The following is a 57033-nucleotide window of genomic DNA, read 5'->3' on the forward strand; positions in this document are numbered from 1 at the left end:
TCGGGCCGAAGTATTCGGTCACGAAGAACTCGTGCTCCGGGTCGGCCACGGTCACGATGGTGGGTCGCACGAAATAGCCGACCGAGTCGTCATACGTGCCGCCGGCGATCACCTCGACGCCGGAGTCCTGGTGCGCCTGGTCGATGGCGGCCTTGTGCTTGGCGAACGCCCGCTCGTCGATGACCGCGCCCATGAAGTTGTGCAGGTCGGTCACATCGCCGACCGACAGGTCGTTGGTGATCGAGACCAGGTCGTCCTTGATGAGCTTCCACAGGCTCTCGGGCACGTAGGCGCGGGAGGCGGCCGAACACTTCTGCCCCTGGTACTCGAAGGCGCCGCGGATCATCGCGGTGCGCAGCACGTCCGGGTCGGCCGAGGGGTGGGCCAGGATGAAGTCCTTGCCACCGGTCTCGCCGACCAGTCGCGGGTAAGAGCGGTAGGTCGTGAGGTTCTCCGCAACCGAACGCCACAGCGACTTGAAGGTCGGCGTCGAGCCGGTGAAATGGATGCCGGCCAGGTCCTCGTGCGCCAGCGCGACCTCGGACACGGCCTTGCCGTCACCGGTCACCAGGTTGATGACACCCGGCGGCATACCGGCGGCCTCGAGGACCTCCATCGTCATCTGCGCGGCACGCTGCTGGGTCGGCGACGGCTTCCACACCACGGTGTTGCCCATCAGGGCCGGCGCGGTCGGCAGGTTGCCGGCGATCGCGGTGAAATTGAACGGCGTGATCGCGTAGACGAAACCCTCGAGCGGGCGGTGGTCGGTGCGATTCCACACGCCCTGGGAGTTTTTCGGCGGCTGCTGCTCCAGCACCTCACGGGCGAAGTGCACATTAAACCGCCAGAAGTCGATGAGCTCGCAGGCCGAGTCGATCTCCGCCTGGTAGGCGGTCTTGGACTGACCGAGCATGGTCGCGGCGTTCATCCGCGCGCGCCACGGGCCGGCGAGCAGGTCGGCGGCCTTGAGCAGGATCGCGGCGCGGTCGTCGAAGGCCAGTTCGCGCCAGGCCGGGGCCGCGTCCTTGGCCGCCTGGATCGCCGCCTCGGCCTCCTTGGTCGTTGCGTTGTGCAGGGTGCCGAGCACCTTGGCGTGCGCGTGCGGCTGCACAACGTCGATCGCGTCACCACTGCCCATCACCCGCTCACCGTTGATCGTGCAGGGCAACTCCACCTGCTCCTTGCCGACCGCGGTCAGCGCCTCTTCCAGCGCGGCGCGCTCAGGGCTGCCGGGTGCATAGTCGAGCACCGGCTCATTGCTCGGCGCGGGGGTCTGGCTGAGGGCGTCCATGGGGTGCGGGCTCCTTCGCATCGGTGCAGGGTGGTGCACCTCCCATCGTGGCACGCCCGCGCTGCTGGTCCGTCGCCGGCAGCGTCGCCCGCAGGTCGTAACCAGCGAACAGCCTTCCGCCGCAACGATCCAGGGCGTTTTCGACCAGCCGTATGACGTCCGCTTGGCTGCTCGTGTCCATCGCCGCACGCCATGCGGGCAGCAGATCCCGCTCCGGTATGCCGGCCGGAAGACTTCGCGTCCACGCCGCCAGTGCCGCGGTGAGCCCCTTGCCGGTGCCCTGCCAGGCGCGCTCGACACCGAGCAGCAACCGGGCCGACAACTCGAATGCGTGCGCGGCCAGGAAGGGATCGAAATCGGCACCGCGGAGGTCGTCGAGCACGCCGGTCAACGCATAACGCTGCGCGTCAATCTCGCTCTGCGACAACGGTTTCGGGCCGGCCGCGATCTCGGCCAGTGCGGCGTCGCGCAGTCGCGCTCCGCTGCCGTCACCGTCGAGCAGCACCACCGACTCCCCCACCAGCCGTTGCATCGACGGTTGCCGGCGTTCGGCGTCCTTGGCCTGAAAATGGGCCAGTGAATCCGTGGTGTGCACGAAACCCTCGACCGGAAACGTCTGTCCCACAACCGGATCGGTCCAGTCGAAGGATGTGCGCATCGGCGCCGGCGGCCCGTCGAGCAGCACGGTGATGTCGAGATCGGAGGTCGCCGTCGCCGCACCGCGCACGACACTGCCGCCAAGCCAGGCAGCTCGTGCCTGCGGCCAGTGCGCCGCCAGCACCCGCTGGGCGAGCGCGACCGCCGCGTTGAGCGGAAGGTCGGCGATCGTCATACCGACTGAGTGTGCCCGCGAAAGGCCTTCAGCGCGAACGGATTTCGTCACGCACCGCGTCGAGCTCGGTCACGTCGTACCACGACAACTCGAGGTCGGTGTCGACATCGCGCTCGCCCTCGGGGTCGAGCACGTGCAGGCTGGCCAGCCGCTGGATCGCGATCGGGCCGGCCACCGCCACCTGCGAAGCCACCTCGCGCGCGGTGTCGTCGACGAGCCCAGCGTCGACATCGGCGGCCGCCACGACATGGGCGCCGTGAGCAGCTGCAGCGGTCGCGGCGTCCTGCATCGCGGCATACTCCCGGCCCTCCTCGTCCTCACCGCTCGGCAGCGAGGCGACGAGCGCGCGGGTCACGGCATAGGCCTCGAGCGCGTTGCCGGACAGTTGCCGCTCGGTCACCAGCCGGTCGAGCGCGACGGCGGTCAGAGGAAGGTAGACACGGGTCATCCGGCTCATCGCGTCACCTTGCAATCCTCGAGAAGTTCGGCCAGCGCCTGCTGCAGGCATTCCCCCAGCATGTCCACGTCGGGCATGGCGTCGCGGTCGGCGTTGAGTCCGAAATAGACGCGACCGTGATAGGACGTCAGGCCGATCGTGAGCGCCTGCCCACGCGGCAGCGGGATCACCGGATAGGACGCGACCATCCGGGCCTGCCCGACGAACAGATCGTGTTGTGGCCCAGGCACATTCGTGATCACGAGGTTCGACATACGGCGGGACATCGCGCTGCCGGCACGCGCACCGAGCGAGTGCAGGGTCGGCGGCGCGAAACCGGACAGCGCGCTCAACGAGCGCGCACCGACCGCGGCCCGGGACTCGACCTGCTGCTGCATCTCGTAGGCGATCTGGTGCAGCCGCATCCGCGGGCGAGGTTCGCCCACCGGCAGGTCGACGTAACAGGCGGTGACTTCTTCGGCGCTGCCGTCGGTGTGGATCGTCACCGGCACCAGCGCGCGCACCACGTCGCCGGTGTTGACCCCCTGGCCGCGGGCCATCAGCCACTCCCGCAGCGCGCCCGCGACGGTGGCGAGCACGACGTCGTTGACGGTGACATGGTCGGTGTCGTGCCCGGTGAGGATCGCCGAGCGCACCTGCTGGTAGTCGGCGAGATTGGCCTCCACCATGGCGTAGCGGCGATAGGCGCCGACCACCGTGTTGAGCGGACTCGATGGCGCCGGCTTGGCGGCGGAGCGCGCGAGCAGGCTGACCAGCCCGGCTGCGGTGCCGGTGAGCCGCCGGCTGACACCCTTGACGTCGGCCAGGATCGTGACGGTGTCGGTCACCATCTGCCGCGGACTGCGCACCATCGACCAGGCGGCGTCGGCGAGCAGGTCGGCCGAGGACGGGGTGGCGTCGGGCCGCCAGGTGTCATGCACCGGCTCGGTCGAGCTCGGCCCGGGCCCGACCAGCACCTGCCCGAGATCGACCGCGCTCAGACCGTCGACGAGGGCTTCGTGGGTCTTGGTGACCAGGGCGAACCGGCCACCCTCCAGGCCCTCGACGAGGTAGAGCTCCCACAGCGGCCGGGACCGATCGAGTTGGCGGGCCTGCACTCGGCCGACGAATTCGGCTAGCTGCTCGGGAGTGCCCGGCTTGGGCAGCGCCGACCGGCGCACGTGATAGCTGATGTCGAAATGCTCGTCGTCCACCCAGACCGGGTTGGCCAGGCCGCCCGGCACGGGCTGAACCCGCTGGCGGTGCCGGGGCACGTAGGCGATCCGGTTGTGCACCAGGTCGAGCAGTTCCTCGTAGTCGAAGCCGCCCTTCGGCGGATCGAAGATCATCACCGTGCCGACGTGCATCGGCGTCGTGGCGTCCTCGGAGTAGAGGAACGAGGCGTCGAGGGAACTCAGGCGGTCCGGCACGCGCCCATGCTCTCACCGACCGTATGCCGGGTCACGCGGACCGGGGGAAACCGCGCCGGCGGCGGCCACGCCGCGCGGGGGCGGCGCCAGGTGCGTAGCGATCGGCGAGGGTGGCCAACCCCTTGCAGACCGCCGATCCGGGCGACTTCTCCAGCAGCACCCGCCCGGCGAGCAGGGCGGCATCGAGGGCGGAGCGGTCGTCGGCGATCAGCAACGGGTCGGACACCCCGGCGAACCGGTCGAGGGCACGCGCCACCTCCTGGTGCGGGTGCATGCCGGCGGCGCTCGTGCGCACCTTGGTGACCACCACGGCCGGGGTGCCGGACACGACGGCGTCGGCCTCGTCGAGCGTGCGCACCAGCCGTTGCAAGCCGACCGGATCGCCACTGCCCACAACCAGCACCTCGTCCGCGGCAGCGAGCGCGGTGAGTCCGGCGGCATTGCGCCGCGGGGCCGTCGTGTCGTAGCTCAGCTCCTCGTCGTCCTCGATCGGGTGGGCGATGTCGATCACGACGAAGGACGCGAGCGCCCGGGCGGTGTCGATCACCGCCTCGAAGGCCGCGGGCCGGATCTCCGGCCACCGGTCGGCTCGCGGGAGGCCGGTCAGCACCCGCAGCTTGGGCAGCACGAGCGGTGCCACGCCGGCGAGGGAGAGGGCGTCGAGCCGGCCGGCCTCGGCCAGCCGCGTCGCGGCGGCAATGCCGGGTGCTTCGTCCAGCACAGCGAGGAACTGGGCGATGCTCGCCGCGTACGTGTCGGCGTCGATGAGCAGCGTGTCCTGCTCGCGCAGGGCGAGTTCGGCCGACAGGTTGACCGCGATGGTCGTGCGTCCGGGCGCTCCCGGACTGCCCCAGACGACGATCACCCGCCCGCGCTCCGGCTCGGCGTCCTCTTCGCCGGGGTCATCGGTCGGTTCGCCGGCTTCGGCGGCGGGCTCGACCTCGACCGGCGCCGCCGCGACCGGCTGCGGCAATCCGCTCGCCGCATCACGCACCGCCCCGGCCACCGCGGTCACGTCGGCATCGGCGGTGACGAGCCGCTCGACACCCCACTGGCGCAGCACGCGTTCGTCGTGCTCGTCGGCATACACCCCGACGACGCTGACGCCCTCGTCGCGCAACTGACCGAGCGCCGACCGGTCGACACCCGGCAATGCCGGTGAGACCAGTGCGACCTGCACCCGGCCGGCACCGGCGACCGCGAGCAGCTCAGGCAGGTCCCCGCAGCGCCGCACCAACTCCAGGTCGGGCTGGGAGGTGAGCGCGCTCGCCATACGGCCCTCGATGCGCGCGGCGAGACCGGTTGCGACGGTGATGCTCACGAGGACTCCTGCGCGGACCCGGAGACCGGCACCAGGGTGATCTTGCCGCCGCTGTTCATCGCGGCGATCAGCCCGGCGACCTTCGCGTCGGGCACCAGCACCTGCACATACCCATTGCCGCTCGCGACCGACAGGCCGGACTGCGACCCCGGCACCCGCGCGACCATGGCACGCATCACCTCACGGGTGGGGTTCTGGAAGTCGGTCGTCCCCGTCGCCCCGGCCGTCTTGCGGGCCACCCACACGTCGACGACCGAGCCGCGCACGAGCGCCGCCGCTTGCGCCGGGTCGACGGGCACCGCGACCGCCTTGGTCGTCAGTTGTGCGTTGCTCGCCAGGGCCGAGGCGGGCACGAGTTCGCCCGCTCGTATCTCGCGCACCACCGTGCGGCCGCCCAGTGGCCGGCCGGCCCGCAGGTATGCCGCGCCGCCGCTGTCCAACCGGACCTTGACCACCTTCAGATCGCCGCTGCGCACCGGTTCGCCGGGCACCAGCGTGCGGGTGGCCTGGAGCACCTGCACCGAGGAGTCGAAATGGCGCAGCGTGAGCGCCCCGAGCAGGGTGGCCAGCACGAGCAGCAGCACGCCAGCGACCAGCCGGCCGTCGCGCCAGGACGGCCGGGTGAGTCGTTGCGCCCGGCGGGTGGGCGGTTCGCCCTCGGACCCTCGGCGTAGACCTGCCATCGTCGCTCCCCTTGTCGCCGGCCCCTCAGGGCGGTGTCGGTGCGTGCGATCCGCATTATGGGCGCACTCGCGCTCGTGGGGAGCGCGACTTTGCACAACCCATACCGAGGCGTCCCTTCCTTCCACAGGGGCGTCGGCAGCCGCGGGGCCGATGAGCCACAATGGCCGACGTGAGCCAGCGTTTCCTGCAGATCAGCGACGTCGCGGAGATCCTCAACCTCTCCCAGCGCGCGGTCTACGCCCTGATCAAGTCGGGAGAGCTGCCCGCCATCAAGCCGAGCAAGGCCTGGCGGATCGAGGCCAGCGAGCTCGAGGCCTTCATCCAGCGGCAGTATGCCGATACGCGCGCTCGGATCGAGTCGGACTCGCTCACCGACGAGCCGTAGTCAGCCGGTGACCGCGCGGCGCACCACACAGATCGCCGCGAAGGGCACGGCCCGGTGGCCGGTCACCGCGCCGCGCCGCCGGACCGCATCGGCGGGATGTTCGGCCAGATCCAGGTGATCGCGGCCGACGTGATCGATGGTGCCGGCCCAGCGCAGCCCGCCGGGCGCGTGGATCGTGACGGGAGCGCGGTCGCGAGCGATCGCCCGCAGCGCGACGCCCATGCCGAACCGCCGACCGATCCGCACCGCCGGGTCGCTGCGCGGTGACAGGCCCGCCACCGCAAGCGCCGCGGTCTGCGGCACCCACGCATCGCTGCGGCCTTCTTCCCGGACGCACAGCCAGTCCTTGCCGAGGTCGGCGAGCTCGCCGCGCACCGGACCGGCCGCCGTGTCGATCGTGACCACTGCGCCGATGGTCGCCGCACACCGGTCGAGCAGCGTCACCTCGGCTCGCTCGGCGCGGGTGCGGTCGGGCAGCTGGGCTTCCCAGTCGCGGCGCTCGGCCTCGGCCAGCTGACCCTCGAGGTCGCCGAAGAGTTCCTCCCATCGCATGGCGGCCATCGTACGGTCGCGGTTTTCCACCGATGCGCTTTTTTCCTTTTCTTCGCTGTTGTTGTCAGTTAGTGTCGTTTCATGCACTTTGCTACGCAGGCTTCCGCCGCCCACCGCCGCCGAGCGGCCGCCCTCGGCGCGCTCGCGGTCACCGGGCTGGGTGTCCTCGAGGCGACCACGGTCCGGCATACCGCCCGGTGGATCTCGCGGCTGCACGAGCAGCCGGCGATCGCCGCCGACGACCTGGTCGTCGTCGCGCTCGGTGCGCTGACCGCGCTGGTGACCGGGTGGGCGCTGGTCGTCCTCGCGCGCGCCATCGCCACCGTCCTGCGGCCGGTCAAGGAGCCGGACATCGCGGCGCCCGAGGGGTTCTCCGCCGACTGGGCGCGACGCATCGCGATGCTGCTGCTCGCGCTCACGACCTGGCAGCTGCAGCCCGGACCGGCGGCCGACGCAGCGGTCGCGGCACCGGTGGCCGCGACGGCGCCCTCGGCGCTCGGCACCGGCCACTCGCTGCTCACCGCGCCGACCCCGGCCTGTGCGGCACCGGTGCCGGGCTGGACACCGCACCGGCCGCCGGCCACCGCGCCCGCGGATCGCAGTGCGCTGCTCATGCCGTGCGACCGCGCACCGGAGCCGGCGGCTGAGGTCGTCGTGCGCCGCGGCGACTGCCTGTGGTCGATCGTCGAGCGCCATCTCGGCCCCGGTGCCGACGCGGAGCAGGTCGCCCGCGCCGTGCCGCGGTGGTATGCCGTCAACCGCGCCGTGATCGGCCCCGACCCAGACCTGATCTTCCCCGGGCAGGTGCTGCGCGCCCCCGGGCCCGTCGTCCCCGGTTTCGAAGGAGCTCTGCCATGAGCGCTCAGCCCATCGCCGCACTCCCGCTGCCGACGCTGCGCAGCGCGCCCGCGCTCCGGCCGGCACCCGACCCCGACGCCTTGCGCCGGCGGGATCGGCCCGGGCCCGGGCAAGCAGTCCTTGCCGTCGACTTCCGTGGGGAGGCTGAGGACAAGCTCTTCGGCCCGCAGGCGACGGCGACCGCCGACCTGCCCGACCCCGCGATCTGGGCGCACCGACTCGTCCTCGGCGTGCTCGAGTGCTTCGCCGGCGTGCGCTCTCCGGCGCAGCTGTCGCGCTGGGTGACGCTCGAGCTGCGCGAGCGCATCCAGCGCGGGCACGCCGCGGCCGTGCGCCGTGGCGCGCGACCGCTGCACCCGCCCAAGATCCGGCGGTTGCGGGTCACCGAACCGGCCGACGGAGTCGCCGAGGTGACCGTCGTCGCCATCAGCCACGGCCGACCGCATGCCATCGCGATGCGGATGTCCGGAGTGGACGGGCGGTGGCTGGTGACCGCGCTCGAGCTCGGCTGACCGACGACTACTTCTTGGCGGCCTTCTTCGCCGACTGCTGCGACTTCTTCGCCTGCTTGGCGCGAGCCCGGCGCTCTGCCCGTGGCAGGTGCGAGTCGTCCTCGCCCACCAGCCGACCCTCGTCGTCGATCTGGTGCGCCTCGGCCTGGCCGTCCTCGCCCGGGGCGATGAAGGTGAGCTTCTCGGCCGGCTCGGGGATCGCCGCCTTGACCTCTTCGGGGTCCACCTCGACGTGGAACAACGAGGCGACCGTCTCCTCCTTGATGGCATCGCTCATCGCGTCGAACAGCTGCTTGCCCTCGCGCTGATATTCCACCAACGGGTCGCGCTGGGCGAACTGCCGCAGCCCGATGCCCTCCTTGAGGTAGTCCATGTCGTAGAGGTGCTCGCGCCACTTGCGGTCCAGCACCGACAGGATGACCCGGCGCTCCACCTCGCGGGTGACTTCCTCGCCCCACTCCTGTTCGCGGCGGTCGTAGGCGTGCTGCGCGTCGGAGCGGACCTCCTCGGCGAGCAGCTCGGGCGTGACACCCTCGCGGCCGCCGACCTCGTCCTCAAGCTCCTTGAGCGTCACCGAGATCGGGTAGAGCTCCTTGAACGCGCCCCACAGCGTGTCGAGATCCCAGTCGTCGGAGAAGCCTTCGGCGGTCGCGCCGTCGACATACGCGTCGATGACATCGTTGATGAAGTGGCGCACCTGCGGGCCGAGATCCTCGCCCTCCAGCACCCGGCGCCGCTCCTCATAGATCGTCTCGCGCTGGCGGTTCAGCACATCGTCATACTTCAGGACGTTTTTGCGGATCTCGAAGTTCTGGCTCTCCACCTGGCTCTGGGCGCTCTGGATCGAGCGGGACACCATCTTGGACTCGATCGGCACCTCGTCCTCGATCTTGGCGGTCTGCATGAACCGGTCGACCATATTGGCGTTGAACAACCGCATCAGGTCGTCCTGCAGCGACAGATAGAAGCGGCTCTCTCCCGGGTCACCCTGCCGGCCGGCGCGGCCGCGCAGCTGGTTGTCGATGCGGCGCGACTCGTGCCGCTCGGTGCCGAGCACGTAGAGCCCGCCGAGCTCGAGCACTTCCTCGTGCTGCTTCTCCACGGCCTTCTCGGCCTTCTTCAGCGCCTCGTCCCAGGCGGCTTCGTAGTCCTCGGGAGTCTCTTCCGGGTCCAGCCCCTGGCGCTTCAGCGCGGCCACCGCGATGTGCTCGGGGTTGCCGCCGAGCATGATGTCGGTGCCTCGACCGGCCATATTCGTCGCGACCGTGACCGCACCCTTGCGGCCGGCCTGGGCGACGATCTGGGCCTCCTGCTCGTGGAACTTCGCGTTGAGCACCTCGTGCGGAATTCCCTTGCGCCGCAACTGTTCTGACAGGTACTCCGATTTCACCACCGAGGTGGTGCCGACCAGGACCGGCTGGCCCTCCTTGTGCCGCTCGACGATGTCGTCCACGACGGCGGCGAACTTCGCCTCTTCGGTGCGGTAGATCAGGTCCGACTGGTCGCGCCGGATCATCGGCTTGTTGGTCGGGATCGTGACGACGCCCAGCTTGTAGATCTGGTACAGCTCGGCCGCCTCGGTTTGGGCGGTGCCCGTCATACCGGCGAGCTTGTCGTACATGCGGAAGTAGTTCTGCAGGGTCACCGTGGCCATGGTGTGGTTCTCGTTCTTGATCTCCACCCCTTCCTTGGCCTCGATCGCCTGGTGCATCCCCTCGTTGTACCGACGGCCCGGCAGCATGCGGCCGGTGTGCTCGTCGACGATCAGGATCTCGCCGTTCAGGACGACATAGTCCTTGTCCTTCTTGAACAGCTCCTTGGCCTTGATCGCGTTGTTGAGGAAGCCGATCAGCGGGGTGTTCTCCGCCTCGTAGAGGTTGTCGATGCCGAGCAGGTCCTCGACCTTCTCGATGCCCGACTCCATGATGCCGACGGTCTTCTTCTTCTCGTCGATCTCGTAGTCGCCGGTGCCGTCCTTGTTCTCGCCGGCCTTGTTGGGCGCGCAGTCCAGGTGCTCGACGATCTTGGCGAACTCGACATACCACCGGGTCGCCTCGTCGGCCGGGCCACTGATGATGAGCGGGGTGCGGGCCTCGTCGATGAGGATCGAGTCGACCTCGTCGACGATCGCGAAGCGGTGGCCGCGCTGCACCAGCTCGTCGGTCGACCAGGCCATGTTGTCGCGCAGGTAGTCGAAGCCGAACTCGTTGTTGGTGCCGTAGGTGATGTCCTTCTTGTATTCCGCGCGCCGCTGCTCGGGCGTCATCGAGCCGAGGATGCACCCGGTCTCCAGCCCGAGCGCGCGGTGCACGCGGCCCATCAGCTCCGACTGGTATTCGGCCAGGTAGTCGTTGACCGTCACCACGTGCACGCCCTTGCCCTCGAGCGCGTTGAGGTATGACGGGAGCGTCGCCACCAGGGTCTTGCCCTCACCGGTGCGCATCTCGGCCACATTGCCCAGGTGCAAGGCAGCGCCACCCATGAGCTGCACGTCGAAATGCCGCTTGCCGATCGTGCGCTTGCTGGCCTCGCGCACGGCGGCGAAGGCCTCGGGCAGCAGGTCGTCGAGCGTCTCGCCGTCCTTCAGCCGCTGCTTGAACTTGTCGGTCTCCTCGCGCAGCTCCGCGTCCGTGAGCGCGGCGAAGTCCTCCTCGAGCAGGTTCACCTGGTTGGCGATCGCCTCCAAGCGCTTGAGGGTGCGGCCTTCGCCGGCACGCAGGACCTTCTCGACAATCTTCGGCACGGGGTCAGCTCTCTTCGGGTGGCAAGACGGGCAGTCCGACCAAGAATAAGCGGACAGGGTGCTGACACCCGAAACGCGGTCGCGCTCGCCCGTCCCGTCTGTTGGGATGCGGGTATGACGGGCTTCACCTTCCCCGACGACGTGCCGGTGCTCACCGACGGAGAGGTGACATTGCGCGCGCACCGGCGCAGCGACATCCCGCGCATCGTGCAGTTCGCGACCGACGAGCGGTCGCGCCGGTTCGTCTCGGCGCTGCCGCACCCCTATGGCGAGCCGGAGGCGAGGGCCTTCGTCGACAGCCGGGCGGACCAGTGGCAGGCCGACCCGATGCACCCGGTCTGGGCGATCGACCTCGACGGGGAGTTCGCCGGTTCGATCAACCTGCACCCGCGGGCGAGGGCGGCATACGAGATCGGGTATGGCGCGCACCCGGACGTGCGCGGCCGGGGCGTGGTCACCCGGGCGGCCCGTCTGGCGATCACGTATGCCGTGCGCGAACTCGGGGCTGGATCCCTCGTATGGCGTTGCGACGCAGGCAATTTCGCGTCCTGGCGGGCGGCGTGGGCGAACGGCTTCCGGTTCGTGGCCAGCTGGCCGGACGCCGAGCGGGGCCTCGATGGGGAGCCGGTCGCGGTGTGGCTGGGACACCTCGCGACCGACGGCTGGACCGGCGGGCCGGCGCGGCCGTGGTGGGAGCCGGCGGTGCTGCGCGGCGAGCATGTCGTGCTGCGGCCGTGGACCCGCGACGACGCCCCGACCGAAGGGCCGGACGAGCTGGCGACCCGGTTCGTCGCGACCTCTGGTCTGCAGCCCGCGCCGGAGGACTTCGAGGCGTGGCTGCTGGAGCGACGCCGCCGGATGGCGGCAGGTGCCGGGGTCTGTTGGTGCATCGCCGACCGGGAGACCGACCGGGTCCTCGGACACGTGCAGGTCGACGGGCTGGACGTGGACTTCATCGCCGGCACCGGCCAGGTCGCCTACTGGCTGCTGCCGGATGCCCGGGGACGCGGGCTGCTGGGCGAGGCCCTCGAGATGGTGATCGGGCACGCCTTCGCGCCACGCACCGACGACGCCGGGTCGTCCGGCCTGGGTCTGCACCGGCTGCAGGCCGGCACCGACGAGGACAACCGCGGCTCAGCGCGGGCGTTGCGGCGGGCCGGCTTCCGCGAGTTCGCGCACGAGCGTGAGGTGTTGGCCGCCGCCGACGGCAGCCACCGAGGTGCGCTCACCTTCGAGTTGCTCGCCAGCGACGACCGGGAGGCGCAGCGGGTGTCTCCACTCGCCATACCGACCCTGCGGACCGAGCGGTTCGTGCTGCGGGAGTGGACCGAGGCCGACCGGCCGCGGCCGGACCAGGTGACCGACCCCGACGCCCGCCGGTTCATGGCCGGCGAGCTGCCCACCGCGCAGACCCACGACGCCGCGCTCCGGCGGCGCCGCCGGCTGGCCGACACTGGGGCCGCGCTCACCTGGTGCATCACCGACCGCGAGACCGGTGACGTGCTCGGCAATATCGGGCTCTTCTCGATCGGCGAGGGCACCCGTGGCAATGCCGAGGTCGGCTACTGGCTTTGGTCGCAGGCGCGTGGCCGAGGCGTCATCGGCGAGGTGCTGGAGCCGGTCATCGACCATGGCTTCGAGACCTTGGGGCTCACCCGGTTGCACGCCGAGACCGACCTGGAAAACATCGCCTCGCAGCGGATCCTGCTGCGGGCTGGCTTCCGGCAGTGGGGCACCGATCACGCGGCGTACACCAATGCCGACGGCTCGGAGACCGACGGCGCGTATTTCGAGTTGCTCGCGGCCGAGGACCGGGGCGCGCATGGTTCACAACTGCCGCCCCGGTTGGAGTCGGAGGCGGTCGTCCTGCGGCCATTGGAAACCGTTGACGCACAACGGATCTGGGAAACCTGGAGCGATCCCCAGTCGCGTGTCTGGCTCGACCTGCGCGAGGAGCCGACCCTGGAGAAGGCCCGGCGCTATGCCCGCGCCAAGAGGTATGTCGACCGGGCCGCGCACGGCATCTGGTGGGCGATCTGCGAGCCGGGGTCGATCGACTTTCTCGGTGCCGTCGGCCTGCAGGAGATCACCGATGGGCCGCCACGCCGCGCCGAGGTCGGTTATTGGGTGCATCCCGATGCCAGGCGGCGCGGCCTGGCGACGGCTGCGGTGGGGGTGGCTGCGGCATACGGCCTGGACCCGGACGGGCTGGACCGGGAACGCCTCGTGCTCAACGTCGCCGACGGCAATGAGGCGTCGGTGCGGATCGCGGAGGCGACCGGCTTCACCCAGGTGGGGCGGGATCGCGCGGCCGAGCCGCTCGGCGACGGCCGAGTGGTGGACCTGTTGCGCTTCGATCGGTTGCGCGGCGCTCACGGAGGCATTCCCGCGAGCGACCGTTCGTGAGTAGGGTCGACGGACATGGCAGAGCCCCGCTCCTTCCTCGCCCAGTCGGTGTCTCGCGCCCGGATCGCGCTGCGACCGCGGTCCCGGGTGCGCGGGCTGATCCCGCATGGTCCGCGGCATACCGAATCAGCGGGTTGGGATTCGTTCCCCCTCGACAACTCACCGCTCGAGCCGGGCGAGGCGAGCGCGCTCGCCGAGGCGCACACCGGCCGGCTGATGCACAAATGGCGCCATTACCCGCAGATCTACGACATGGAGTTCGGGCCCTACCGCGCCGGGTTCCGCACCGCCGACGGGACGGCGCGTCCGCTGCGCTTCCTCGAGATCGGCGTCGCCGAAGGTGGCTCACAGGTGTTCTGGCGTTCCTTCTTCGGACCCGAGGCGACGATCTTCGGCGTCGACATCGACCCCTCCTGCGCCGGTCTGGTGGACCCGACCGTCGCGCAGGTTCGCATCGGCTCCCAGGACGACCCGGCCTTTCTGCGGTCGGTGGTCGAGGAGATGGGCGGCGTTGACGTCGTGCTGGACGACGGCAGCCACATCTCCGAGCATCAACAGGCCAGCTTCGAGACGCTCTGGCCGCTGCTGAGTGACGGTGGCGTCTATGTCATCGAGGACGTGCACACGGCCTACTGGCCGGGCTTCCACGGTGGGCTGCGACTGCCCGGGACCGCCGTCGAGCAGGCCAAGGACCTGGTCGATGATCTGCACCGGTGGTACTACCGCGCGGAGGGCGCGGCGTCGCGGCCGGCCCGGCCGGACGTCTGGTCGGTGCGGTTCTACGACTCGGTGATCGCTCTGCACAAGCGTTCCCGGTCGGCACCCGCTCGATTCACCCGCGGGGCGGAGCAGCGCGCCGACGTGGTCTAGCGGCCGGCCTGGACGACCTCGTGCAACAACTCGGCGGTCTGCCCCGGCTGCTCGACCCATGGCGAATGACCGCCACCCTCCACGACCCGCTTGCGCGCGTGGGCGGTCTTGGCGGCGAGGGCGAGGACGTTCGGCACGGGGCGGGGATCCGCGCTGCCGTGGATGAAGAAAACGGGGCAGGTCGTCGCCGCGGCCCACGCGATCAGGTCGGCGTCGCTCGCGCGGATCTGCCGATTGGCGACCAGGTTGATCGCCAGGTCCGTAGCGGCCAGATGACGGCGGCGCTCGCGGCCGGCCACGGGATCGGCGTCGTCGGGCAGCCACTGCAGGTCACGCCATTCGACCTCCTGCTCCCAACTGCGATCAGGTATGCCGTCCAGCTGCTCCAGTCGCGCTGCCAGGTCACCAAGCCGGCGCGCTCGTTCGGCGCGGTGGGCGCTGCGCCAGTCACCGATGCCGGTGCCGTCGAGATAACCCACCGCAGCGGTGCGCTCGGGGTGCTGGGCGGCATACGCCAGGGCGATGGACGCGCCGGCTGAATGGCCAACGACGACCCAGCGGTCGTGACCCCAATGCTCGCGCAATGCTTCGAGGTCGGCGACTGAGTGCTGCATCGACTGCTCGTCGCTCGGGTCGGACCGGCCGCATCCCCGCTGGTCATAGGTGTGCACGACGCTCCCCTCGGACAGCAGCGCAACGAGGTCCTCGAAGTCGCTCCAGAGCCCCGGCCCGCCGTGGATCATCACGAGCGGGAGCGAGTCGGCATCGTTGCGGTCGGTCCAGGTCGCCAGCCGTATGCCGGGAGCGACCTCGACATACTCCTGCGCGGGCGTGGGGGCGCGTCGTTCGGTCACCGCGGCAGCCTAGGCCCCGTCATCTCGCGCGGATTAAGTGACGTTTCGCGGAGCATTAGTGACGCTTCGCGGAGCATTGGTGACGTTTCGCGGAGCATTAGTGACGTTTCGGGGGGTTAGACCGGCTCGTGGACGATCGGTTCTTCCAGGCGGGGTTCGCCGAGCTTGACCACGACGACGCCGGCGAGGATCAGCGCGCCGCCCACCAGCTGCCACAGACCGGGCAACTCGTGAAGGAGGATCGCGGCGAACATCAGCGAGAACACCACCTCGAGCAGCGCAACGAAGGACGCCAGTCGCGACCCCAGCCGGCGGCTCGCGGCGATGCCGGTGACATAGGCGATGGCCGCGGTGATCACGCCGAGCGCGAGCAGGGGCAACCACCAAGGGAAGGAGCCCACGGCATACCGCACCGAGGTGGTCGACCCGCGCAACGGCACGATGCCGACCAGGCCGGCCGCACCGAGCACGATCGCGCCGACGACCAGTCCCCCGCCGGCCAGCACGATCGGCGGCAGCTGTGAGTCGCGCGCGGACAGCACGAAATACACCGCCGCGCCGACCATCGCGAACAGCGCCCAGGCCATCCCGATCACGCTCAGGCTCGCTCCGGACAGCAGGTCCAGCACGAGCACCAGGCCGAGTGCGGCGACACCTGCACCGAGCACCGTGGCCCGCGCCGGACGCTCACCGTGCCGCAGCCAGAGCCACAGCACGACGGCCACCGGCGAGGTGTATTCGACGAGCAGCGCCACCGCGACCGGCATGTGCTGCACCGCGGAGAAGTAGGCGAGCTGGCAGCCGGCCACCGCAACCGCCCCATAGGCCAGCAGCACGCCTGCCTCCCGCCGCAGCAGTCCCCAGCGGCCGCGCAGGCTGATCAGGGCTGCCGGCAGCACGACGATCGCCGCGACGGTGATGCGCACCAGCACCGCGGCGGCAGGGCTCCAGCCCGCGTCGAGCAGGCCGCGGCCGATGCTGCCCGACATGCCGAAGGACGCCGCCGACGCGAGCGCGAAACCGAGCCCGGTGGCCGTCGCCGAGCGCGCGGGCGTCATCACCTCGTCATGTGTCATCACTGCCATGACTCATGACACTAGGAGTGTCTCCGGTAAGCTGTCAACATGACCTTTGCCCATGACACCGCCGATGCTCTGCGGGCCGCGGTGCGCCTGGTCAACTCCGGCGAGGAGCCCGACACCTTGCTCACGCTCGCCGACCTGGAGGAATTCTTCGACGACGAGGGCTACACCGGCCGGCGCCCCGACGAGACCGACCTGCGCGCCGTCCGGCGGCTGCGCCCGACCCTGCGGCGGTTGCTGACGAGCGACCGGGACGCCGCGGTGGAGATCGTCAACGACTTGCTGCAGCGCGCCAAGGCACTCCCCCGGCTGGTCCGGCACGGCGATGTCGACTGGCATATCCACGCCATCGACGATCAGGCACCGCTCGCCGACCGGGTCACGGTGGAGACCGCGATGGCGATGATCGACGTCATCCGCGCCGACGAGATGTCCCGCCTGGCGATCTGCGCCGCCGACGACTGCGAGGGCATCGTGCTCGACCTCACCCGCAACCGCTCCAAGGTGTTCTGCAGCACGACCTGCGGCAACGGCGCAGCGGTCGCGGCATACCGCGCTCGTCAGGCCGCGGCCGGCGCGACCCGCTGAGCGACCGGGTCAGCCGATGACCGCGACATCAGTGAGCCCGAGCCAGTCGGCCATCTGCCGCAACTGACGCTGCAGCGCACCGACCGCATCGGCCGGCACGTTCGGCTCCCAGGTGACGCGACCGCGCAGCATGCTGCTCGCCCGGTCCGCCTTCAGATCACACCGGGCGACGAGCGCATCGCCATACAGGAACGGCAGCACGTAATAGCCGTGAACCCGTTGCGGCGCAGGCACATAGATCTCCAGCCGGTAATGGAAGTCCCACAGCGCGTGGGTGCGTTCGCGCTGCCAGATCAGCGAGTCGAACGGGCTGAGCAGGGCTTCCGCGTGCACCGTGCGCGGTCGCGCCGCCTCATGCCAGAGGTATGCCGCCCGCTTCCAGCCGCGGACCGTCACGCGGCGAAGCTCGCCCGTCGTGAGCAGGGCGTGCAACGCGGGCTCGAACAACGCGGGGCGCAGCCGGAAGTAGTCGCGCAGGCATTGCGCGGTGCCGATGCCGACCGCCCGCGCGGAGATGCGCACCAGCTCTTCGATGGCCCGGTCGTGGGGCGGTCGCTGATCGACTGCGGCATGGGGACGCACGCTGGGCGGCATGACGGATTCGACTGAGGCATAACGCCTTTCGAACTGACTGGTGCGTCCGGCGCTGGTGATCTCGCCGGCCCAGAAGAGGTGTTCGAGGGCGTTCTTGACCAGGCTCCAGTTCCACCCCCAGTGGTCCCGCTCGCGGGGCAGGTCGTGCTCGAGTCGCGTCTCGACCTGCCGAGAGGTGAGCGGACCGTGCTGCACCACCTCGGCTCGCACGGCGGCCACCAGCTCGGGGTGGTCGCGCGCCACGCGCTGCATGCCGCCCCAGGACTCGTCTCGTGCGCGTTGCATGCGGAAGTCGAGCAGCGGCCAGGTCGCCGGTGGCACCAGGCTCGCCTCGTGCGCCCAGTACTCCACCAGTCGTCGCGGCGCGCGGTCGCGGGCGCGGTCGAGCAGCGCCACGTCATACGGCCCGAGACGGGAGAAGAACGGCAGGTACTGACTGCGGGTGAGCACATTGACCGAGTCGATCTGCACGATGCTCACCCGGTCGATCACCCGCTGGATGTGCCGCGTGGTCGCAGTGAAGGGCTCGGGCTTGGGATCGCGAAAACCCTGTGCTGCCAACGCAATTCGCCGCGCGAGCGGAAGGCCGATGGTCTCAGTGGAAGGCGGTGGGGCGAGCCTGCGCTCGCCGCCACCGCCCTCCGACGGTTGTGGATCGCTCACGCCGAGGCGGTCGCCTCATGGGTGGCAGGCTGCGCGTCGACCTGCAGGTGGATCACACCGTAGGACCAGCCGCGGCGCCGATAGACGACGCTCGGGCGGTCGGTGTCGGCGTCGTGGAAGAGGTAGAAGTCGTGGCCGACCAGCTCCATCGCGTTGAGCGCCTGGTCGACGGTCATCGGGACGCTGGCGTGCACCTTCTCGCGCAACTCGACCGGGCAGTCCTCGTCGCCGCCGATCTTGGCGATGGACGGTGGGACCTCCTGCTGCTGGCCGTCCTCGGCGGACTGGTCGTCGGGCAGATCCGCCGGCAGCCCGGCGGTCGCGGCGTGGACCGAGATCGGCTGCTTGCGGCCACGGTGGACCCGGCGCTTGTCGTGCTCCCGGCGCAATCGCTCCCCGAGTCGCGTGGTGGCGAGGTCGAGGGCGGCATACTCCTCGTCGGCGGCAGCCTCGGCGCGGATGACCGAGCGCTTGGCGAAGCAGGTGATCTCGACCCGCTCCGCCTCCTTGGCCTGGCGCGGGTTGGGCTCGTGGGTGACGACGACCTCGCACCGCGTGACGCGGGGGTCGAGCTGGGACACCTTGGCGAGCTTGTCCTCGATGTGCCGACGGAATCGCTCCGGGACCGACGTGTGCCGGCCGGTGACGCTGATCTCCATGGAATCTCCTTCTGCGGGAGGGATTTTGGCCACTGTTGGACTACGAGGTCCTCGTCCTTACGCAACCACCTCCTTCCTGGAGGAGACTGCGACGCGTCGTGCTCCCGGCGATGGGGACGACGCGATCGCGTTCATCTGCTCACGCTATGCCAACGTGGCCCGCGGCGTAAACGGTTCCGAGGAGGCGCGCCGACGGGTCACCGCGACGGTCGCGGCGCTCACGCCGACGGCACCCCCGGCGAGCAGGGCGCGCCGGGACTCGACCAGCGTGGCTCCGGTGGTGACGACGTCATCCACCAGCAGCACCCAGGCCCCGGCCACCGACCGACGCAGCCCGACCGCATCCCTGAGGTTGGTGGCCCGTGACCACGCATCCAGCCCGGCCTGATCGCGCACTCCCCGGCCGAACCGCAGGGCGTCGACGATGGGGAGTTCGGGGGCCGCCGCTCGGGCCAGGTCGAGCAGTGGGTGGCGGCCGCGCTTGCGGTATGCCGCCGGTCGCGACGGGGCGGGCACGATCAGGACCGCTCCCCCGCGGACGAGATGGCCGCGCAGCGGTGGTGCGTCGAGCGCCCCGGCGAGCGCGGTGCGCAGCAGCTGGGACAGCGGCCCCAGCAGATCGGCGCGACCACCGTCCTTGTAGGCCTTGAGGGCGTGGGCGATCGGCCCGTCATAGGACACGCTCGACCAGGTCGGCGGAAACCCGGGCGGGCACGGATCGGGCTGGACCCGCTGCGGACCGGCGACCAGCGCGTCGCGCACGATCGCGGCACAGCGCGCGCACCAGCGGCTGCGGGTTGATTCGCAGCCACCACATTGCCGGGGCCAGACCAGGTCGGCCACCGCCGCGGCCGCCGCTCCCCAGACCACGAACCCACTGGATCAGGTATGCCGTCCGCCTCGCCACCCGTGCCGATCGCGCCGGTGGACAGCCGCCGGTGGCCGGTGACCCAGCCTGTGGACAAACTGCGCTCAGCGGCCCGGAACGAAGGCGTCCTGATAACCGGCGAGCACCGGCCAGCTGGCACCCGCGCGGGTGAGCACCGACGGCCGGTTGGTCACCACGACCAGGTCTTCCACGCCGACGCCGGTGCCGACGATGCCGATCCCTCCCGGCACCTGGCCGAGGCTGTAGTGGAAGCCGCTCAACGGCACGGCATACGCCTGGGTGACCGCATTGTCCGCCGACCGCGCGAGCACGGCGATCGACTCGTCGTCGATCCAGGCCGCATCGAGCATCCCGGCGATGCCCTGGCCGAGCTCCATCGGCGTCGTGAGCGCGACCGGGTTGCCGGACCGGTCGCGGGCGATCGTGCTCACGAACAGGTGGCTGACGCCCCGGGGGTCGCGGGTGACGACGGCGACCCGTTGAGCGTCGGTCGCGACCCGCAGCGCGAGCACCTCCGAGGTCGCCAGCCAGGGCGCCGCGACCGCCTGCAACGGCGTGCGGCTGCCGGACTGGGTGGAATCCAGGGTCCACACGACCGAGCCGCGGGCGGGTGACTTCTGCGGGCCGGCGGCCGAGATCGGCAGCCCGGCGAACCACATCTCACCGAGCGCGTCCGCCGACGGACGCACGAGCTGGCGGGCGAAGCCGGAATACTCCTGCACCTTGACGCCGTCCTTCCAGCGGCCCACCGAGGTGCGGCTGCCGGAGATCGCGAACACCTGATGGCCTCCGGCGTCCGAGGCCGGCAGGTACCAGTTGACCGTGAGCTCGGCCAGGCGCGGCGTCGGCCGGTCGTTGGTCTGGCGCTGCGGGCCGCCGGTGGCCGGGTCGACCCACCGCAGGGTATTGCCGTCGCGCATGACGAGCGCGGTGCCGCTGGGCGTGCGCAGCTGATAACCGACATCGCTGGGCTGGGTGGGATTGTCGCGGGCGCCCTGCACTTCCCACGGGTTGCCGCCCGCGGTGATGCGCAGCTGCTGCACGCCGTCGACCTGGCCGATCAGGGTCGCGGTCATCGCCGCCCAGAGCGCCGCCCGGGTGGGGGCATCGGCGCGCAGCGCGGCGGTGGTGAGGTCGACGGTCGCCATACCGCGGGCGGCATCGACCGGGACGGCGTCGACGCTGAGGGCGGTGTCGGCGGGCAGTTGCACGAAGGCCGGCCGCTGGCGGTCCTTGGGACCGCCGGCCATCCACGGCGGAGGCCCGGCGAGCACCGCGCGGGCGAGGGCGGTCGCCAGACCGGTCTTGGGGAACCACAGCCGTTCGGGGACGACGGTGCGAGTGGTGGTCTCGGGGTAGTAGACCGCGCGCGGCAGGAAGAGCCGCTGGGTGAAGTCGACCTGGCCGATCCACGCCCCGAAGTCCTTGGGCAACTCGCTGATCCGCCATTCGCCGCCGACCCGGGCGAGGATCACCTCGAAGGTGCGGGTGCGCGGCGTGGCGAACTCGGTGAGGTGCCCGCGCCCGTCGAGTTCGCCGGTCTGCTTGGCGACCACCCGCACCCGGCCGCCGCCGCTGGAGGTGATCGCGAAGTCCCGCTCGCCGTTGTTGAGGGCGACCGCGCGCCCAGGCACCCACAGCCGGTCGGCTCCGGGGGTGAGGAACTCGCGCGCCACGCCGTAGTCGTCGTCCGGGCTGCTGTTGGCGCGCAGGAACTGCGTGACCAGCTCGACCGGGTTCTCCCCGCCCTGGGGGCCGTAGAACTCCACCCGCGGCCCAGCACCGGTCGGCGCGGCCATGATCGGGTCGCGGGCGCTCACCCGACTGGAGCTCGGCAGGCCACCGCAACCGGCAAGCAGCAGGCACAGGACCAGCAGCCACCACCGGCGGATCATGGCGCCATCCACCGCTTCGGCCCCTCGCCGGTGGCGCCCGCAGCACCCAGGGTGAGGCTGTTGCCCGCGGGCATGATGCGGCCGACCTGGGAGTCGTCGGGGGCGAGCGGCAACGGCGAGCGCTCGATCGGCACGCCCGCGCGCGACGGCAGCGTGAGCCGGAAGCAGGAGCCGGATCCCTTTTCGCCCCAGGCCTGCAGCCAGCCGTCGTGCAGCCGCGCGTCCTCCAGGGCGATGGACAGCCCGAGGCCGGTGCCACCGGTGGTGCGGGCCCGGGCCGGGTCGGCGCGCCAGAACCGGCCGAAGACCCGCGCCTCGTCGCCGGGGTTGAGCCCGACGCCGTAGTCGCGCACGCTGACCGCGACCGCGGTCGCGTTCACCCCCACCCGTATGTCGACCGGACGCCCCTCGCCGTGGTCGATCGCGTTGGTCACCAGATTGCGCACGATGCGCTCGACCCGGCGCTGATCCATCGGGGCGACGGCCGGGCGCCGGGCACTGACCCGCAGCCGGGAACCGCTGCGCTCGGCGAGCGGCCGGGCGGTCTCGACCACGCGCTGCACCACCTCACGCAGGTCGACCGGCTCGGTCTGCACCGCGGCGGCCCCGGCGTCGAAGCGGCTGATCTCCAGCAAGTCGGTCAGCAACGCTTCGAAGCGGTCGAGCTGGGAGACCAGCAATTCCGCGGACCGGGCGACCGGTGCGGTGAAGTCGGCGCGGTGGTCGTGCAGCATGTCGGCCGCCATCCGCACTGTGGTGAGCGGGGTCCGCAACTCGTGGGACACATCGGAGGTGAACCGCTGCTGCAGCGTGGACAGGTCCTCCAGCTGGCGGATCTGCCGCTGCATGCTGTCGGCCATCGAGTTGAACGACAGCGCGAGTCGGGCCACGTCGTCCTCCCCGCGCGCCCGCATCCGCTCGTTGAGGGCGCCGGCGCTGAGCCGCTCGGCGACATGCGCGGCGGCGCGCACCGGGGTGACCACCATCCGGGTGACCAGATAGGCGAGCGCGGCCAGCACCAGCAGGATGAGCAGACCACCGAGCAGGAAGCTGCCTTGGATGATGCCGAGGGTGTGCAGCTCGTCGTCCATCGGGTAGACGAGGAATAGGTCGTAGGGCCCGGCATTGGCCATCTGGATGCGCGAGCCGATGACGACCGCGGGCACCGTGCCGCCGGCGGCGGAGCGCACGGTGAGGATCTGCACCTGCTGGTGGGTCGGGTCGCCCCGCAGTGCCTCGCGCAGGCCGTTCGGGATCAGCTCGGGAGGCGTGTCGCGGTCCGAGCTGACCTTCGCGATCGGGCGCGCGGTGTTGCCGAGGCTCTGCAGCACGATCACGCGCCGCGACCGGTCGTCGCCCGGTGAGGCGATCTGCTGGACCATGTCGGTGGCCAACTGACGCAGCGAGCTGGGGTCGGTGTGGTCGGTGTTGTCGAACAGGCTCTGCGCTTCATACCGGCGCGCCTGAGTCTCCTGCTCGGCCGAGGCCATCTTGGAGTTGACCAGACCGTCGGCGATTCGCTGGTACATATACGAGCCGATCGACAGCACGAGGATCGTGCCGGCCAGCACCGTGATCGTGACGACGCGCACGTGCAGCGAACGCCGCCAGAGCCGGTAGAGCCAGCGCGCCCCGGCGACCAGCAGCCGTCGAAGGGTCGCCGCCGCCCCGGCGAGCGTGCTGCGCTGGGGTGCGGTCGGCTCAGGCGGGTCCGGCTTTATAGCCGACTCCTCGCACGGTGAGCACGATCTCCGGGTGCTCCGGATCCTTCTCGATCTTGGAGCGCAGACGCTGGACGTGCACATTCACCAGCCGGGTGTCGCCAGCGTGCCGATAGCCCCACACCTGCTCCAGCAGCACCTCGCGGCTGAACACCTGTCGCGGTTTGCGGGCGAGCGCCACGAGCAGGTCGAACTCCAGCGGGGTCAGGGAGATCACCGTGTCGCCCCGCTTCACGCTGTGGCCGGAGACGTCGATGGTCAGATCACCGATCTCCAACTGCTCGGCCTCGACGTCATCGCCGCGCCGCAACCGAGCGCGCACCCGGGCCACGAGCTCCTGCGGCTTGAACGGTTTGGTGACATAGTCGTCCGCCCCGGCCTCCAGCCCGGCGACGACATCCGTGGTGTCGGTGCGGGCCGTGAGCATCACGATCGGGACGGTCGACTCGGCCCGGATGCGACGGCATACCTCGACGCCGTCCATGCCGGGCAGCATCACGTCGAGCAGGACGATGTCCGGCTTGGACTCCCGGAACGCCGTCACCGCGCCCGCACCGGTCAGCACCTGGGTGACGTGCATGCCCTCCCCGCGCAGAATGATGCCGAGCATCTCGGCGAGCGAGGCGTCGTCGTCGACGACGAGTACCCGAGCGGTCATGTGTGTGCCTACGTCCTTTCCCGATCCCAGCCCCCGAGATCACCGGCTCATTTTCACACGCCCCCGGCTCGTATGCCGGATCGCCCGCCCTCGCGCGGCGGGGCGCCCTTTCGGCGCGCATCTGGCACGCGGGCGCACATCTGGCACGCGCGCCGCACCTCTGGCACGTCATCCGGTGCCATTTGTCCGCTGCCGTGCCAGTTGTCCCATGCCGTGCCAGGCCCGAGCGAACCCGAGTGCCGCAACCGGGCGGCGAGCGAAGCGAGCACGCGCGTCGCACTGAGCGGGGACCGGGTTCGCGCAGCGAACTCGGACCCCGCCAGAAGACGCGCAAAAGGAATGCGAAGTCGCACTGAGCGGGGACCGGGTTCGCGCAGCGAACTCGGACCCCGCCAGAAGACGCGCAAGAGGGAATCAAGCCGGAGCACGACCGATACTGAGCCGAGCGCCAGCGAGGTCTCAGTATCGGTAGTGCTCCGGCTTGTACGGACCGGCGACATCAACCCCGAGGTATTCGGCCTGCGCCTTGGTGAGCTCGGTGAGCTTGACGCCGAGGGCGTCGAGGTGCAGGCGGGCGACCTTCTCGTCGAGGTGCTTGGGCAGGGTGTAGACCTGCTTGGCGTAGTCGTCAGTCTTGGTGAACAGTTCGATCTGGGCGATCGTCTGGTTGGCGAACGAGTTCGACATGACGAAGGACGGGTGACCGGTGGCGTTGCCGAGGTTCATCAGCCGGCCCTCGGACAGCACGATGATGCTGTTGCCGTTCTCGAAGGTCCACTCGTGCACCTGCGGCTTGATCTCGGTCTTGGTGATGCCCGGGATCTTGGCGAGACCGGCCATGTCGATCTCGTTGTCGAAGTGGCCGATGTTGGCGACGATCGCCTTGTTCTTCATCTGCTTCATGTGGTCAGCACGGATCACGTCGTAGCAGCCGGTGGTGGTCACGAAGATGTCTGCCTGGTCGACGACGTCCTCCAGGCGCGCGACCTGGAAGCCTTCCATCGCGGCCTGCAGCGCGCAGATCGGGTCGACCTCGGTGACGATGACGCGAGCGCCCTGCCCCGCGAGCGACTGAGCGCAACCCTTGCCGACGTCGCCATACCCGCAGACGACGGCGACCTTGCCGCCGATCAGGACGTCGGTGGCGCGGTTGAGGCCGTCGATGAGGCTGTGGCGGCAGCCGTATTTGTTGTCGAACTTGGACTTGGTGACCGAGTCGTTGACGTTGATGGCCGGGAAGAGCAGGTCGCCGGTGCGCGCGAGCTCGTAGAGGCGGTGCACGCCGGTGGTGGTTTCTTCGGTGACGCCCTTGATGCCCTCGGCGATGGTCGTCCACTTCTTCGGGTCCTGCGCCATCGTGCGGCGCACGAGCTCCTTGAAGACCGCGAATTCCTCGGAGTCCTCGTCGGTGGTCGGAGGCACACCGCCCGCCTGTTCCCACTCACGGCCCTTGTGCACCAGCATCGTGGCGTCGCCGCCGTCGTCGAGGATCATGTTGGGGCCCTCGCCGCCGGGCCAGGTGAGGATCTCGTTGGTGCAGTCCCAGTATTCCGGCAGGGTCTCGCCCTTCCAGGCGAAGACGGGCACGCCCTGCGGGTCGTCCGGGGTGCCGTTCGGGCCGACGACGACCGCGGCGGCCGCCTCGTCCTGGGTGGAGTAGATGTTGCACGACGCCCAGCGCACCTCGGCGCCGAGCGCGGTGAGGGTCTCGATGAGCACGGCGGTCTGCACGGTCATGTGCAGCGAGCCGGCGATCTTGGCGCCCTTGAGCGGCTGGCTCTCGCCGAATTCCTCGCGCAGGGACATCAGGCCCGGCATCTCGTGCTCGGCCAGGCGCAGCTGGTGGCGGCCGGCTTCGGCCAAGCTCAGGTCTTTGACCTTGAAGTCGAAGGACATAGGTGTCCGCTCCTCCTGTCACGGCCGTATGCCGTGCTCGGTGATTGCTTGCGTATCGACACCGGCGCGCCCTTCTGGGCTGCACGGGTCATCACCCACGCCGACCGTCCATCAGGATACCGAGCGTCGCGCGGACGCCCGCAGCCACGCTGGGTGGGCTACAACGGAGGGCGACCGCACCCGGCATACGGCAGGAGAATCCGATGAGCGACGACAGCCAGCACCAGGACGAGCAGCAGGGCAGTGAGCAGCGTGACGACGCCATGACCGAGCGCGAGCGCGCCGAGCAGATGCCGGACGAGCTCAAGGTCGATGTCGACCAGGACAAGATGCGCGCCTGGGACGAGGTGAGCGAGGACTACAGCACCGACGCGGATTCGGACGAGCAGCCGCCGCGGCCGGTGTTCACCGACGAGCGGCAGGAGCGCTCACCGCGTCAGGACGACGCGGCGGACTCGGGCAGCGAGGGCTGATCGACGCCGACGTCGTGCAGGTGGTGCATCAGGTCGTGCAGGCAGTACTGCCCGAGCGTCAGCACGGTGAACGCAGAACCGTTGGAGCGCAAGCCTTTTCGCGCGAACTGGTCGCCCTGGACCGCGTCGTATGCCGCCGCGAGGGCCGCTGCGCTCGCCTCGAGTTGCGGCACCACCGTGGCCGGGTCGGCCGCCGCGTAGTTGCCAGCGGCAGCTGCGGTGTCCTGGTCCCAGTCGGCGAAGGTGGGGCTGTCCTGCTCGAGCATCAGCGCGAGTCGCTCGGTGAAGACCGTGCAAACGTCCCGCACGTGGCAGGCGTATTCGAGCGGTGACCAGATCTGCGGGCTGGGGCGGCGCCGCGCGTCGGCGCGCATCGCGATCTGCGGCCACGGCGCCATGGCCGCCTCGATGAGCGCCCCGATCGACCCGCCGTCGACCTCGCTGGCCGCGAATCCGCAATCAGGACAAGGCTTTTGCAGGGTCCAGGTCCAGTCTTTGGGGTCTTGCGCCACCAGACTGCGCCGGTGGTATGCCGGGGCCTCGCCGCGCCGGACATCCCCGCGGTATGCCGCTCGGCGCAGCTCGGCCTCGTAGAGCTCGAACTCGGGAGCGCCGAGCTCACGGGCGGCGGCGAGCTCGGCGTCGACGTCATACGGCACTCGCACGAAGGTGATCGAGAACGGTCCGGGATCCTGCGAGCCATAGCGGCCTTCGAGGATCACGTAGACGGGCGTCGGCTCGTCCATCGGGTTGCCGACGCTGCCGGTGTTGAAGAGGGTCTTGCCGCGATCGGTCTCGCAGAAGGCGTCGTGGGTGTCGCCGTAGCCCACGATGTCCGGCGGCGGACCGTCGCCGGTGGCGGGAGTGTTGTGGAACATGCCGGCGAACTCGACCTCGTCGTGGTCATAACGCACCCGCACGTGCACGCTCGTGGCCGACGCGTGGAACAGCCGGACCCGGCGGCCGCTCAACCAGAAGTCGTGATGGAAGGGCAGGCCCCGCAGCCAATCCCCTTGTCCCTCAGCCAGTTCCGCCCGCCACCAGCGCAATGCTTCGCAGTCGTCGAGGGCCCTCGACGGGTCGGGCAGGAAGTCGTCCCAGTTGCCGAGGATGTTGACCTCGCAGCGCTCCTTGCACAACGCCACGACCTCGCGGCCACGCGGACCCTTGCCGACATAATCACCGAGGTTGAAGATGCGGGTGATGCCGCGGGCGTCGATGTCCGCGAGCACCGCTTCGAGGGCCGTCAGGTTGCCGTGTACGTCCGAGATGAGCGCGATCCGGTCCACGGTGATCATCCTCGCAGGGGCCAGGTCGCCACGCCCGGGGACCGCAGTTTCACGGCGCTGCGGTCTTCGTCACCAGCGGGTCCGTCCGGGTGCCCACCGAGGTGGCCGCCGCGAGCAGTTGTGCGCGGGTCACGGTCGTGGGGATCGCGCGGTTCTCGTTGCCCACCGCCGAATACAGCCGGGCGGTCTGCCTGGCCGGGTCGTAGGTGAACGAGCTGTCGTTGGTGATCACCCACTCCCCCGTCGGCTTCCCCGGGATGAAGTACACGGGCCCGACGAAGACCGCGTAGGTCGCGTTCGGCCGCAGGATCTCCTCGAGATATTGCCCATAGGTCGGGTCGTTGCCGGCGCCGAGCTGCCGGATCCGGACGACCTCGCCGGCCCTGATTCCCCGCCCGCCGAGGACCTCCACGACTTTCGCGGTCACGATCGTGGACACCGCGCTGCCCGCCCCGGAACTGCTCGCCGGCACCACCCGGCGCTCACCGGTCGTCCGCACGATCAGTCCACTGGTGCTGTATGCCGCCACCTCCCGCAGCGAGTGGTAGGCGCGCACCCCGCACATGATTGCCCGTGGCACCGACGACTCCGCGCTCGCCGGCGCCACCTCGCCACGCGTTGAGCTGCCGGTGATCAGGACGGCCACAGCGACACCACCCGCCAGCGTCCTCACTCGGCCCATGGTGACCGCCTCCTTCACCGTTCTTCACCCTGCAAGACGCTCACCCGGGTCGTCGGGTTGGCCGACCTGTATGCCGAATCGCTGGTTGGTGGCTCTCGGCGGGAGATGGACGCGTCGGCGGGAGTTGGTGGCCTCTCCAAGAGCTCTACCTCCCGGAGAGGCCACCTTCTTGCGTTCAGGCCACCGAGTCGCGGGTTTCGAGGCGGCCTCGTTCCTCGGCCTTCCTCAACCAACGAGCGGGGGTCGGGCCTCGCCGAGGGTGGTTTCGAGGCGGCCTCGTTCCTCGGCCTTCCTCAACCAACGAGCGGGGGTCGGGCCTCGCCGAGGGTGGTTTCGAGGCGGCCTCGTCCCTCGGCCTTCCTCAACCAACGAGCGGAGGTCGGGCCTCGCCGAGGGTGGTTTCGAGGCGGCCTCGTTCCTCGGCCTTCCTCAACCAACGAGGGGCGAGGGCGTCAGTGGGACTTGGGGCGGCGGACGAGCTTCAGGATGGCGACGACGATGCTGCCGACGATCGCCCCCGCGATGGCCGCGCACAGCGTGCCGACCAGCCAGACCAGGATGCCGCCGACGCCGGGCACGCCCTCGACGGCCACTTCGGCGTGGTGCACCAGCGAATAGGGCCACTTCCACCCGAGTTCGTCCGCGCCGACCAGCAGGATGTGCCCACCGACCCAGAGCATGGCCACGATGCCGACCGTCGACAGCACGCTCATCACCTTCGGCATGCCTTTGACCAGACCCCGGCCAAGCCGCTTGGCCCCCGCGGAGTCGCGCCTGCTGAGGTGCAACCCGACGTCGTCCATTTTCACGATGAGGGCGACGACGCCATACACCAGGATCGTGATGAGGATCGCGACGACGATAAGGATCGCGGCACGCGCCCAAAACCCCTGGGAGGCAACCTCGTTCAGCGAGATCACCATGATCTCCGAGGACAGGATGAGGTCGGTGCGGACGGCACCCTTGACGAGCTGGTCCTCGTCGGCGGCCTGCTCGCCGTCCTCGTGCCCGCCGGTGAACCGTTCGAGGATCTTCTCGGCGCCTTCGAAGCACAGGTAGGTGCCGCCCAGCATGAGGATCGGGGTCAGCGCCCACGGCAGGAACTGACTGAGGATCAACGCCACCGGCAGGATGACCAGCAGCTTGTTGCGCAGCGAGCCGATGGCGATCTTCTTGATGATCGGCAGCTCACGCTCGGCGGCGATGCCCTCGACATAGCGCGGGGTCACCGCCGTGTCGTCGACGACCACGCCGGTGGCCTTCACGCTGGCGCGGCCGGCCGCCACGCCGACATCGTCCACCGAAGCGGCCGCCGCCTTCGCGAGCGCCGCGACGTCGTCGAGCAGAGCGACAAGTCCACCAGCCATGCGGCGAAGTGTATTCAGCCCACTCCCAGAGATCGCCGCCCGCGTCGGCGTAACAGGAGATTTACCTCGGAGAAACCCCTGGCGCCCAGCGGCACAGCAGGCTCGTCCGCGTTCGGTGCAACGGCGCGCCACCCGTCATACCGGAAAGGACCCTCAATGGGCCAGATCACTGCGAGCCGGGCGCCGGTCACCGAGACGCTCGAGGACTATTCGCTGCGTTATGCCCCGACCAGCTTTCGCCGCTGGAGTCCGTATGTCGTCGCGACGACCGCTCTGGGCGGGATCGCCTATCTCGCCGATTTCGCGATCGGCGCCTCGATCGTCTTCACCAACGGGGCGGTGGCCGGCATCGCGGCGATCCTCGCGGCGGCGGTGATCATCTTTGTCACCGGCGTGCCGATCGCGCGGGCCTGCGCGCGGTATGGCGTGGACATGGACCTGCTGACCAGGGGCTGCGGCTTCGGCTATTTCGGCTCGACGCTGACCTCGCTGATCTACGCCTCCTTCACCTTCATCTTCTTCGCCCTCGAAGGCTCGATCATGGCGCAGGGCTTCGACTATGCCTTCGGCATCCCGCTGTGGGCCGGCTACCTCATCTCCTCGCTGGTGATCGTCCCGTTGGTCGTCTACGGCATGCGGGCGCTGGCCAAACTTCAGACGTGGACCCAGCCGGTGTGGCTGGTGTTGCTCGTGCTGCCGTTCGTCGTGGTGATGGTCCAGCATCCGGGAGCGCTGTCTCAGTTGGTGGGCTTCGCCGGCAGCGACGGCGAGCACCGCGGGTTCTCCTGGACCGGCTTCGGTCTCGGCATGGGCGTCGCCCTCTCGCTCATCGGGCAGATCGGCGAGCAGGCCGATTACCTGCGGTTCATGCCGGCCAAGACTGCGGACAACTCACGGGCGTGGAATCTCGCGACCCTCGCCGCGGGCCCGGGCTGGGTCGTCCTCGGGGCCCTCAAGCAGATCGGCGGAGCGCTGCTGGCGGTCGCAGCGATCACCTACGCCGGCGCATCCACGAGGACTGCGGGCGAACCGATTCACCAATACGCCGAGGCGATCCGGCCCTGGCTCGGTGACGCGACGGTCGCCGTTGCCGCGGTCTTCGTGATCATGTCGCAGGTCAAGATCAACTCCACCAACGCCTATTCGGGCTCGCTGTCGTGGAGCAACTTCTTCTCCCGCATCACCCACCGCCACCCGGGCCGGGTCTACTACGTCGCGCTCAACGTCGGCATCGCGTTGCTGCTGATGGAGCTCAACATGTTCGGCTTCCTCAACACCATCCTCGGTTTCTACTCCAATGTCGGCATCGCCTGGATCGGTGCGGTCTGCGCCGACCTGTTGATCAACAAGCCGCTCGGGCTGTCCCCGCGCTATATCGAGTTCAAGCGCGCCTACCTGCACGCGATCAACCCGGTGGGCTTCGGCTCGATGGTCGTCGCCTCGGTGGTCTCGGTGGCGGCCTTCTTCGGCGCTTTCGGCGACGGCTTGCCGCGCGCCTTCAGTCCGCTGATCGCCTTGGTGATCGCGGTGGTCCTCTCGCCCGTGCTCGCTGTCGCTACTCGTGGCCGCTACTACCTGGCTCGGGAGAACACCCTGCGCACCGAGGGCGCGGACACCGATCTGCTCACCTGCGGGTCGTGCGGGATCGGCTATGAGCGACCCGATGTGGCCGACTGCCCGTTCGTCGCGACGACCGTGTGCAGTCTGTGCTGCTCACTCGACTCGCGGTGCCACGACATCTGCAAACAGACGGTGTCGCTGGGTATGCCGAGCGTTCGACCCGCCTGATGGTTCACCCGGCAGAGGGGTTGTGAGCTGGGTCACTCCGAGGCATGATCAGGCCCCATGGTTGTCACCGTGGTCGGCCTGGTCGTCGCCGTCGTGATCGTCTGGGCGCTCATGTTCGCGGCGCTCGGGCGCACCGCGATGCCGGCGCGCGAACGGTTGCCGCTGTCGGAGTGGACGCCGCGCGACCTGCTGCACAACATTCGCTTCGGCTGGCATCACCTCGCCGACGCCAACGAGTCACTGCAGCCGGACGACGACCGGCATCCGCACTCGACCGAAAAGCACTGAGCCTCAGTCGAATTCGAGGCCGAGCAGAGCGTTCTCGACGACCTCGGCCAGCGCCGGGTGGATCCAGTACTGACCACGGGCGAGCGTGCGCGCGTCCTGCTCGAAGGACATCGCCTGGATCAGCGGCTGGATCAGACTGCTCGCGAACGGCCCCATGATGTGCGCGCCGAGGAGCCGCCCCGTGCGTCGGTCGGCGATGAGTTTGAGGAACGAACTGGTGTCCTCCATCGCCCAGCCGTAGGCGGTGTCGCCGAAATATTGGACCTTGACGGTGAGCTTCGCGCCGGCCTCCTCGGCCTCCCGCTCGGTCAGCCCGACGCTCGCGATCTGCGGGTCGGTGAACACTGCCGACGGCACGAAGCGGTGGTCGAAGGCGCGCAGGTCGTCCGGGTGGGCCAGGTTGTGCGCGACGATGCGGGCCTCGTGGTTGGCGACATGCTTGAGCTGGTATGCCGAGCTCGCGTCGCCGAGCGACCAGACACCAGCGGCCGTGGTGCGTCCATAGGCATCGACCTTGACCCGGCCGTCGACGTGAGTCTCGACGCCCGCTGCTGGCAGGTTGAGGTCGGCGGACACCGGCTCCCGGCCGGTCGCGACCAGGAGCAACTCGCCGCGCACCTGCTCGCCGTCGGCGCAGGTCAGCACGACCTCGCCGCCCTCCTCGCGCGCGCCGGTGACCGACGCCGACAGGTGGACATCCCAGCGGCGTTGCGCCTCACGGGTGAACGCCTCGCTCACGGTCTCGTCCTCGGCGCGCAGCATCGCCGGACCGCGCGTCACGATCGACACCCGCACCCCGAGCGCAGAAAAGACATGCGCGAACTCCGAGGCGATGAACCCGCCGCCGAGGATCACCATGCTGGCGGGCAGCTCGTCGAGGCGCATCACGTCGTCGTTGGTGTAGTAGCGCACGCCGCTCGCGCGGATGACCTCGGGTATGACGGGCCGCGCGCCGGTCGCGATGACGATCTGGTCGGCGGTGACCTCGTGCTCCTCGCCCGCGACGTCGACGATCAGCGAATGCGGTCCGGTGAACCGGGCGCTGCCGAGATAAGCCGTCGTGTTGGGACCGTTGACGCGGTAGTCGCGCCCACCCTCCGCGATCGGGTCGATGCGCCCGAACACCCGGTCCCGGATGTCGCGCCACCGCACATCGTCGATGCGCGCGTCGATGCCGTATTTGCTTGCGCCACGGACGGTTTCGGCCACCTCAGCGGCATACACGAACATCTTGGTCGGGATGCACCCGACGTTGAGGCAGGTGCCTCCGAAGGTCGCCCGCTCGATCACCGCGACGCGCTTGTCGTCGAAGTCGGGGGTGACGAGCGAGTTGCCGGAGCCGGTGCCGATGATCGCCAGGTCGTAGTGCGTCACCGGCTCAGACTACGACCGGGCCAGGCGCCGACCGTGGCCGCCTCACGCGAGGGACCACCGATAGCGGGTCAGCGCAAGAGACCGGCGAGGCGGTCGATCGCGGTGACCACATCGGCATACCGCGTGGACAGGGGCGACAACCCCAGCCGTATGCCGTCCGGCGCGCGGAAGTCGGGAATCACGCCTTCGCGCCAGAGCCGCTCGTTGACGCTTCGGAAGTCTGCTCGCGCGATGGTGACGTGGCCGCCTCGGCGGTGCGGGTCGCGTGGCGAGGCGACCCGCACGCCGAGCGGTGCGAGCACGTCGTCGGACAGCTCAATCGCCAAGGAGGTCAACGCGATCGACTTCTCCCGGATCGCCTCGATGCCGGCTCGCTCGACCACTTCCGCACCAGCACGGACCGGGACCATGCCGATCACCGGCGGCGTGCCGCTGACGAGCGACCGGATGCCGCCCGCCGGGACATAGCCCTGGGCCATCTCGAAGGGTTCGGCCCGGCCCATCCAGCCCTGGATCGGCTGACGGATCTCGGCCTGCAGGGCGGCGCGGATGTAGCCGAAGGCCGGTGCGCCCGGACCACCGTTGAGGTATTTGTAGGTGCAGCCGACCGCGAGGTCGACGCACCAGGCGTCCAGCGCGATCGGCACCGACCCGACCGAATGGCACAGATCCCACAGGATCAGTGCGCCCGCGTCGTGCGCAATGCGGGTGATCGCCTCAGCGTCGGCGAGCCAGCCGGAGCGATAGGCGACGTGGCTCAGCACGACCAGCGCGGTCCGCTCGCCCACCACCGCAGCGACCTGATCGGGGGTCACGCCGTCCTCGACACCGCTGTCGATCCACACCAGCCGCAGCCCTCGCTCGGCCGCAATCCCTTCCAGCACATAGCGATCGGTCGGGAAGTTGTCACGATCGAGGACGATCTCGTCGCGGCCGGGACGAGCCGCCACACCCGCCCGCGCGAGCTTGTAGAGCATCACGGTGGTCGAGTCGGCCACCACGGTCTGGCCCGGCGCGGCACCGAGACAGCCCCGCCCGATCAGGTCGCCGATGCGCTCGGGCCAGTTCATCCACGGGTCCTCGCCGTCGGTCCAGCTGCGGATCAGCCCGGTGCCCCAGGCGCCGGTGACGAGATCGGCCAAAGCCGCCTGCGCCGACTTCAGCGGGCGGCCGAGCGAGTTGCCGTCGAGATAGGCCACCACCGAGTCGTCGGCGGGTGGCACGAACTCCTCGAGATAACCGGCCAGCGGATCAGCGGCGTCCAATTGCATTGCGCGAGAGAAGAATTCGTCAGTCATGCCCGATCGTTCCCTCCGCGATCCGGCCACGCACGGCATACAGCTCGGGGAAGAAGGTGAGCGACAGCGCGCGACGCAGGAAGGGCACCCCGGAGCTGCCCCCGGTGCCCTTGGCCGAGCCGATGATGCGCTCCACCGTCTTGAGGTGACGGAACCGCCATACCTGGAAGTTGTCCTCCAGGTCGACCAACTCCTCGCAGGTTTCGTAGATGTCCCAATGCTTTTCGGGGTCGGCGTAGACCCCGGCCAGCACCTCCACGAGGCGCTCGTTCTCGGCATAGGGCTGCGACCAGTCCCGGTCGAGCAGCTCCGGCGGGACGGCCAGACCACGGCGGGCCAGCAACTGCAAGAAGACATCCCACAGGCTCGGCTGGTGCAGCAACTCCTCCAGCTGCTCCTGCTGGGCCGGGCGACCGTCGAAGACGCGCACCATGTCGGCGTTCTTGTTGCCGAGCAGGAACTCCACGCAGCGATATTGCAGCGACTGGAAGCCCGAGGAGGTGGCGAGGAAGCGGCGGAATTGCGCGTATTCGCTCGGCGTGAGGGTGGCCAGCACCGTCCATTGCTCGGCCAGCGTGGACTGGATGTGCTTGACCCGGGCCAACCGCTTGAGCGCCAGCGGCAACTCATCACGGGCGATCAGATCGCGGGCCGAGCGCAGCTCGTGCAGCACGAGTTTGAACCAGAGCTCACTGGTCTGGTGCTGGATGATGAACAGCAACTCGTCGTGCTGTGGGGGAACCGCGCGGGGATGCTGGGCGTCCAGCAAGGTGTCGAGATCGAGATAGTCGCCGTACGACATATCCGTGGGTGTGTCCTGGCTCACGATCGCTCAGGGTAGCTGGGGAGGAACCATGCGAGTCACGCTGCGGATGGTGCTGGCGGTGCTCGTCGCACTCACCGGCTGGGGCGCCACCGGAGGGCAGGCCAACGCGTGCGCGTGCGGAGCGGTCTTCTCCCCCGGTTCAGCGGTTGCGCAGGTGCCCACCGAGACCGTGCTGCTCACCCAGGCCGGTGGCATCGAGACCGTCACCATGCAGCTGGCGATCGACTCGACCGGCGACGAGGCCGGCCTGGTCGTGCCGACGCCCACACCCGCGACCGTCAGGCTCGGTGACCCGCAGGTCTTCACCGCGCTGGACCGGATCACCCGGCCGGTGCACAAGGTGCGTCGTCACCTGGTCGGCGAGAAGCAGCCGGGCACCGTCACCAACACGGGTGCCGCGGCGGGCGCGCGGTCGGGCGGTGTCACCGAGTTGTCCACCGTGGACCTCGGTCCGATCCAGGCCTCGGTGCTCAAGGCCGGCGACCCGCAGGCCCTGCGCCGGTGGCTGTCGTCGCACGGCTACCTGATCCGGCCTGAGGTGCAGCGCCAGGTCGATGGCTATGTCGCCGACGGCTGGAGCTTCGTGGCGATGAAACTGACCCCGCAGGGCAAGGCGTTGCGCGGCACCCTGCCCCCGGTGGTGATGTCCTTCCGCAGCACGAGCCTGGTCTACCCGATGCGGATGTCCCGCGCCGCGCGTCAGGCCACCGCCGTGCGCACCTACGTGTTCTCCCAGCACCGGATGCAGCGCACCGACCGCACCGCCGGCCGCGGCGATCTGCAATTGCTGTATGCCGGCCGCGCGGCCTCAGCAGCCCTCCCCGCCTCGCTGCGGGCCACGGTGGCTGACGCGCCCTATCTCACCGCGCTGAGCCAGCTCTTCCCTGCACCGGCCACCCAGATCGCTAGCGACTTCACCTTCGCTCGCGCGAGCTCTGACCAGCCCTACCAGGCGGTCATCTGGGACGACGAGTACCTGCTGAGCTGGGACCAACTGCTGCTGCTGGTGATGAGCACCATTCTGCTCGCGATCGTGGCGGCGATCGTCGTGCAGGGGCGGCGGCGTCGCCAGGACAGGCGAGCTAGCTGAAGTTGCGGCGGGTGCGATCGCGCAGATCGGCGACATGCGGTGACACGGCCGGGTCGATGCCGAGGCCGATCGCGACATAGGTCGCGACGAAGTCCACCATCGCCAGATGCTCCGCCAGACGTGCCACCGAATGCCCTTGTGTCGCAACGAATTCGGTGACACGCACGCCCGCATCGCGCGCGGTGTCGAGCACGGCGTCGGTAAGCGCGTCCGGGTCCTCCCCCGTCGGAGACGGCGGCCGTGGAGCGTCGCGCAACATGACCAGACCGAGGCTCGGCTGGGCAGGTGCATCGAGGAAGGGGTCGGCGAAGATGTCGTCCGAGCGGCCGCCGGCACCGCCGTGCACACCCCCGGCGGTGAACGGCCCGTCGAAACAGGCGACCACCTGCGAGGCGGCGTCGGGCAGTTCGCCGTGGATCGCCGGCATCCGGGCCGTCCCGGCGAGCACTGCAGCAGCGCGGCCAGCCGCGACCCCGGTGAGCGGCCCGTCGCCCAGCACGACCGGCACCGTCGCCGCGATGGTGAGGGCCGCGAGCTTGGCGGGGTTGACGAAGGACTCCGAGGACGGGCGGCATACCTCGGCTTGGGAGTCCAGCCGATCGGCGGCCTCGACCAGAGCGTCGTCGGAGCAGTCGGCCAGGCCGAGCACGTGCCCGGCCATCAGCACGGGGGTGAGCAGCGACCACAGCGCGGTGCGCGTGGAGGTGCGGCCGCGCCCGATCGGCACGTGCACGCCGCGCGCGCGACGAGTGAGATCGGCGAGCGGGGAATCGTCCGCGCAGACGGTGAGCAGCGCAGCCCCTCGGCGCGCCGCCTCGCGCGCAATCGCGACCGGCCCTTCGGCGCGACCGGAGACCGACACCGCGATCACCAGGTCGAGCGGGCCGATCCACCCCGGCAGCGGCAGATTGCGGCGCACGGTGACCGGCACCGGCGAGCCCGGATCGGCCAGCGCCTCCAGCACTTCGGCAACGACGGCACTGTGGCCGACCGCGGCGACCACGACCGAGCGGGGGCGTTCGCCGGAGGCGACCTTCTCAATGCCGTTTTCGTGCGCGAGGGTCATCGCTTCGCGCACCTGCGCGCCAGCGGTCGCGAGGGCGCGCAGCGTGTCGCGGCTGTCGGCCTGGGCGCGCCGCTCCGGGTCGTCGAGGTTGGCCTCGTCCAGATAGGGCATCAGCCGGTGACGGTGCGCGCCTCGTCGGCGAGCAACACCGGGATGCCGTCCTCGATCCGGTAGGCGCGACGGCACCCGGGCTCCCCGCAGTCGGTGGCGCACTGCAATTCGGGCGTCCCGTCCGGACCGACCGCGTCGACCAGTTCGTGGTGGCCGACCGGGCAGCGCAGGATCTCGCGCAGCCAGGGTTCCATCGGGCTGTTCGTCACGGTCGTTCTCCTTCGGTGCGGATGGCGGCGAGCGCCGCGTCGCGGACGCGCTCCATGGTGGCACGGTCGGCGGCTTCGACGTTGAGGCGCAGCAGCGGTTCGGTGTTGCTGGCGCGCAGATTGAGCCACCACAGCGGCTCGCCCTCGTGCGTGAGCGTCAGCCCGTCGAGGTCGTCCTCGGTGACACCGCCCTGGCCGGTGGCCCAGTCGCGGACCCGCGCGGTCGCTGCAGGCACGTCGGCGACCGGCGAGTTGATCTCGCCCGAGGCGACATAACGGGTGTAGGACGCCACGAGCTGCGACAGCGGTCGCTGCTGCTCCCCCAGCGCCGCCAGCACGTGCATCGCCGCGAGCATGCCGGTGTCGGCGAACCAGAAGTCGCGGAAGTAGTAGTGCGCCGAGTGCTCGCCACCGAAGACGGCGTTCTCGCTGGCCATCTCCTGCTTGATGTAGGAGTGGCCGACCCGGGTGCGCACCGGCCGGGCACCGGTGGCGGCGATGATCTCCGGCACCGCCCGGGAGGAGATGAGGTTGTGCACGACCGCGATATCGGCGGCCGCGGTGCCGTCCGCGACCGCTCGCGCCACCTCTCGCTCGGCGACCAGCGCGGTCACCGCCGACGGTGGCACCGGCGCGCCCGTCTCGTCCACCACGAAACACCGGTCGGCGTCCCCGTCGAAGGCTAGCCCGAGGTCAGCGCCGTGCTCGAGCACCGCGGCCTGCAGATCGCGCAGGTTCTCCGGCTCGAGCGGATTCGCCTCGTGGTTGGGGAAATTGCCGTCCAACTCGAAATACAGCGGCACGACCTCCAGCGGCAGCCCCGGCATACCGCCGTCGGTGCCGAGGACTGCGGGCACGGTGTGACCGGCCATCCCGTTGCCCGCGTCGACGACGACCTTGAGCGGCCGCGCGGCGGACAGGTCGACCAGCCCGCGCAGGTGGGCGGCGTAGTCGGCGAGCAGGTCGCGTTCGGTGATGCTGCCGACGCGGCCGGGGGCGATGCTCGGGTGCAGGTCGCCGCGGTCGAGCAGCCACTGGGCCAGGTCGCGCACCTCGGCCAGGCCGCTCTCCTGACCGACCGGGCGAGCCCCGGCCCGGCACAGCTTGATGCCGTTGTAGCGCGCGGGATTGTGGCTTGCGGTGAACATCGCGCCGGGCACGTCGAGCGCGCCGCTCGCGTAGTAGAGGCCGTCGGTCGAGCACAGGCCGATCAGGGTCACGTCCACCCCGTGGGCGACCGCGCCCTCGGCGAAGGCCCGGGCCAGCTCCGGTGAGGACGGGCGCATGTCGTGACCGATGACGATCGCGCTCGCGCCCTCGGGGGTGGCGATGACCTGGGCGAAAGCCGCGCCGATCACCCGCGCGACCTGCGGGCTGAGTTGCTCGGGCACCAGCCCGCGCACGTCATACGCCTTGACGAAGTCGGTCAGTCTCGGAGCGCTCACAGCACGGGAGCCTAACCAGCAGGTATGCCGGAGCGCGGGTCAAGCCCGCGCGAAGGGCTCAGTGCGAGCGGACGACCTGCAGACGGGGCAGGCCGGGCAAAACGTCCTGCTCCGGCTCGGGCTCGGGGCGTCCGGCGGCGCGCACCGCATCGGCCAGGGCCAACAGGTCGTCCTCGCTCGGCGCCGGCTCGGTGAGGTCGACCTGCAACCGCACGATGTCCCACCCGCGTGGCGCGGTGAGGCGCCCGGCGTGGTGGGCGCACAGGTCGTAGGAGTGCGGCTCGGCGTAGGTGGCGAGCGGGCCTACGACCGCGGTGCTGTCCGCGTGCACATAGGTGAGGGTGGCGACCGCAGGGCTGGCACAGCCTGCGCGCGCACACTGACGCTTCATCACACCGCTGGGTCGCTGCACGGGCATGACTCTAGGACAACCGAACCCGCGCTCCCGCGCAGGCACGCCGACCGCCCAACCCGACGCCGCGAGCACCCCGGCATACGCTGGTGCGGTGGGACGAGATCGGCACGGACGTGGCAGGCGAGGACCGCTGGCGTGGCCGCGCGTGCCGGCGATGGCGACCCGCGGACGGCTTTTCGACGAGGCGGTGCTCGACTCCTTCGAGCGGGTCGAGGGGCGGCTGGAGGGCCGGCCGGACATCGAGCTGGCGGTCGAGGATGTCCCGCCGAGCGACCCGGCACCGTGGGAGGACCGCGTCGCGCTGGGTCGCGCGTTCCCCGCTGTCGGTGGCACCCCGGCGCGGGTGGTGATCTATCGTCGGCCGATCGAGACCCGGGTGACCTCCCAGGACGACCTTGCCGACCTGATCGAGACCGTCGTCGCCGAGAACGTCGCCGGCCTGCTGGGTCGCAATCCCGACGATCTGCGAGGAGAGCTGTGAGCCAGGCTTCGGTGCCGCCGCCCCTGGTCACCGGGCTGCCGATGCTCGGCCGCCCGCCCGTGTTGGTCACCGGGGCGGCCGGCACGCTCGGCCGCGATGTCGTGGCCGAGCTGCAGCGCTCGCAAGTGCCGGTGCGCGCGCTCGCGCACACCAGCGAGCCGCCCGAGGGTGTCGTGACGGCACCCGGTGACCTCACGACCGGGGTCGGCCTGGCCGAGGCCGTGACCGACATCGGTGCCGTGATCCATTGCGCGACAGGCGAATCGGTCGATGTTGACGGCACGCGCCGGCTCGCCGACGCCTGTGCCGCCCAGGGCGTGCGCCTGGTGCACGTGTCGATCGTCGGCTGCTGGGACAACCCCTTGCCCTACTACCGCACCAAGGCACAGTCGGAGACCGAGGTGGTGGCCTCCGGTGCCCCGCATGCCATCGTCCGCGCGACGCAATTCCACTCGCTGGTGCGCACCCTGTTCGGCCCGCGCCACGGTGTGAGCGTGTCCAGCCGGGGGCTGCGGGCCGCGCCGTGCGACACCGCCTGGGTGGCGCGGGTGCTCGTCGACGTCGCGCTGGAGGATCGCCTGCCGGTCGAGCCGATCGAGCTGGCCGGCCCGGAGGTGCTCACCGCTCGCGAGATCGCGGTCCTGACCGCGCATGTCACCGGCGAGCCACTGCGCCGGCATCTGCAGGTGCCGGCGGTCGGGGGCATCATGCGTGCCTTCGCCCGCGGCTCCAACCTGCCCGGGCCCGGTGCGCGCCGCGGCGGCCGGACCTATGCCGCCTGGCTTGCCGCTCAGACCGGGGCGGCCCGCTCCTAACTCCGGCGAACCGCCGTCGCGCCACCGTTCCTTCGCCATAGTGGTCCCCGTGACCACGCTCGACGCCCGTGCTCTCTGGGCTCGGCGTGCCTCGATGCGCCACCACCGGGTGCTGTGGGCCGCGGCCGCCGTCGTGCTCGGTCCACTGCTGATCTCCTTGCTGCTCATGGGAATTCGCGGCTATTGGCCCGGCGGCGACTATGCCTACATCGGGGTCCGCGCCATGGAGGTGTGGTCCTCGCACCCACCCCTGACCGGCATGCGGTCGACCGGCGCGATGGACGCGGGCGGAGTGCAGGTGCACCATCCCGGGCCGTTGCTGTTCTACGTGCTGGCAATCCCGTTGGCGCTGTGCGGTTTTCACCCGTGGGGGATCCTGCTCGGCGCCTGGCTGCTCTGTGCGTATGCCGTGTGGGTCGCCTTGAGTTGTGCCTGGCGGTTATGGCGGTTGCCGGGCGTGATCGTCGTGACCGCGACCTTTGTGGCGCTCGAGGCCGTCATCGGCCCGCAGTTCCTGCTGCAACCGTGGAATCCCACCACCGCGCTCTTCCCGCTCGTCACGCTCGTGGTCCTCCTGGCCGCGCTGTGGGCCGGTCGCACCCGCTGGCTGCCGCACCTGGTCTTCGTCTGGTCGTATGTCGTGCAGGCTCACCTGGCGTTCCTGCCGCTGGCGGCGGCGTCCGTCCTGGCCGTGGTGACGGTCGGGCTGGTGCGGTGGTGGCGCGGTGGCCGGTCGGCGCGCCCAACCCGGCGGACCTGGGTGGCGCTCGGTATCGCGGTCGCGTGCTGGGCACCCGTGGCCGCCGAGGCGGTGCTCTATTCGCCGAACAATCTCACCCAGATGTACCGCTATCTCACCGTCCCGCGCCCGCGCACGATCGGTGTGGGCCGCGCCACCGAGGCGATCGCGCTGATGTCGGCGCCGTCGCCGGGCGTGCTGCGCGGGTTCGTCGGCATCACCGGAAATGCGCCGATGCCCACCGTCCCAGCCCTGGGCTGGTGGCTGCTCGCGCTCATGGTGGGCGCGGCCGCGCTGGCCGTGCGCCGGTGGTTCACCGGTGACCGCGACGTGCTCGACCGGCTGCTGCTCACCAGCGCGGCCGGGCTGGTGATCGCCCTGATGACGATCTCGCGGATCGAGGTCACCCGGCCGTTGATCTACGCCCTGGTCTTCCTGCCTCTCGTCGCGCTCACCGTGTGCTGCGCGATCGCCACCGTCGGGCGCGCGCTCGTGCATGCCGCTGGCGCTCGTCCATCAGAGCCGCCGCGCTGGGTGCTCGGTATGGCGCTCGCGGTCGCCGTGCTGCTCAGCGTGAGCCTGCCGTGGTGGAATCCCCTCGCGCCGATCGACCCGCGCACCGAGCAGTCGATGCGTCAGGCCGCGACGGTCGTGACCGCCGCCGCGCAGCGTGACGGCCTCGCCGACCGCGGCATACGGATCGAAGCTCCTGGCCCGCTGGGAGTTCTGGTGCTGTCCGCCAGCATCGGATATGCGTTGTCGCAGAACGACATTCGCTGGTCCAAGGAGATGTACTGGTCGCTGCCGACCGACGACCAGGTGCACGAGAACGCCCACGCCCGCAAAGACGCCGCCGTGCTCACCATCCGCGAACAGATCAGCGGGCAATGGTTCGGCACGCCGCCGGCGTCGGGGCGCCTGCTGCAGGACCAGACCTGGCCCGGCGGCCTGCTCGGGCGCCCAGCGCGGGTGCAGCTGTGGCTGAGCGTGCCGCCCACAGGCCAGCCGTAGGAGCGACATCGAGGCTGCGCTGGGGCACGGACGCCGACAGCCACGGCAATTGCGGTCCGCAGATGGAGGCACCACACCTGCGCTGCGGCACGGACGCTGACGGGCGTAGCCACCCGGGTCCGCAACCTGGTGCAGCTGTTCGCCGGGCGGGCAGTGCTCAGCCGGTCGCGGCGTCGGCGACGGTCGGGCGGTCGAGCACCGGTGCGAGCGTCAGCGCCTCGTTCACCGGCATACCCCGGGGTCCGGTGCCGGAGACGGCCAGACCGGCCCACACCGGGCCGCGCTTGACGCTCAGCCACACCGAGGCCACACCCCGCAGCGACACCGTCGTCGCGCGATCACCGGGGACCGTCACAGGGCGGGTCGTTGTGCGGCCGGAGGCGTCCACGGTGTGCAACAACACCGCGCCGCCACGCCCGGGCGCCGCGAGCACCACCGACGCAGGCACCTCCGCCGGCACCGGCCCGCCCGCGAGCGCGGTGATCTGCTCGCCGGCCACCGACCAGCCGAAGTCGGCCCGACCGGATCGCGCGGTCGTCGTCTGCACCGCGGCCACGACCGGCACGTCCGCGGTGACCTCAGCGACGTAGCTGCCCTGGGGGACATCCTTGAGCTCGATCTGCCCGGCAGCCCCGGCCGCGACGGTGCGCACCTCGTCGGCCACGACATTGCCGTCGGTGTCCATGACCCGCACCCGTGCGATGGCGTCTTCGGCTCCGGGCACCGCGATGCGCACGGTTGTCGGGCCGTCCCCGGCAGCGATCGCCGGGATCACCTGCGAGGTCGCCGGCGGTGCGGTCGGAGCGGTCATGGCTTCGCCCGAGGTGGTCTCGCCGGTCATCCACAGGTCGGCCACCGCGACCGCCACCGTGCCGCCGGTGGCGTTCACGTGCACCATCGCCCCGGCGAGGTCGGGGCCGAAGGCGCCGAAGGTCAGCACGGTGCGGCCGGCCGGCGCCACCACGACACCGTCGGCGCTCTTGTCGGCAGCCACGCCCTTGGCGCCGACCACCGAGGCACTGACCGTCACCGGGTTGGCCCCGGGGTTGGTGAGCACGAGCCGGGCGACCCGGCCGTCCTGAGCACCACCGATCGGCAGCCAGGCGTCGTCGGTGGTCGCAGTGCACGCCGCGAGAGTGAGGCCGCGGGCCCGATCGGTGTCGTCGATCGCGGATTGCACGGCGGCGAAACCCACCGCGTGTCCACCCGACGCCGTCAGCCCCAGCCCGCCCCCACCGCTCAGCGATCCGCGCGAGACCTTGCCCCGTGGTTGGGAGGTGAGCGAGCCACCAGCGGTTGACGGCAACCGCGCCGCCGTCACCGATCCGGCCGAATCCGCTCGGGGCACAACGGCTTTCGGAGCCAACGCGGTCGACACCTCGACGGTCTGGCGGTCGTTCTCGCTGCCCTCGGCACCCGGGCGGTCGGGGCCCGGACACACCACCTGTCGGGTGATCGACGTCGTCGCTGCCTGCGCGGCGGGCCGGGCCGGGTCGGCCAGGTCGAACGAACCGGTCCAGCCGGTCGCGCCGAGCACCAGCACGCCCGCGGCGGCTGCTCCCCCGGTTGCGCGGAGCACGGATCCGAAGCTCACCACTGGCTCCGTCGCGAGCGCCGGTTGCCCAGCGGTATGGCGAAGAACACCACCAGGGCCAGCGCGATCCCCTGCGCCCACCGCACCCGTGGGTGCGCGGCCTGCGGGGTGATCTCGAGCGTTCCCGGGCCGGCACCCAGCAGATAGGTCGGGAAGGGTTGACCCGGCACGGCGGTGAGCGTGCGCCCGGCATACCGCACCTGATTCGCGCCCGCCCAGCCCGCGCCCTCGGACACCACGAGCCGGCGACCGGGCGCCCCGGCGGGCAGCTGGGTGCGGGTGCGAGCGTGCTGCACGCTCGAGGGCACCTCGCGGGTGGGCACACCACCGACGCTGATGGTCAGCCGGCTGCTGGCGACCGAGGTGCGGCCGTCGGGGCTGGCCAGGGGCGAGACGCGCCAGAGTCCGGTGGTGCCGGATGTGGGCACCAGTCCGGCGGTCGCGTCGAGGGTGCGTCGCAGCGGGGCGGTGGCCGACGGCGGCCCTTCGAGCACGACATAGCCGACGGCGAGCGCGTGCAGTCGGGCCGGGGCACCGGTGGTGCCCTGGCCGGACAGGATCGTCGAGACCAGGCTGGTGAGCGCTGGGTGCACCGCCGAGAGCGGTTCGCCGATGTCGGTGCCCGGCAGCCCGGTCTCCCGGCCCTGCAGGCGATAGGTGATCGCGCCGTCGGAGCCGGCGCGGAGGATGAGCGCGCGGACCGCTCCCGGCGTGCGCGCCTGCTCGGCCGCCACCGCCGGCATCGTCGCGGGTGCTGCGTGCAGCGGCGACAGCGACGACCCGGCCGCGAAGACGGCGCCGGTGACCGCCGCGAGCCCGGCGAGCGAGACCACCACCGGGACGACGGTGCGCTGCCAGCCGGTGCGCACCCGCACGCCGCGCAACCCCAGCAAGGCGCAGCCGAGCAGGGCGAGCGCCCACCCGTCGAGCGGCAGTCCGGTCCACACGGTGCGGCCGGGCACGACCGTCACGCGGGGCGCGAGCAGGGCGGCGGCGAGCGAGATCAGGCCGAAGACGATCAGGCCGAGGTGAGCACGCGGGGTGCCGCCGCGCAGCAGGCCGAGCACCGCGACGAGGAGCACCGGCGCGGACACCAGCACGAGATAGGACCCGGGGCCGCCAGGGTGCAGCAGCGCCAGCTGCCAGGGTGCGACCGGCGCTCCGGAGCCGGCGGTCAGCACACCGGGGCCGGAGAAGATCCGGTGCCAGTCGTCGGTCAGCCACAGCGTGCTCACCCCGAGCAGCAGCCACGGCACGACGAGCAGGATCAGCGCACGCAGCCGGGCCCAGCCCGGGCCGGCGCCGAGCACCAGCAGGGCCGGCACCAATGCGAGCAGGAGCATCGCTGGCGCGAAAGCACCGAGCAATCCCGCGGCCAGCGTCGTGCCGAAGGTCACCGAGGCGGTCGCTCGCCGGCTCGCGATACCGAAGCCGCCCGCGACGACCAGCGGCAGCAGGATATGGGCGATCACCGGGCCGAGCCGGCCCTGCGCGATGCCGGTCGTGAGGGTCGGCAGGCTCGCCCACGCCAGCGCCGCGACGGCGCGCGGCCAGCGAGCCGCGGTCGCGATCCGGCCGGCGCGATAGGCGGTCCAGCCCGACAGCGGCATCGCCAGCACGAGCAGCCAGGCCACCGCGGTCGCGCCCGAGGTGTCCGCCCGCAGACCGGGGATCTGTTCGATCAGCCAGGCGAACGGCATCAGCGCGATCAGCGACTCGGCCGGACGCCCGAGGCCGCCGAGGCCCGGGCCGCTCCAGGTGTCGCGCCAGGAGTGATACATCGCCTGTGCGGTGGTCGCGAAGGGGCGCAGCTCGCCACCCCCGAGACCCTGCGCGCGCCCTTGCACCGCGCCGCCGCCGAGCAGGTCACGCCACCGCCAGCCGGCCGCGACGACCAGCGCGAGCACCGCCCACAGCCCGGGATTGGTGATCAATCCGGCGCGCCGCGGTGGCCGAAGCTCCTCGACCTCCTCGCTCACCGGCCCGGGCTCGACATCCTCACCGGCAGGGTCATCGCCGTCACGATCAGGGGTGACGGCGTCATGGATCGCGTCGTATGCCGACCGCACCGCACCTTCCCAGGGCACGAACACCGCCCCGAGGTGGCGGCGGCGGGCGGTGGCCCGGCCGACGAACCGGAACCGGGCACCGGCGATGCGACCGAGGTCGAAGGGCGCGAAGGCCTGGGCGAACTCGGCGCCGGCCCGGCGCGGCCGTTTAGCGAGCAGCAGCAACAGCCCGGACGCGATGCCGCAGACGAAGATCCAGGCGGCCATGAACGGCATACCGAGCAGGGAACTGCGCGCGAGCGCGACCTGACGGTGCCGGCGCAGGGTGCGGGCACTGCGCGGGCGCGGCAGGTCGGCGTCGCGGGCAGCCGGATCGGCAGGGTCGGCGAGGTCCTGGCGCACCCGGGCGCCCGGCACGACCACCACTTGGTGGCCGGTGAGATGGGCGCGCCAGCAGATGTCGACGCCGTCGCCGTCACCGTCGAAGGCCGGGTCGAAACCACCGAGCACGGCGTAGACATCGCGGCGGATCAGCATGCCGGCGCTGCTCACCGCGAGGACATCGGTGCGCTGGTCGTACTGACCCTGGTCGCGCTCGCCGGCGGTGCGCGCGCCGACATGCCGGCCGGTGCGGGTGAGCTCGAGGCCGACGTTGAGCAGTCGTTTGGGATCGGCGAAGGACACGACCTTGCAGCCGGCGATGCCGATCCGGGAGCTGGGTTCGACCACCGTGACCAGGCGAGCGAGTGCTTCGCGGTCGGGGGCGCTGTCCTCGTGCAGCAGCCACAGCCATTCGTAACGGTCGCGCTGCCGGACCGGGCGCTTGTGCGCGCGCTCGCGCGTGCGCCGGGGCACCACGACATCCTCACCGGGGCCCGGGAGCGCCTCGACGGCGATATCGACGAGGTCGGCGAAGGGGGATCCGGCGGGCACCGTGACGACCGAGACGTGCGGGAAATGCGCGCGGATGTCGTCATGCTCATCGAGGTAGCCGTGCATCAACCGCTGCTCGGTGGCGTCGATGATGACGAGCCGGTCAGGACGGCGGGTCTGCGCGATCAGCTGGGAGAAGGTGGTCGACAACCAGCGGTCACGGCCGTGTTGGACGACGAGCAGGGCCGTGACGGCAAAACGGGTGGCAGTGCCCTCGGGCATCTCGAGGCTGCCGGCGCGGACGGCCGCTCCGTCCGTCGCTACAGGGCTCAGACGGCCCTCTTTTTCAACTTACGGCGCTCACGCTCGGACAGGCCGCCCCAGATCCCGAAGCGTTCGTCGTTGGCAAGGGCGTATTCCAGGCACTCGGCCTGGACCTCGCACCCGACGCAGACCTTCTTGGCCTCGCGGGTCGAGCCACCCTTCTCCGGGAAGAACGCTTCTGGGTCGGTCTGCGCGCACAAGGCGCGCTCCTGCCAACCAAGAGCACCGTCGTCGTCCTCGTCGTGCACTGCGAGTAGCTGGAACTCCTGCACGTTTCCTCCTGACAGCGGTCGTCGACGTCACTAATTACATGCGTGTTATTACCGTTTCGTCAAGCTGTCTTTCCCTGTGCGGCAGGCCGATCGGCGTGTCGCGGGGTCGCGATGCCAGACTTGCCAGCCATGCGGATCACTGCTCTGGCCGGTGGCGTCGGCGGCGCCCGCTTCCTGCGCGGTCTGCGCGCTCACCTCGACTCCCTCGACGGCGGACCCCACGAGCTGACGGTGATCGCCAACACCGGTGACGACATCACCCTGTCCGGGCTGCGGGTCTGCCCGGACGTCGACACCCTGCTCTACACCCTCGGCGGCGGTGCGAACGAAGCCCAGGGCTGGGGGCGCGCCGAGGAGACCTTCACGGTGCAGGGAGAGCTCACGGCATACGGCGTCGGTCCGGACTGGTTCGGCTTGGGAGACAAGGACTTTGGCACCCACATCGCCCGCAACTACTGGCGCGGCCAGGGCCTGAGCTACAGCCAGATCATCGAGCGGCTCGCCGCGCGCTGGGGCCTGCCGGAGCAGCATGTGCGGCTGCTGCCGATGACCGACGAACCGGTCGAGACCCATGTCATCGTCGACCGGGACGGCGAGCAGGAGGCGATCCACTTCCAGCATTGGTGGGTCAAGGAGCGCGCCGCGATCCCGGCGCAGCGGTTCGTGGTCGCCGGGCTGGACCGCGCGAATCCCGCCCCGGGCGTGCTCGAGGCGATCCGCACCGCCGACCTGATCGTGCTGCCGCCGAGCAATCCGGTCGTGTCGATCGGCATCGTGCTGCTCGTGCCGGGCGTGCGCGACGCGCTGCGCGGCACCACGGCGCCGGTCGTCGGCGTCAGCCCGATCGTGGGCGGCGGTCCGGTGCGCGGGCACGCCGACGCCTGCCTGGCCGCGCTCGACGTCGAGGTCTCACCCCAGGGAGTCGCCTCGCTGTATGCCGACTTCCTCGACGGCTGGCTGGTCGCTCCCGGCGAAGGCGCGACCGCTGAAGGCGCGACCGCGGAAGGCGCGGGCGGCTACCCGCGCGACCTCGTCGTGCAGGAGGCGCCGCTGCTGATGTCCTCCCCCGAGGCCGCGACCGCGATGGCGGCGGCCACCCTGCGCCTCGCCGAGGCGGTCCGCCGGTGATCACCCTGCTGCCGGTGCCGGGCCTGCCCGAGATCGGTGCGGGTGACGACCTCGGCGCGCTCGTCGCGGACGCGATCGAGGTGCGTGACGGTGACATCGTCGTGGTGACCTCCAAGGTGGTCTCCAAGGCACTCGGCCTGCGTGCCGACAGCACCGAGAGCACCGACCGGCCCGCGCTTGCGCTGCGCGAATCCCGCCGCGTCGTCGCCGAACGGATGACCTCCACCGGTGGTGTCACCCGCGTGGTCGAGGCGCTCGCCGGGCCGGTGATGGCCGGTGCCGGCATCGACGCCTCCAACGCCGACGACGATCACCTGCTGCTGCTCCCCCACGACCCCGACGCCGCCGCCCAGGAGGTGCTGGACTCGCTGCGCGCCGCGACCGGCGTGGGCGGGCTCGCGGTGATCCTCAGTGACACCGCGGGCCGGCCGTGGCGGGCCGGTCTGGTCGATTTCGCCCTCGGCACCGCGGGGCTGCGCGCGCTGGACGACCTGCGCGGGCACGCCGACGCCGCCGGCCGCGATCTGGCGGTCACGGTCCGCAACCTCGCCGACGAACTCGCCGCCGCGGCCGACCTGGTCAAGGGCAAGCTCGACCGCGTCCCGGTCGCCATCGTCCGAGGTATGCCGGACCTGGTCGCCGAGGTGCCCGCCGTCGACCTGGTGCGTTCGGGGCCGGAGGACTGGTTCGCGCTCGGGCGCGCCGAGGCCGTCCGCGACGCGCTGGGGGTGCCGGCCGGGTCGCAGCTGTCGCAGGACGTCGGCATCGAATCGGTGCACCCGGAGACCATCGCCGACCGCGCCGCCCGAGCCCTCCGCGTCGCCTCTTCCGCCGAGCGGGCACCTAGCGCCGCCCGAGCGGGCACTACGCGCCGCGCGAGCTCGATCACCGCGCGAGGCGAGGCGGTCGTCATACGGCTGGAGGACGCCGATCCGGTGCGGCTCGGGCACACCTGGGCCCGGGTCGAGGTCGCGCTCGCCGGCGAGCGGCTGGGCGCCGACGCCACTCGCGACGGCACCACGGTCGAGATCGTCGTGCGGCCCACCCGCCGTTAGTCTGGCGCCATGCCCGAGATCGTCGCGCCGAACCCGCCTGCCCTGATCCGCGACCAGGAGTTCGTTCCGGTCGTGCTGGGTGGCGACCGGCTGGGGTACAGCCTGGCCCGGTCCTTCCACATGGCCTACGGCTATCGCACGCTGGTCGTCTCGCGGATGGTCGCCGGGCCGATCGCGCACAGCGACCTGATCGTGCACCAGCCGATCGAGTCGCTCGAGGATCCGCAGGTGCTGGTGCGCACCTTGCGCGAGCTGGCGCCGCGGGTCGGCTCGGCCAAGCGACTGCTGCTGGCGACGACCGATCATGTCGTGAGCGTGCTCGCGCGAGTCAAGGACCAGCTCGAGGATCTCTACCTCATCCCCTACGCCGACGCCGAGCTCATCGACACGATGACCCGCAAGGAGAATTTCGCGAAGTTCTGCGCCGAGCTCAACATCCCCCACCCCGCCACGGTGGTCTATGACGTTGCGGGACAACAGGATTCGGGAGCACTCGACCACCTCACCTATCCGGTGATCGCCAAACCGTCCAACGCCGAGGCGTGGGCCGGGGTGTCCTTCGAGGGCAAGCGCAAGGTGCACACCGCGGCCTCGCGGACAGAGCTGGACGACCTGCTCGGGCGGCTGCGCGCGGCCGGCTACACCGACAAGATGATCCTGCAGGACGTCATCCCCGGCGACGATCAGAACATGCGCATCCTCACCTGCTATGTCGCCCGCGACGGCAAGGTGCACTTCGCCTCCTACGGCCGGGTGCTGCTCGAGGAGCACTCCCCCGACACCGTCGGTTTCCCCGCCGCGATCCTCACCGAACGCGACGACGCCGCCATCGCCCAGGCCACCCGGCTGCTGGAGCAGATCGGCTGGCGTGGCTACGCCAACTTCGACATGAAGTTCGACCCGCGCACCGGCGAGACCGTCTTTTTCGAGCTCAACCCCCGCCTCGGCGGCACGAGCTTCTACATCACCGCGGCCGGCCACAATGTCGTGCGCTGGTATGTCGATGAGTACGTCCGCGGCGAGGACCTCAGTGCGCGCCCGCCGGTGATCGCCGAGGACCAGCATGTCTTCACCGCCGTGCCGGTCAAGTGGCTGCAGCGCTATATCACCGACCCCGACACCGCGGCGACGGTCAAGCGGCTGATCCGCGAGCGCAAGGTCACCAACCCGTGGTTCTACTCCGCCGAGCGCAACCCGCGCCGCTGGGCGTGGATCGTCGCCAACCAGGCCAACTACATCCGCAAGTACCGTCGCTATTACCCCGAGCCCAAGGCGCTGGTATGACGTCCGCTCCGCTCACCGTGGCGGCCGACCCCGCCTGGCCGGGGCCGACGGTCGGTGTCATCGGCGGCAACGGGCCGGCGGCGACGGCGCTCTACCTCAAGCTGCTGGTCGACCGCACCCCGGCGAAGCGCGATCAGGACCACCTGGACCTCATCGTGCTCGACCACGCCAGCCAGCCCGATCGCACCGCCCGGATCCTGTCCGACGATGCCCCGGATCCCGGGCCGGTGCTCGCCCGTGATGCCGCCCGGCTGGAGGCGTATGGCGCGGCGTTCATCACCATCCCGTGCAACACGGCATACCACTTCTTGCCCCAAATCTCTTCTGCGACAACGCTTCCCATCATCTCCATCGTCGAGGAGACCGCCAAGGCCGCGATCGCCCGCGGGCCGCGGGTGGGTCTGCTCGCCACCGACGGCACCCGTGCGGCTGGCGTTTATCAGAAGGTGCTGGACGCTCTCGGCGCGCAGATCGTGCTGCCGTCCGAGGAGGACCAGCGGCTGGTGATGTCGGTGATCTACGACGGGGTCAAGGCCGGCGGGCCGGTCGACGTCGAGGGGCTCGAGGCGGTCATCGGCCGGCTCAGCGCCGGCAGCGACGTCGTCGCGCTGGGGTGCACCGAACTGTCGATCGTTTATGACGAGCAGGGCTGGCGGGGCCGACCGGAGCTCGTCGACTCGGTCGAATCGCTCGTGCTCGCCACGATCCGCCAGGCCGGCCGCACCCCCCGCTGAACGCCCGCGCGCCAACCCCGACTCACCACCGGCACAAAACGCCCAACTGGGCGATCCGCGCGCCAATCCCGACTCACCACCGGCACAAAACGCCCAACTGGGCGATCCGCGCGCCACGCTGTCAACCGATCCGGACGGTGAGCTCGATGATGTCGCCCAGGGCGTAACCCTCGGCGCGCTGGACGGCGACCTTGACCGGCACCAGATAGCCGCCGTGGCGGGGAAAGATCGAGGTGGTCCAGGTCGTTCGCCCGCTGACGCATTCGGCGGGGATGCAGCCCCAGCCGTAGGTCACGTCCCGGGCGATATCGGCGACCGCCGCAGCGAGGTCATCGGGCAACGGCACGAACAGATAGGGCGCCGGCCCGCGCCACTCGATGATTTCCCCCTCGAAGCTGAACTCCACCAACGCATTCGACCACCGACCCGCCCCGGCAAGCAACGCCCGCAGGCAGCGTGAGGCGAGCACACCGGCATACACTCGGTGCACGAATCCGCAACCGGCGCAAGGGGTTTGCGACCATGAAGGCCATCGTCGTCACGGCATTGCTGCTGCTCGCCGCCTGCGGCCAGGCGCCCGCGACGGGCGGGAACGGGACAACCGAGAGCACGACGAGCGGCACCTCCAGCGACGCCGACCGGCGCTTCCCGCTCACCGTGCACCGCTCGGGCGGCATTGCCGGTTTCGCCGACGATGTCACCATCGCCGCCGACGGCACGGTCACCGGCAGCACTCGCGCGGGCACGGTCGACTGCCGGCTGGACCAGACCTTGATGGACCCCCTGCGTGCTCACGCACCGGCCGCCGCCTCGAGCGGGCCGTCGTTGTCCGGAGCCGACCGTATGCCGGTCTGGGTCGAGAATGCGTTCGGCCGCACCGACCTGGGTGAGGCGGCGGACGCTGAGGGACTCTCCGGCGCCGTCTCGGCGATCCTCAGCGAACTCAATCAACCCGCGGAGCAGCGGCGCCACTGTCGGTGACGCCGCTGCTCAGGCGGGCTAGACCGGATCGGTCAGGCGCTGCAGGTGGCCGTGCCCTTGGGCACCGAGATCGCGTTGAACGCGTTCTCGACGGCGACGCACTGGGTGCTGCCGACGCCGTAGAGCTCCTTGGCCGAGGTGATTGCACCTTCCCGAGCATCGAGATAGGTCGAGTTCGACGTCAGCTTGGTCGACAGCGTCCGGAACCAGACCTTCTCGGCGACCGAGCGACCGGCACCGGTGACCGCCGCACCATTGCAGGTGGGGCTGTTGTAGTTGACCCCGTTGATGGTCTTGGCGCCCGAACCCTCCGAGGCCAGGTAGAACCAGTGGTTCAACGGACCGGAGCTGTAGTGCGGGTTGGCCGACGCGACCGCCGGGCTCCAGCAGTCGTAGGACCGGCCGTCCTTGGACGGCTTGTCCATGTAACGCAGCGGGGTGCCATTGCCGTTGAGGTTGATCTCCTCACCGATCAGGTAGTCCGGCACATCATTGGGGTTGTTGGCGTACCACTCGACCGCGGTGCCGAAGATGTCCGAGGTCGCCTCGTTCAGGCCACCCGGGTCACCGGAGTAGACCAGCCCGGCGGTGTTCTCGGTGACACCATGGCTCATCTCGTGGCCGGCCACATCCAGCTCCACCAACGGGTTGGCGTTGTTCGCGCCGTCGCCATAGGTCATCTGAGTGCCGTCCCAGAAGGCATTGGCATAGTTGTTGCCGTAGTGCACCCGCGACGGGGCGCCCTTGCCCGTGCCCCAGATGCCGGCCCGGCCCTGCACCTTGTCGTAGTAGTCGTAGGTCGTCTCCGCGCCGTACTGGGCGTCGACACCTGCCGACGCGCGGTCGCTGTTGGTGCCATTGCCCCACACGTCGTCGGGGTCGGTGAGGATGGTGCCCTTGCCACCGGTGCGGTTCTGCATGTCGGCGACCGAGTTGCTGCGCGCGTCGACCATCTTGTAGGCGCCCGCCGAGCCGGAGGTGCCGATGGTCACCTGGCCGACGTAGATGCCCTTGCCGGTGCCGTCGGCGATCTGCTCGTTGCTCGCGAGCACGGCGCCGCTGGCGGCGTCGACATAGGTGAGCAGGCGCGAGGGAGTCTGGTCCGCCTTGACGCCGGTGGTGACCACCTCATAGGCGAGGCGGGGCTGACCGCTGCCGGCGTAGACCACCAGGGTGCCGCTCACCGCGGACACCGACGCCGCCTTCGAGGCACCGCGACCCTTGGCGAGGGCCGTGGACTTGGCCAGCTTGGGGGTCGTCGAGGCGACCGCCACCTTGCCGGTGCCATTCTTCTTGGCCTGCCGCACGGTGCCATTCGGCGCGGTGGTGACGATCAGGTCGCCGCCGATGACGCGCAGGCCACGGAAGGTGCGGTTGTAGTGCGTATACCGCGTGCCGTCGCGGTCGACATACACGTTCATGGGCTGCAACGCCTCGTCGCCGGACAGGTTCAGCTGGCGAGCGATGGCGTCTGCGCTGCTGGTCGCGGCGCTCATGGCCCGCACCTGCGCGGCGCCCGTGGTGGGCGCTGCGGCATCGGCGGACGGGGACAGCGAGGCCGCGGTGGCGACCATGCCGGCGGCGAGGACGCCGAAACCGGCGGCTCGTGACATTCGGTTCACGGGGTTTCTCCCTCTGAGCAATCGACCCGGGACGCTCCCGGTTCGCACCGTCGCCGGACGGGGGCCGTCGACGGTGTGGACTGACTCTGCCCCTCCGACGAGGGTTATGGGGCCAACCTGGGAACTTCCTGACCGAAGCCAGACAGGACTTTTACCTTCCGCACCCGACCGGGCCGCCACCCGCCGAGCCCGCGAAGGGCCGGCCGGGTGACGGCCCGGTCCGCAGCCAGTGACCGATCAGCTGACGGCGACGTCGTCGATGACGAAGCTCGTCTGCAGGCTGGAGTCCTCGGTCGCGGCGAACTTGAGCGTCACCGAGCTGCCGGCATACGACGACAGACTCACCGACTGCTGCACCCACGTGGACTTGGGTGTGCTGAGGTTCGAATACGACTTCACCGTGGTGCCGTTGAGCGACACCGTCGCCGTGTCATAGGCCGAGCTCGTCGAGGTTTCGGCGGTGTCGATCCGCACCCACCAGGTCAGCGTGCCGCCGGTCGCGGGCACGGTGAAGGTCTGCGATTCGGATTCATTGGCGGTGGCGCCGTTGCCGCCGAGCCACAGCTTCCAGCTGCCACTGTGCGCCGGGCGGCCGGTGTCATTGGTGATCGGGCCGGACGTGCCGGTCCAGCCGGTCTGGCCGCTCTCGAAGCCGCCGTTGGTCAGCGAGCTGCCGCTGGGCGGCGGGGTGCCGCCACCGCTGCAGGCCGCCGTGCCGGCCGGCACCGAGATCGCATCGAAGGCGTTCTGCACCGCGAGGCACTGGGTGCTGCTCGCGCCGAAGAGCTCGATCGCGGAGTTGATCGCGCCCTCGCGCGCGTCCTTGTAGGTGGAGTTCGAGGTGAGCTTGGTGGCGAGGGTGCGGTACCAGACCTTCTCGATGTCCCGGCGGCCGGCGCCGGTCATCGACTTGCCGTTGCAGGTCGGGCTGTTGTAGCTCACGCCGTTGATCGTCTTGGCACCCGAGCCCTCCGAGGCGAGGTAGAACCAGTGGTTCAGCGGACCGGAGCTGTAGTGCGGGTTGGCGCTGCCGACCGAGGAACTCCAGCAGTCGTATGACGCTCCGTCCTTGGACGGCTTGTCCATATAGCGCAACGGGGTCCCATTGCCGTTGAGGTTGAGCTCCTCACCGATGAGATAGTCCGGCACGTCGTTGGGGTTGTTGGCATACCACTCGACCGCGGTGCCGAAGATGTCCGAGGTCGCCTCGTTCAGGCCGCCCGGGTCGCCGGAGTAGACCAGCCCGGCGGTGTTCTCGGTGACGCCGTGGCTCATCTCGTGGCCGGCCACGTCGAGTTCGACCAGCGGGTTGGCGTTGTTCGCGCCGTCGCCATAGGTCATCTGGGTGCCGTCCCAGAAGGCGTTGGCGTAGTTGTTGCCGTAGTGCACCCGGCTGCGGGCGCCGGTGCCGTTGTTCCAGATGCCGGCCCGGCCCTGCACCGAGTTGTAGTAGCTGTAGGTCTGCTCGGCGCCGTAGTGCGCGTCCACGCCGGCCGAGGCGCGGTCGCTGTTGGTGCCATTGCCCCACACGTCGTCAGCGTCGGTGAAGGTGGTGCCGGTGCCGGAGGTGGCGCCCTTGAGGTCGGTGGTGTAGTTGCCCTGTGCGTCCTTCATCGTGTAGGCGCCAGCCGAGCCCGAGGTGCCGATGCTCACCTGGCCGACGAAGATGCCCTTGCCGGTCCCGGCCTTGACCTGCTCGTCGGAGGCCAGCACCGCACCGGTGCGCGCGTCGACATAGGTGAGCAACCGCGAGGGGGTCTGGTTGGCCTGCACGCCGGTCGTCTGCACCTCATAGGCCAGCCGCGGCTGACCCGCACCGGCGTAGATCACCAGCGTGCCGCCGACGGAGCTCACGGTCTTGGCCTTGGACACGCTGCGGCCCTTGGCGAGCGCGGTGGCCTTGGCCAGGGTGGGCGTGGTCGAGGTGACGGCCACCTTGCCGGTGCCATTCTTGGTGACCTTCCGGACCGTGCCATTCGGCGCGGTGGCGACGATCAGGTCGCCGCCGACGACGCGCAGGCCGCGGAAGGTGCGGTTGTAGTGCGTGAAGCGCGAGCCGTCGCGATCGGCATACACGCTCTTGGCCTGCAGCGCCTCGTCCGCGGACAGGTTCAGCTGGCGGGCCACGCTGTCGGTGCTCGCCGAGGCGGCACTGGTGCCGCCGGCGGCATCGGCGGTCGGTGCGAATGACGCGGCCGAGGCGACCATGGCGGCGGCCAGCATGCCGAAGGCGGCACCACGAGATAGTCGGTTCACGGTTTCTCCCTCAAGGGACGGGACCCAGGTGATTCCCGGGTCTTCGCGGACGGTCGGGCACGGGGTGGGCCCGGCAGCCCGCGCCGAGCCTTGGCCCAGCACCGGGTCGCCCACAAGGGAGAAAACCGAATCCTTACCGTTCGCCGACGCAGTTCTTACTCAATGCAGGGCGATTGCTGACCAAGCGTGGGTTCAGCGCACGGGCAGGTGGCCGGGCAGGGTGATCCGCGGGCCGCGACGGGGCCGGTGCAGCCCACCGGCGCTCACCAGGAATTGCACCCGGAAGCGGTGGCCGGCATAGGGCTCGAGCAGCCG

52 protein-coding genes (2 of these 52 cut by a window edge) are annotated in these 57033 nt (G+C 70.4%); 18 read left to right on the forward strand and 34 right to left on the reverse strand.

Annotation, left to right across the window (positions count from 1 at the left end):
- The 6 genes in view from pruA to G9U51_RS01960 are tightly spaced (at most 31 nt apart) and all read right to left on the reverse strand, a layout consistent with a single transcriptional unit that may run on beyond the window.
- A protein-coding gene (gene pruA, locus G9U51_RS01935) for an L-glutamate gamma-semialdehyde dehydrogenase (protein WP_166192265.1) crosses the window boundary here: on the reverse strand, positions 1–1291 show its 5' portion. It extends 338 nt beyond the left edge of the window; 1291 of the gene's 1629 nt are visible here — the first part of the coding sequence; the start codon lies at positions 1289–1291; its stop codon lies beyond the left edge, outside the window.
- Positions 1254–2123 (reverse strand): nucleotidyltransferase domain-containing protein, encoded by an 870-nt coding sequence (locus G9U51_RS01940; protein ID WP_166192268.1) that lies wholly within the window; start codon positions 2121–2123, stop codon positions 1254–1256. The genes pruA and G9U51_RS01940 overlap by 38 nt, the downstream gene beginning before the upstream one ends.
- A gap of 28 nt (positions 2124–2151) precedes the next feature.
- On the reverse strand, positions 2152–2580 hold the full coding sequence (locus tag G9U51_RS01945) for a DUF6912 family protein (RefSeq protein ID WP_166192271.1): 429 nt from the start codon (positions 2578–2580) through the stop codon (positions 2152–2154).
- Positions 2577–3989, reverse strand: a complete 1413-nt coding sequence (locus tag G9U51_RS01950; protein ID WP_166192275.1) for a WS/DGAT/MGAT family O-acyltransferase — start codon at positions 3987–3989, stop codon at positions 2577–2579. The genes G9U51_RS01945 and G9U51_RS01950 overlap by 4 nt, the downstream gene beginning before the upstream one ends.
- Before the next feature lie 31 nt (positions 3990–4020).
- Complete coding sequence (locus G9U51_RS01955; RefSeq protein ID WP_166192278.1) at positions 4021–5310, reverse strand: AAA family ATPase; 1290 nt, start codon at positions 5308–5310, stop codon at positions 4021–4023.
- Positions 5307–5993 carry an SAF domain-containing protein gene (locus G9U51_RS01960; protein WP_166192281.1) on the reverse strand — a complete coding sequence of 229 codons (687 nt, stop codon included), beginning with the start codon at positions 5991–5993 and terminating at the stop codon, positions 5307–5309. Before G9U51_RS01960 ends, G9U51_RS01955 begins: the two co-directional genes overlap by 4 nt.
- A gap of 170 nt (positions 5994–6163) precedes the next feature.
- Between G9U51_RS01960 and G9U51_RS01965 the strand changes: the two genes are divergently transcribed.
- On the forward strand, positions 6164–6379 hold the full coding sequence (locus tag G9U51_RS01965) for a helix-turn-helix domain-containing protein (RefSeq protein WP_166192284.1): 216 nt from the start codon (positions 6164–6166) through the stop codon (positions 6377–6379).
- Here G9U51_RS01965 and G9U51_RS01970 read toward each other — a convergent pair whose 3' ends face one another.
- Positions 6380–6931 carry a hypothetical protein gene (locus G9U51_RS01970; RefSeq protein WP_166192287.1) on the reverse strand — a complete coding sequence of 184 codons (552 nt, stop codon included), beginning with the start codon at positions 6929–6931 and terminating at the stop codon, positions 6380–6382.
- Positions 6932–7012: 81 nt separating this feature from the next.
- Between G9U51_RS01970 and G9U51_RS01975 the strand changes: the two genes are divergently transcribed.
- Both G9U51_RS01975 and G9U51_RS01980 read left to right on the forward strand, forming a co-directional pair.
- Positions 7013–7789, forward strand: a complete 777-nt coding sequence (locus G9U51_RS01975) for a LysM peptidoglycan-binding domain-containing protein (RefSeq protein WP_166192290.1) — start codon at positions 7013–7015, stop codon at positions 7787–7789.
- On the forward strand, positions 7786–8301 hold the full coding sequence (locus G9U51_RS01980; RefSeq protein ID WP_166192294.1) for an Rv3235 family protein: 516 nt from the start codon (positions 7786–7788) through the stop codon (positions 8299–8301). Before G9U51_RS01975 ends, G9U51_RS01980 begins: the two co-directional genes overlap by 4 nt.
- A 7-nt stretch (positions 8302–8308) precedes the next feature.
- Here the strand turns inward: G9U51_RS01980 and secA are convergent, their stop codons facing one another.
- Positions 8309–11044, reverse strand: coding sequence for a preprotein translocase subunit SecA (gene secA, locus G9U51_RS01985; RefSeq protein ID WP_166192297.1), 2736 nt, complete (start codon positions 11042–11044; stop codon positions 8309–8311).
- Positions 11045–11158: 114 nt separating this feature from the next.
- On the opposite strand from secA, the gene G9U51_RS01990 reads away from it, so the two are divergent.
- Together G9U51_RS01990 and G9U51_RS01995 are read left to right on the forward strand one after the other, a co-directional pair.
- Positions 11159–13450: a GNAT family N-acetyltransferase gene (locus G9U51_RS01990; RefSeq protein WP_166192300.1), complete on the forward strand. Its 2292-nt coding sequence runs from the start codon at positions 11159–11161 to the stop codon at positions 13448–13450.
- A 15-nt stretch (positions 13451–13465) separates the two neighbouring features.
- Entirely contained in the window at positions 13466–14320 is an 855-nt protein-coding gene (locus tag G9U51_RS01995) for a class I SAM-dependent methyltransferase (RefSeq protein ID WP_166192303.1), read from the forward strand.
- Here the strand turns inward: G9U51_RS01995 and G9U51_RS02000 are convergent.
- Positions 14317–15174: an alpha/beta fold hydrolase gene (locus G9U51_RS02000; protein ID WP_171715546.1), complete on the reverse strand. Its 858-nt coding sequence runs from the start codon at positions 15172–15174 to the stop codon at positions 14317–14319. The two genes, G9U51_RS01995 and G9U51_RS02000, sit on opposite strands and share 4 nt — an antisense overlap.
- A 116-nt stretch (positions 15175–15290) precedes the next feature.
- A complete protein-coding gene (locus G9U51_RS02005) occupies positions 15291–16259 on the reverse strand; it encodes an EamA family transporter (RefSeq protein WP_166192306.1) in 969 nt (322 codons plus the stop codon).
- Between the two features lie 39 nt (positions 16260–16298).
- Here G9U51_RS02005 and G9U51_RS02010 point away from each other — a divergent pair, with 39 nt between their 5' ends.
- Complete coding sequence (locus G9U51_RS02010; protein ID WP_166192309.1) at positions 16299–16844, forward strand: CGNR zinc finger domain-containing protein; 546 nt, start codon at positions 16299–16301, stop codon at positions 16842–16844.
- A gap of 9 nt (positions 16845–16853) precedes the next feature.
- Here G9U51_RS02010 and G9U51_RS02015 read toward each other — a convergent pair whose 3' ends face one another.
- The 7 genes from G9U51_RS02015 to ahcY form a co-directional block, all read right to left on the reverse strand.
- Complete coding sequence (locus tag G9U51_RS02015) at positions 16854–18101, reverse strand: winged helix-turn-helix domain-containing protein (RefSeq protein WP_407941406.1); 1248 nt, start codon at positions 18099–18101, stop codon at positions 16854–16856.
- On the reverse strand, positions 18098–18760 hold the full coding sequence (gene hpf, locus G9U51_RS02020) for a ribosome hibernation-promoting factor, HPF/YfiA family (protein WP_166192312.1): 663 nt from the start codon (positions 18758–18760) through the stop codon (positions 18098–18100). The genes G9U51_RS02015 and hpf overlap by 4 nt, the downstream gene beginning before the upstream one ends.
- Positions 18761–18904: 144 nt before the next feature.
- A complete protein-coding gene (locus G9U51_RS17720) occupies positions 18905–19630 on the reverse strand; it encodes a ComF family protein (protein WP_207947913.1) in 726 nt (241 codons plus the stop codon).
- A 102-nt stretch (positions 19631–19732) separates the two neighbouring features.
- Positions 19733–21544 carry a GerMN domain-containing protein gene (locus tag G9U51_RS02030; protein ID WP_166192315.1) on the reverse strand — a complete coding sequence of 604 codons (1812 nt, stop codon included), beginning with the start codon at positions 21542–21544 and terminating at the stop codon, positions 19733–19735.
- On the reverse strand, positions 21541–23265 hold the full coding sequence (gene mtrB, locus G9U51_RS17195) for an MtrAB system histidine kinase MtrB (protein ID WP_407941410.1): 1725 nt from the start codon (positions 23263–23265) through the stop codon (positions 21541–21543). The genes G9U51_RS02030 and mtrB overlap by 4 nt, the downstream gene beginning before the upstream one ends.
- The gene (gene mtrA, locus G9U51_RS02040) at positions 23246–23923 is read right to left on the reverse strand and encodes an MtrAB system response regulator MtrA (protein WP_166192321.1); all 678 of its coding nucleotides are present in this window, start codon (positions 23921–23923) and stop codon (positions 23246–23248) included. The genes mtrB and mtrA overlap by 20 nt, the downstream gene beginning before the upstream one ends.
- Positions 23924–24382: 459 nt before the next feature.
- Entirely contained in the window at positions 24383–25819 is a 1437-nt protein-coding gene (gene ahcY / locus G9U51_RS02045) for an adenosylhomocysteinase (RefSeq protein WP_166192324.1), read from the reverse strand.
- Between the two features lie 203 nt (positions 25820–26022).
- On the opposite strand from ahcY, the gene G9U51_RS02050 reads away from it, so the two are divergent.
- Positions 26023–26292 (forward strand): hypothetical protein, encoded by a 270-nt coding sequence (locus tag G9U51_RS02050; RefSeq protein WP_166192328.1) that lies wholly within the window; start codon positions 26023–26025, stop codon positions 26290–26292.
- On the opposite strand, the gene G9U51_RS17725 is transcribed toward G9U51_RS02050, so the two are convergent.
- The 3 genes from G9U51_RS17725 to G9U51_RS02065 form a co-directional block, all read right to left on the reverse strand.
- Positions 26256–27590, reverse strand: coding sequence for a metallophosphoesterase family protein (locus G9U51_RS17725; protein WP_166192332.1), 1335 nt, complete (start codon positions 27588–27590; stop codon positions 26256–26258). The genes G9U51_RS02050 and G9U51_RS17725 overlap by 37 nt on opposite strands.
- A gap of 40 nt (positions 27591–27630) precedes the next feature.
- The gene (locus G9U51_RS02060) at positions 27631–28254 is read right to left on the reverse strand and encodes a hypothetical protein (protein WP_166192335.1); all 624 of its coding nucleotides are present in this window, start codon (positions 28252–28254) and stop codon (positions 27631–27633) included.
- A gap of 461 nt (positions 28255–28715) precedes the next feature.
- On the reverse strand, positions 28716–29630 hold the full coding sequence (locus tag G9U51_RS02065) for a DUF808 domain-containing protein (protein ID WP_166192337.1): 915 nt from the start codon (positions 29628–29630) through the stop codon (positions 28716–28718).
- Positions 29631–29786: 156 nt separating this feature from the next.
- On the opposite strand from G9U51_RS02065, the gene G9U51_RS02070 reads away from it, so the two are divergent.
- Positions 29787–31418, forward strand: a complete 1632-nt coding sequence (locus tag G9U51_RS02070) for a purine-cytosine permease family protein (protein WP_217361280.1) — start codon at positions 29787–29789, stop codon at positions 31416–31418.
- A 57-nt stretch (positions 31419–31475) separates the two neighbouring features.
- Complete coding sequence (locus G9U51_RS02075) at positions 31476–31706, forward strand: hypothetical protein (protein ID WP_166192340.1); 231 nt, start codon at positions 31476–31478, stop codon at positions 31704–31706.
- A gap of 3 nt (positions 31707–31709) precedes the next feature.
- Here the strand turns inward: G9U51_RS02075 and mtr are convergent, their stop codons facing one another.
- The 3 genes from mtr to G9U51_RS02090 all read right to left on the reverse strand — a co-directional run bounded on the left by mtr (position 31710) and on the right by G9U51_RS02090 (position 35180).
- Positions 31710–33080: a mycothione reductase gene (mtr, locus tag G9U51_RS02080; RefSeq protein WP_166192343.1), complete on the reverse strand. Its 1371-nt coding sequence runs from the start codon at positions 33078–33080 to the stop codon at positions 31710–31712.
- A 68-nt stretch (positions 33081–33148) separates the two neighbouring features.
- A complete protein-coding gene (locus tag G9U51_RS02085; protein WP_166192346.1) occupies positions 33149–34378 on the reverse strand; it encodes a kynureninase in 1230 nt (409 codons plus the stop codon).
- A complete protein-coding gene (locus tag G9U51_RS02090) occupies positions 34371–35180 on the reverse strand; it encodes a tryptophan 2,3-dioxygenase (RefSeq protein ID WP_166192638.1) in 810 nt (269 codons plus the stop codon). The genes G9U51_RS02085 and G9U51_RS02090 overlap by 8 nt, the downstream gene beginning before the upstream one ends.
- A gap of 52 nt (positions 35181–35232) precedes the next feature.
- On the opposite strand from G9U51_RS02090, the gene G9U51_RS02095 reads away from it, so the two are divergent.
- Positions 35233–36294: a DUF2330 domain-containing protein gene (locus G9U51_RS02095; RefSeq protein ID WP_166192349.1), complete on the forward strand. Its 1062-nt coding sequence runs from the start codon at positions 35233–35235 to the stop codon at positions 36292–36294.
- Here G9U51_RS02095 and G9U51_RS02100 read toward each other — a convergent pair.
- Genes G9U51_RS02100 through G9U51_RS02115 form a run of 4 tightly spaced genes read right to left on the reverse strand, consistent with a single transcriptional unit; the run spans position 36287 to position 39516 of the window.
- Positions 36287–37471: an SIS domain-containing protein gene (locus tag G9U51_RS02100; RefSeq protein WP_166192352.1), complete on the reverse strand. Its 1185-nt coding sequence runs from the start codon at positions 37469–37471 to the stop codon at positions 36287–36289. The genes G9U51_RS02095 and G9U51_RS02100 overlap by 8 nt on opposite strands.
- Complete coding sequence (locus G9U51_RS02105) at positions 37471–37665, reverse strand: Trm112 family protein (protein ID WP_166192640.1); 195 nt, start codon at positions 37663–37665, stop codon at positions 37471–37473. Before G9U51_RS02105 ends, G9U51_RS02100 begins: the two co-directional genes overlap by 1 nt.
- 11 nt (positions 37666–37676) lie before the next feature.
- Positions 37677–39125, reverse strand: a complete 1449-nt coding sequence (locus G9U51_RS02110; RefSeq protein WP_166192355.1) for a phosphomannomutase/phosphoglucomutase — start codon at positions 39123–39125, stop codon at positions 37677–37679.
- A gap of 58 nt (positions 39126–39183) precedes the next feature.
- On the reverse strand, positions 39184–39516 hold the full coding sequence (locus tag G9U51_RS02115) for a DUF3499 domain-containing protein (protein WP_166192642.1): 333 nt from the start codon (positions 39514–39516) through the stop codon (positions 39184–39186).
- Between the two features lie 178 nt (positions 39517–39694).
- Between G9U51_RS02115 and G9U51_RS02120 the strand changes: the two genes are divergently transcribed.
- The 3 genes from G9U51_RS02120 to G9U51_RS02130 are packed head-to-tail and all read left to right on the forward strand — an operon-like array spanning position 39695 to position 42586.
- The gene (locus tag G9U51_RS02120; protein WP_235945289.1) at positions 39695–40021 is read left to right on the forward strand and encodes a metallopeptidase family protein; all 327 of its coding nucleotides are present in this window, start codon (positions 39695–39697) and stop codon (positions 40019–40021) included.
- Positions 40018–40836, forward strand: a complete 819-nt coding sequence (locus G9U51_RS02125) for an SDR family oxidoreductase (protein ID WP_166192362.1) — start codon at positions 40018–40020, stop codon at positions 40834–40836. Before G9U51_RS02120 ends, G9U51_RS02125 begins: the two co-directional genes overlap by 4 nt.
- A 49-nt stretch (positions 40837–40885) precedes the next feature.
- Positions 40886–42586: a hypothetical protein gene (locus tag G9U51_RS02130; protein ID WP_166192365.1), complete on the forward strand. Its 1701-nt coding sequence runs from the start codon at positions 40886–40888 to the stop codon at positions 42584–42586.
- Positions 42587–42743: 157 nt separating this feature from the next.
- Here G9U51_RS02130 and G9U51_RS02135 read toward each other — a convergent pair whose 3' ends face one another.
- The 3 genes from G9U51_RS02135 to G9U51_RS02145 are packed head-to-tail and all read right to left on the reverse strand — an operon-like array spanning position 42744 to position 47658.
- Entirely contained in the window at positions 42744–44180 is a 1437-nt protein-coding gene (locus tag G9U51_RS02135) for a DUF5719 family protein (RefSeq protein ID WP_166192368.1), read from the reverse strand.
- Positions 44177–47344: a glycosyltransferase gene (locus G9U51_RS02140; RefSeq protein WP_166192371.1), complete on the reverse strand. Its 3168-nt coding sequence runs from the start codon at positions 47342–47344 to the stop codon at positions 44177–44179. Before G9U51_RS02140 ends, G9U51_RS02135 begins: the two co-directional genes overlap by 4 nt.
- 47 nt (positions 47345–47391) lie before the next feature.
- Positions 47392–47658, reverse strand: a complete 267-nt coding sequence (locus G9U51_RS02145; RefSeq protein ID WP_166192374.1) for a WhiB family transcriptional regulator — start codon at positions 47656–47658, stop codon at positions 47392–47394.
- A 129-nt stretch (positions 47659–47787) separates the two neighbouring features.
- On the opposite strand from G9U51_RS02145, the gene cofD reads away from it, so the two are divergent.
- From cofD to cuyB, 4 genes are read left to right on the forward strand one after another with little or no spacing between them, the layout of a single operon-like run.
- Positions 47788–48786 (forward strand): 2-phospho-L-lactate transferase, encoded by a 999-nt coding sequence (cofD, locus tag G9U51_RS02150; RefSeq protein WP_166192377.1) that lies wholly within the window; start codon positions 47788–47790, stop codon positions 48784–48786.
- Complete coding sequence (gene cofE, locus G9U51_RS02155; protein WP_166192380.1) at positions 48783–49841, forward strand: coenzyme F420-0:L-glutamate ligase; 1059 nt, start codon at positions 48783–48785, stop codon at positions 49839–49841. Before cofD ends, cofE begins: the two co-directional genes overlap by 4 nt.
- A gap of 9 nt (positions 49842–49850) precedes the next feature.
- A complete protein-coding gene (locus G9U51_RS02160) occupies positions 49851–51125 on the forward strand; it encodes a carboxylate--amine ligase (RefSeq protein WP_166192382.1) in 1275 nt (424 codons plus the stop codon).
- Positions 51122–51859, forward strand: a complete 738-nt coding sequence (cuyB, locus tag G9U51_RS02165) for a cysteate racemase (RefSeq protein WP_166192385.1) — start codon at positions 51122–51124, stop codon at positions 51857–51859. Before G9U51_RS02160 ends, cuyB begins: the two co-directional genes overlap by 4 nt.
- Positions 51860–51980: 121 nt before the next feature.
- Here cuyB and G9U51_RS02170 read toward each other — a convergent pair whose 3' ends face one another.
- Entirely contained in the window at positions 51981–52349 is a 369-nt protein-coding gene (locus G9U51_RS02170) for a DUF1905 domain-containing protein (protein WP_328823255.1), read from the reverse strand.
- 32 nt (positions 52350–52381) lie between these two features.
- Here G9U51_RS02170 and G9U51_RS02175 point away from each other — a divergent pair, with 32 nt between their 5' ends.
- The gene (locus tag G9U51_RS02175; RefSeq protein ID WP_166192388.1) at positions 52382–52840 is read left to right on the forward strand and encodes a hypothetical protein; all 459 of its coding nucleotides are present in this window, start codon (positions 52382–52384) and stop codon (positions 52838–52840) included.
- A gap of 32 nt (positions 52841–52872) precedes the next feature.
- On the opposite strand, the gene G9U51_RS02180 is transcribed toward G9U51_RS02175, so the two are convergent.
- From G9U51_RS02180 to G9U51_RS02190, 3 genes are all read right to left on the reverse strand, one after another.
- Positions 52873–54453 (reverse strand): M4 family metallopeptidase, encoded by a 1581-nt coding sequence (locus G9U51_RS02180; protein WP_166192646.1) that lies wholly within the window; start codon positions 54451–54453, stop codon positions 52873–52875.
- 246 nt (positions 54454–54699) lie between these two features.
- Entirely contained in the window at positions 54700–56718 is a 2019-nt protein-coding gene (locus tag G9U51_RS02185) for a M4 family metallopeptidase (RefSeq protein ID WP_328823256.1), read from the reverse strand.
- A 192-nt stretch (positions 56719–56910) separates the two neighbouring features.
- Positions 56911–57033 carry the final stretch of a DNA-3-methyladenine glycosylase family protein gene (locus G9U51_RS02190; RefSeq protein ID WP_328823257.1) on the reverse strand. It continues 792 nt past the right edge of the window, so only the last 123 of its 915 coding nucleotides appear in the window; its start codon lies off the right edge, out of view; its stop codon occupies positions 56911–56913.

This window comes from Metallococcus carri (assembly GCF_011440275.1).
Classification (GTDB): Bacteria; Actinomycetota; Actinomycetes; order Actinomycetales; family Dermatophilaceae; genus Metallococcus; species Metallococcus carri.

What these genes read in the sequence shown, in the direction of transcription:
- G9U51_RS01940 (WP_166192268.1), bottom strand. Translation starts at nt 2,123, where the DNA reads ATGACGATCGCCGACCTTCCGCTCAACGCGGCGGTCGCGCTCGCCCAG.
- G9U51_RS01945 (WP_166192271.1), bottom strand. Translation starts at nt 2,580, where the DNA reads ATGAGCCGGATGACCCGTGTCTACCTTCCTCTGACCGCCGTCGCGCTC.
- G9U51_RS01960 (WP_166192281.1), bottom strand. Translation starts at nt 5,993, where the DNA reads ATGGCAGGTCTACGCCGAGGGTCCGAGGGCGAACCGCCCACCCGCCGG.
- G9U51_RS01970 (WP_166192287.1), bottom strand. Translation starts at nt 6,931, where the DNA reads ATGCGATGGGAGGAACTCTTCGGCGACCTCGAGGGTCAGCTGGCCGAG.
- G9U51_RS01975 (WP_166192290.1), top strand. Translation starts at nt 7,013, where the DNA reads ATGCACTTTGCTACGCAGGCTTCCGCCGCCCACCGCCGCCGAGCGGCC.
- G9U51_RS01980 (WP_166192294.1), top strand. Translation starts at nt 7,786, where the DNA reads ATGAGCGCTCAGCCCATCGCCGCACTCCCGCTGCCGACGCTGCGCAGC.
- G9U51_RS01990 (WP_166192300.1), top strand. Translation starts at nt 11,159, where the DNA reads ATGACGGGCTTCACCTTCCCCGACGACGTGCCGGTGCTCACCGACGGA.
- G9U51_RS01995 (WP_166192303.1), top strand. Translation starts at nt 13,466, where the DNA reads ATGGCAGAGCCCCGCTCCTTCCTCGCCCAGTCGGTGTCTCGCGCCCGG.
- G9U51_RS02005 (WP_166192306.1), bottom strand. Translation starts at nt 16,259, where the DNA reads ATGGCAGTGATGACACATGACGAGGTGATGACGCCCGCGCGCTCGGCG.
- G9U51_RS02010 (WP_166192309.1), top strand. Translation starts at nt 16,299, where the DNA reads ATGACCTTTGCCCATGACACCGCCGATGCTCTGCGGGCCGCGGTGCGC.
- hpf (WP_166192312.1), bottom strand. Translation starts at nt 18,760, where the DNA reads ATGGAGATCAGCGTCACCGGCCGGCACACGTCGGTCCCGGAGCGATTC.
- G9U51_RS02030 (WP_166192315.1), bottom strand. Translation starts at nt 21,544, where the DNA reads ATGATCCGCCGGTGGTGGCTGCTGGTCCTGTGCCTGCTGCTTGCCGGT.
- mtrA (WP_166192321.1), bottom strand. Translation starts at nt 23,923, where the DNA reads ATGACCGCTCGGGTACTCGTCGTCGACGACGACGCCTCGCTCGCCGAG.
- ahcY (WP_166192324.1), bottom strand. Translation starts at nt 25,819, where the DNA reads ATGTCCTTCGACTTCAAGGTCAAAGACCTGAGCTTGGCCGAAGCCGGC.
- G9U51_RS02050 (WP_166192328.1), top strand. Translation starts at nt 26,023, where the DNA reads ATGAGCGACGACAGCCAGCACCAGGACGAGCAGCAGGGCAGTGAGCAG.
- G9U51_RS17725 (WP_166192332.1), bottom strand. Translation starts at nt 27,590, where the DNA reads ATGATCACCGTGGACCGGATCGCGCTCATCTCGGACGTACACGGCAAC.
- G9U51_RS02065 (WP_166192337.1), bottom strand. Translation starts at nt 29,630, where the DNA reads ATGGCTGGTGGACTTGTCGCTCTGCTCGACGACGTCGCGGCGCTCGCG.
- G9U51_RS02070 (WP_217361280.1), top strand. Translation starts at nt 29,787, where the DNA reads ATGGGCCAGATCACTGCGAGCCGGGCGCCGGTCACCGAGACGCTCGAG.
- G9U51_RS02075 (WP_166192340.1), top strand. Translation starts at nt 31,476, where the DNA reads ATGGTTGTCACCGTGGTCGGCCTGGTCGTCGCCGTCGTGATCGTCTGG.
- G9U51_RS02085 (WP_166192346.1), bottom strand. Translation starts at nt 34,378, where the DNA reads ATGACTGACGAATTCTTCTCTCGCGCAATGCAATTGGACGCCGCTGAT.
- G9U51_RS02090 (WP_166192638.1), bottom strand. Translation starts at nt 35,180, where the DNA reads ATGTCGTACGGCGACTATCTCGATCTCGACACCTTGCTGGACGCCCAG.
- G9U51_RS02095 (WP_166192349.1), top strand. Translation starts at nt 35,233, where the DNA reads ATGCGAGTCACGCTGCGGATGGTGCTGGCGGTGCTCGTCGCACTCACC.
- G9U51_RS02100 (WP_166192352.1), bottom strand. Translation starts at nt 37,471, where the DNA reads ATGCCCTATCTGGACGAGGCCAACCTCGACGACCCGGAGCGGCGCGCC.
- G9U51_RS02105 (WP_166192640.1), bottom strand. Translation starts at nt 37,665, where the DNA reads ATGGAACCCTGGCTGCGCGAGATCCTGCGCTGCCCGGTCGGCCACCAC.
- G9U51_RS02115 (WP_166192642.1), bottom strand. Translation starts at nt 39,516, where the DNA reads ATGAAGCGTCAGTGTGCGCGCGCAGGCTGTGCCAGCCCTGCGGTCGCC.
- G9U51_RS02120 (WP_235945289.1), top strand. Translation starts at nt 39,695, where the DNA reads ATGGCGACCCGCGGACGGCTTTTCGACGAGGCGGTGCTCGACTCCTTC.
- G9U51_RS02140 (WP_166192371.1), bottom strand. Translation starts at nt 47,344, where the DNA reads ATGCCCGAGGGCACTGCCACCCGTTTTGCCGTCACGGCCCTGCTCGTC.
- cofD (WP_166192377.1), top strand. Translation starts at nt 47,788, where the DNA reads ATGCGGATCACTGCTCTGGCCGGTGGCGTCGGCGGCGCCCGCTTCCTG.
- G9U51_RS02160 (WP_166192382.1), top strand. Translation starts at nt 49,851, where the DNA reads ATGCCCGAGATCGTCGCGCCGAACCCGCCTGCCCTGATCCGCGACCAG.
- cuyB (WP_166192385.1), top strand. Translation starts at nt 51,122, where the DNA reads ATGACGTCCGCTCCGCTCACCGTGGCGGCCGACCCCGCCTGGCCGGGG.
- G9U51_RS02175 (WP_166192388.1), top strand. Translation starts at nt 52,382, where the DNA reads ATGAAGGCCATCGTCGTCACGGCATTGCTGCTGCTCGCCGCCTGCGGC.
- G9U51_RS02180 (WP_166192646.1), bottom strand. Translation starts at nt 54,453, where the DNA reads ATGTCACGAGCCGCCGGTTTCGGCGTCCTCGCCGCCGGCATGGTCGCC.